The organism is Undibacterium sp. Ji50W (assembly GCF_049340445.1).
Lineage (GTDB): Bacteria > Pseudomonadota > Gammaproteobacteria > Burkholderiales > Burkholderiaceae_D > Undibacterium.
This window is the reverse complement of sequence record NZ_JBMPOX010000007.1, coordinates 1-57,671: the sequence shown is the minus strand read 5'-3', so window position 1 is coordinate 57,671 and position 57,671 is coordinate 1. Positions and strand designations below refer to the sequence as shown.

The following is a 57,671-nucleotide window of genomic DNA, read 5'->3' as shown; positions in this document are numbered from 1 at the left end:
TCGCAGGGGAGGTTCGTTACGTCGGCAGGCAACATGTTGCCTGAAACCCCGACTACACCGTAGCGACGAAGGCAGTACGAACAGTACATGGTCTTAGTAAATGCGGGAGCTGCAACGCAGCTGGGGCGGTTTTGCGTAAGTCCGGAAAACAGTGTGTTGAACAGGAGACCGCACAGCAATGGCTATTGTCGACCAAACGAATGCTTTGGATGCAGAGTCACATCGACTCGAAGAGTGGTATCTATTGCTGGGGGAAATTTCCCATTGTCTGTGGTACTCATCAGAATTGCCGGCGATGTTGCGCGGCTTTTGTCGCATCCTGGTGCAGCGTGCCGGTTATCTATGCGCTGAAGTCGAACTGGACTTGGGTGACAAGTCAGAGATTTATCGTTTTCGTGCCGACAGGCCGGCGGCAGAGGGTATGCAATACCTGGTGTTGCCGCTACAGCATGATGGTCATGCCCTGGCACATTTGCGGGTAGGGGCAGAATTTGATCTCAGCGAAAACAGTAATGCCTGCAACATACTCAGCCGCTTCGCAAAAGAACTGGCGCATGCCGTTCATTCCCTCAACAGTACCCATGAACACCATGATTTACAAGACAATATGGAAATGCTGGCATTGTCCGTGCGGCAAAGTCCGTTTGCCGTGGTGATCACCAATGCCGCAGGTGAACTGGAATATGGCAACGACAGCTTCTGCCGCATCTCTGGTTATCAGTTGAATGAAGTGCTGGGCCAGCATGTGTTCTGGAATTCCGGTGATCCGGCCGATGAAAAAGTCATGCGGATTATTCTGGCCCTGAAAGTCGGCGAGCACTGGCAGGGCGAGGTACTCAGCCATCGCAAGGATGGCACTACTTATTGGGAAAGACAGGTCGTCAGCCCGCTGTGTAATGCGGATGGGGTGATCACTCACCTGGTCGCAGTCAAGCAAGACATCACTGACAGTAAATTCCAATTGAAGGAAGTCGAACAGGCTTTGCTCTTGCGCGAGCAGGCACTGGTATCGAGCAGCAATGGCATCATGATCACCCGTAGCGACGACAGCGATCATTCCATCGTCTATGTGAACCCGGCTTTCGAGAAAATCACTGGTTACACGGCACAGGAAGTCATAGGACGGGAAGGGCGTTTCCTGGTCAGGGAAGACCTGGCGCAACCTGATTTGCAAGAGATACGTTCTGCCCTGCGTGAAAAAAGAGCGGGCTGCGCGCTATTGCGCAATTACCGCAAGGACGGCACACAGTTCTGGAATGAGTTGCACATTTCCCCTGTCAAGGATGCCAGTGGTGCTGCAACCACGCATTTTGTCAGTGTCATCAATGATGTCAGCGAACGTGTCAATTACCAGAAAGAGCTGGAATACCAGGCCACACATGACAGCCTGACCGGTCTCGCCAATCGCAATTTATTGAATGACCGTATCACCCAGGCCATTGCCTGGGCCAAGCGCCAGGATTTGTCGGTGGGCCTGATGCTGCTTGATCTGGATCACTTCAAACTCATCAACGATGCCTCTGGCCATGGTGCTGGTGACGAAATGCTGAAGCAGGTCGCACAAAGGCTCAGTCACTGCGTGCGCGAAACCGATACCGTCGCCCGTCTGGGGGGAGATGAATTTGTCGTCATCCTGACCGATTTGCCAGAGACCGGGGATGTCGATGTTGTCGCCGAAAAAATCCTGGGGGCCTTGTCGCGCCCGTTTGAAATCAATGGCCATGAAGTGTTTGTGACGGCCAGTATTGGTATTTCCCTGTATCCCAGGGATGGTGATCACGGCGAGATATTATTGCGTTATGCCGATATAGCCATGTACCGCGTCAAGGAACACGGGCGCAATAGCGTGCGCCAGTTCATCCCTGAAATGGGGGTGACGGCCATCAGCCGCCTGAATATGGAAGGTGCCTTGCGGCGTGGACTGGAACGGCATGAATTTACCCTGCATTACCAACCCAAGATAGAACTGGCCAGTGGCCGTATCGTTGGTGCCGAGGCACTGGTACGCTGGCATCACCCGCAGATAGGTTTGATACACCCTATAGAATTTATTCCACTGGCAGAAGAAACCGGCCTGATCATTCCCTTGGGTGAATGGGTTTTGGCCGAAGCCTGCCGGCAGCAGGTGAGCTGGAAGAAAGCCGGTCTGGCAGACCTGAAAATTGCCGTCAATATGTCGCCCCGGCAGTTCCGGCAAGAAGACTTGTCTGAAAGGGTTGCCAGCATCTTTACTGAAACTGGTGCTGACCCCGCGCAGGTCACACTGGAACTGACCGAAAGCATGGTCATGCAGGATGTCAACAGCACCCTGGTAGCGCTGCGTGCGCTGAAAAACCTGGGCCTGTCCATTTCACTGGATGATTTTGGTACAGGGTATTCCAGTCTGTCTTACTTGCGGCGTTTCCCCATTGATGAACTGAAGATAGATAAATCCTTCATCAATGATATCCATGAAAATCCGGACGATGCGGCGATTGCCAGTGCCATCATTGCGATGGCACTGAGCCTGGGCCTGAGCGTGGTTGCCGAAGGCGTGGAAAAGAAGGAGCAAGCCGAACGCTTGCGCAAAATGGGGTGCAGCCAGGTGCAGGGCTATTACTTTGCCCGCCCCATGGATGCTGCCGGTTTCACCACCCGATTCCGCGAGCACATCAATGAATAAACTACTCTGGCGTACCGGCAAGGTAACGGAATTGCCAGACTTGCTGATGCTGGCAACCCTGGAAAAATCGGCTGCCGTTGGCGCGGCCACGGTCTATCATTTCAACCATGAGGGGCAAGAAAAATTGGCGATTTCCCTGCCCGATGGCCAGGCCCTGATCATTGAGGTTTTGTCCAACGCCAGGCCACGCAGACGCCGCATCGATCCCTTGAAAACAGATCAGCCAGATGCGCTGCCTGAGGCCGGTGTCTTGCCATCTGACTAGGTCAACACGCGCTGGCAAACGGAACAGCGCAAGAGGCGCAGGCTGACATGTTTGTAATGCTCATACCAACGATTATTTTTTTGTCATGATTGCCTGCCGCATCACTGAGCATGCGGGTATTTTTCAGGAAAATTATAAAAAATATATTGATTTATAGGGGGGCGGTGGTTTTATAAAAAGAATTTCCAGATTTTTTCCCTTTGCTTTGTCCAGCGCGGCAGCCAGATACCCGCATTTCCCTCATTTCCCTTATCATGCTGGCATGACAGAAGATCAGGAAATTCCTCTCCCCCCTTACCCGGGCATACAGGCCAGCGACGTGTTTCTGGTACAGACAGCAACCGATGCTGAGCAGGCGTATGCACATATGTGTGATGCCGACATGCTGGGTTTTGATACCGAATCCAAGCCGGTTTTTTTTAAGGGCCAGCAATCCGATGGCCCCCATCTGATACAACTGGCAACAGACACCCGGGCTTATTTGTTCCCGGTGATGAAAGCCATCAACACCGATGCCGTGCGCGCCTTGCTGGAATCCAAAGTGATACTGAAAGTGGGGTTTGGTCTGGGTGATGATATGAAAAGATTAAAAATCAAGCTGGGTATCACCCCGCAAAATGTCCTTGACCTGGCACGTGTTATGCGCGAAAGCAAGCAGCGCGACATGGGTGCCAAGGCGGCAGTTGCCAAATTCTTTGGTATGAATCTGCAAAAATCCAAGAAAACCTCAACCTCAAACTGGGCTGCCCAGTTGAATGACAGGCAAATCATGTATGCCGCCAATGATGCACAAGTGGCATTGCTGGTCTACCGCAAATGGCTATCTGATCGGCAAGGCTGAACTATTACGCACAGCGATGGTCAGATTGGGCTAATTCACGATTCACGATTCACGATTCACGATTCACGATTCATGATTCATTCCCTGAGGATTTCATGCCGTTAAAAAAGAAGTTGCTGCTGTTGAGTGCGGCCTGGCTGTTGAGCGCCGTCGCTACTGCAGCGAGGGCCGATGGATTGACTGACCTGAAAGCTGCTTTGGCACGCTTGCCAGGGCAATCACCGGTCAAAGCGCTTATCGAAGCAAAAACCTGGAGCCGTCAAGGTGAAGGCAAAGAGCTCGAAGAACAGAATGGCCAGGTCAGCATCGTGCTGGAAGATAGCCCGCGTGGCTTGCAGCTCTTGTTTGGCAAGGATTTACTGGCCCGGCTGGAAGTGGAAGAACGCGCACATGAAAAAGACCCCAAGGCGAAAACCCCCAGCCTGGCGGCCATACGCGAAGTGAATGCCTCGGAATTGCGCCCCATGATTTCAGCGGCAGGCAATCTGACGCGGGCAATGGAAAAAGCCGTGTTCAAAACCGAAAAGGCAGAAACCTATAATGGCAAGCCGGCACGTCTGCTGAGCTTCGAGATACCGGTCGACAAGCTGACAGAAAAAGAACGCAAGTACGTGAAGAAATTTGAAGGCAGTCTGGACATCTGGATTGCTGCCGACGGCACGCCCGTGGCCAGCCGCATGCATCAGGCTATTTCCGGACGTGCTTTTGTCGTCATCAGTTTCGAAACTAAAAATGAAGAAGACCTGGTCTATGGCCTGAGCGGTGACCGCCTCATCGTTGTAAAAAAAGAAACCCACACCAGTGGCTCAGGTGCTGGCGAAAAAGGTGAGATGCGCGTGACAAAAATTTTGCAACTGCAATCCTGAAGCGCAAAATAAACAGGATAATATAAGTTTTTGTGCAGGCAGCCTTGGCCCTGCCTGCGCATGTCATTAATTTAAGAACGTGTTTACGATCTGTAGCGAGCATCAGCGGGGCGAAGAGCAGCGCAAAAAGCGGAATGTACTGTAGTACATGAGCATTTTGAGCAGCGCATGAGCCCCGATCACGCCCGCGCAGTAAGATCGTAAACACGTTCTAAGTAGTACCTAATTAACACCAAGTACCATCAACAAAACAAGAAGAAAGGTTTTCTCAGTGAACATCGTGCATCCGCGTCTTTTGTCATTTTCTGATATGCCATCCATCCCATCTTCAGCACGCCAGCTTTGTGCCATCGCATTGCTGATAGGCCTGAGCTTTGGTATGCATACCTCGACGGTCCATGCGGCTGCCTTGCAGACAGAAGCTGCTGCGACTGGCAGCACGACGCCAGTGTCTGCCAAAAAAGTGATCACCCATGATGTGTATGCCAGCTGGCGCAGCATACAGGGCCATGTACTCAGCCGTGACGGCAACTGGGCAGCCTATGCACTGGTTGGACAAGAGTCAGATGGCGAAGTCGTGGTCAGGAATCTCAAGGACGACCGTGAATGGCGTGCGCCGCGTGGCACTACGCCAGCATTCAGCGCAGATGGTCGTTACCTGGCGTTTGCAATTGCACCAACCAGAGTAGAGCTGGACAAGGCAAAGAAAGAAAAAAAGAAGGGCGATGACTTGCCTAAATCCGGTTTGGGCATGATGGACCTGTCCACCGGTAAAGTGGAAAACATAGACAAGGTCAAACGTTTTGCCTGGCCCGAAGAAGGCGGCAATTTCCTCGCCGTTTTGCTGGAAGCACCGAAAGACTTAAAGAAAGATACAAAAAAAGAAGCAGAAGCAGCGGCCAGCAAGGATGATGACGATGATCAGCAGACCGCCGCCGCAATTGCTGCTGCCAAGAAAAAAGAAGCCGGCACAGAATTTCTATTGATTGACGTTGCCAATGGCAAGCGCACTGCCTACAAGGATGTGGCAGATTTCACCTGGTCCAAGAACGGTGAATTGCTGGCCTTTAATGTGCTGACCAAGGATGCTGCCAAAGAAGGTGCGCGCGAAGGTGTTTACCTCGTCAGCCCGCAAGAAACCACTGCGCGCTATATCATGGCTGGTGCAGGCAGCTACAAGCACCTGCGCTTTGATGAGGTGGGACGCCAACTGGCCTTTGTCAGTAATCGTGATGACGTCGCCAGGAAACGTGCTGAAACCGACAAGGCGGGCAAGAAAAATACTGACGCTGACAAGACAGATGCGGCAGATAAAGCAGATAAGGCAGATAAGGCAGATAAAGAAATCACCGCTTTCAAGCTGTATTACTGGCGTGCCGGTGATACCGAAGCCAAAGCCATCGTCACGGCAGACACATCAGGGATGCCGGCGGGCTGGCTACCCAGTGAACATGCCAGCCTGAGTTTCAGCAAGGATGGCCAACGCCTGTTCTTTGGCACGGCAGAACTGGCAAAAGCCGATCCCAAGGATGCACCAGAACCATTCAAGGTTGACCTTTGGCACTGGAAAGACCCTGAGCTGCAATCCATGCAAAAGGTCAAGGCAGAAAAAGAAAAACAGCGCAGCTACAAAGCCGTGTTTCATACAGGTGAGCAACGTTTCGTCCAGCTCGCCAATAAAACCATCCCGGATGTGCTGGTGAATGACAATCCGCGTTTTGCCATGGGCGCCAGTGATGTGCCTTACAAGATGCAGCAATCCTGGGATGCGCTGTATCACGACGCCTATGCAGTGGATTTGCAAACCGGGCAGGCACGCCTGCTGGTGCAAAAATTGCGCTATGTGCCCAGCCTGTCACCCGGTGGAAAATATGTGCTGGCTTTTGATGCTAATATCAGTACCTGGTTTAGTTGGTCCACCGCCGATGGCAGCAAGACCAATTTGACAGGTAAAATTAAGGCGCGCTTCGAAGATGCAAAACGCGACACACCAGAAGTCAAGGATGCCTATGGCTTTGCGGGCTGGACCGAAGATGATGCCAGCGTCGTTCTATATGACCAGTTCGACCTATGGGAAGTACATCCACAAACCCAGTCCAGCCGTAACCTGAGCGCCGGTTATGGCCGCAAGCATCAGCTTGAACTGCGTTATGTGCCTGTGGATGCAGAGAAAAAACCACCAGCAGAAGAACCCTCACCGGTTGCAGAAGCCAAGGCATTGCCAACAGAATCATGGATACTGGCTGCCACCAATGAAGGCGACCGTTCTACCGGTTACTATCAGCAAAACCCTAAATCAGGTGAGCCCGTCAAACTGATTCATGCAGACAAGATGATCTCAGGTCTGATCAAAGCTAAAAACGCCGATACAGTCTTGTTCACGCAGCAGAGCTTTGTCGAGTTTCCTGATCTGTGGGCCAGTAACCTGCGCTTGCAGTCTCCACAAAAAATCAGCAATGCCAATCCACAGCAGGCCCACTACAACTGGGGCAAGCAAGAGATGATTGAATATACCAGCCTGGATGGCAAGAAGCTGAAAGCCTTGCTGGCCAAACCCGAGAATTTTGATCCGGCAAAAAAATATCCGATGATGGTCTACATCTATGAAAACATGTCGGACAATCTGCATCGTTATGTTCCACCTGCACCGAGTCAAAATATCAATGTCAGCCGTTATCTGAGCAATGGCTATATCGTGCTGCGTCCGGATATCGTTTACAAGACTGGTCATCCAGGCAAGAGCGCCTATAACGCCGTGATACCAGCGGTGCAAAAAGTGCTGGCGCAAGGCTATGTTGATCCCAAGCGTGTCGGCATACAGGGCCATAGCTGGGGTGCTTACCAGATCAATTACCTGATCACGCAAACCACTATGTTCCGCGCGGTGGAAGCTGGTGCATCAATGGCGAACATGATCAGTGGCTATGGCGGCATACGCTGGGGCACAGGCATGAGCCGCGCCTTCCAGTATGAAAAACAGCAAAGCCGCATGGGTGGTGCGCCCTGGAACAAGACCGCAGAATACATAGAAAATTCACCAATATTCCATATCGACAAAGTACAGACCCCGTATCTGACCATCCATAATGATGATGACGATGCAGTGCCGTGGTACCAGGCCATAGAATTTTTCACTGCCTTGCGTCAACTCGGCAAGGAAGCTTACTGGTTTAACTTCAACGGTGAAAAACATGGTTTGAAAGAGCGCGACAACATGAAGTATTACACCGTGCACATGGCGGAATTCTTTGACCATTATTTGTTGGGTAGCCCGCGTCCGGAATGGATGGATAAACCGGTGCCTTATCTGGAGCGGGGGAAGAGGGATGTGATGGGGCAGTTCAAGCCTGTGGGGGCGAAGGCTGAGTAGTCAGCGTAGTGCGCTTATGCTGGCATTACCCGTTGCGATTGAAGTTGTGCAATGGACGCGTTGGATGTTTTAACTCCTTCCCCTTCAAGGGGAAGGTTGGGATGGGGATGGGGCTCAGTCGATAAACGGCAAACTAAATATGGTCGCTCCAGCGCAGGCTGGAGGCTACCGGGCTGACGCTCCACCGGGCTGACGCTCCACCGGGCTGGCGCTCACCGGGCTGGCGCTCCAGCGGCGTTGCTTTTGTGCCGTACTCTGATTAAAACGATTGCCCTGCGTGGAGACAGGCCGGGTCTCGGCCCGGCGGCCGAATTCCTTTCTTTGCTTCGCCAAAGAACGGAATCAAAGAAAGGCGACCGCAGACTCGCTCCCTTCGGGAGTGCCCATTTATGTAGTGCAAAAAATGGGAAGGTCCGAAACTCGCTTCGCTCAGACATCGGCCCTTCTTTTTCCATTTTCTGCACTACACAAATGGCTTCGTCTCAAGCGGATTAAGGTCAAAAACAACACCAACGTCAAAATCAACAACAAAGTCAAAAGCAACAGCAACAGCAACAGCTTCCTTGCAACGACATTAAACGTCAGTGCAAGCACCATCCGTCTTGATCACATACCGACGCAATAATCCAATTCGAGCAGAATGGATTTTCAGTGGAAATATTGCAAATAAAATACTAGTCCCAAAAAAGTAGAAAAATGTCGTAAACGTACAATACATCCGGCAATGAAGCGGGTAGCATCCACATCATGCATAAAACTGACAGGAATCCCCAAGCGCAAACGCATATCTGGCCGGCCAGTGGGCAGGTGGCTGAGCATGTGTTGATGTATGTGGTGCGGGATACCCGCGGTTGTGGTTTGGATGAACAAGATCAGTTGAATCACTTCCCGGCCTCGCCGTTTTGTTGCATCACCTGGATGCTGGAAGGTGAGCTTTGCCTTATACAGCAAGGCAAAGCCAAGCGTGATCAGCGGTTGCCGCAACTATTCCTGGCTGGCTGTCAAAGCCAGTATGGGGTTTCTATGAATATCGGTGAGCGGCATAGTTTTATGACGGTGTTTTATGCGGATGCCTTTCATGCCTTGTTTGAACTGGATTTGTCGACAGTGCAAGACCGTTTTGTCGATGCCCGGGCAAGTATGAATTCGCAAGGCCTGGCTTTGCTGGAGGCGGTTGCTTTGGCAAGCGATGATACAGAGCGGCGTCAGCTTATTGAATATCATGTGATGCAATATGCCAGCCCTTTGTATGCCAACCCCTGGTCACGCTTGCGCAAAATGGGCCAGAATCTGAGCCTGCGCTTGAGTTGCAGTTTGCTTGGTGTAGGTGAGCGTCAGGTACAAAGACGGGCCAGAAAGGAAGCGGGTTTGCCTTTATTGGGTTTATCCCGATTATGGCGCGCCAAACGCAGCCATCACCAGGTCTTGCTTGGCCTGGCGCAGGGGCATGCACCGAATTGGGCTGAACATGCAAGTACCCAGGGGTATGCCGATCAATCTCACCTGATACGGGATTGCAAAGATATTTCAGGACGCAGCCCACAACAATTGCTGAACGATGCCAGGAACAGTGAGAGTGACTGGATGTATCGTTTACAACAGCCCCCTAAGCCTTGAGAGCAGAAAACTATGAATACAAATCAACGTCTGCATTCTCTCGATAATCTCAGAGCCATCATGATGTGGCTGGGCATTGTGGTACATGTGTCGGTCAATTACATGGAGAGTCCCGCACCTACCCCATGGCGTGATAGTCAGACCAGTTTGCTGGCAGATTTGTTGATTGTTTTTATCCATGCGTTTCGCATGCCGGTGTTTTTCATATTGGCAGGTTTTTTTGTGGCCATGCTGGTTGCCAGACGCGGAATCGCCGCTATGTTGCAGCAACGGGTGCGCAAGCTGGTGTGGCCTTTTATGCTGTTCTGGCCTGTGCTGTTTATTGGCATGGCTTTGCTGATGGCAGTGTATGCACATTTGAATGCGTATGGAACAATAGGTGTGGACTTTAGTCTGATCCCGCAAATCCCGGGCCGGGCCAAGGTATCGCTGCTGCATTTGTGGTTCATCTATTATTTGTTTTTGTATTGCCTGGTGTATGCCTTGCTGCTGCGCTTGTCTGTCACTGTACCTTTGGGTTGGCAGGAAGGCTTTGCCAGGAGTTGGAAAATACTTGGCATGAACTGGTGGGGCATACTCTTGCTGAGCTTGCCACTGGCTGTGGCGGGCGGCTTTTATCGAAACGGCATGGTGATACCGCTGGGTTCGTTCTTGCCTGATATTGCAGAGTTTATACATAGCGGCCTGTTTTTCACATTTGGAATTTTCCTCTATCGTTATCAGAGCGAGATACTGGAAAATTTTACGCGTAAGAGTTGGCTTTACCTGATTGCCGGCCTGCCTGTATTCGTCCTGTTTTTGAAACTGAGTAAAAGTTTTGGCAGTGCAGAGTCGACCGGCTATGGTATGCAGTGGGCAATGGCGTATTTATATAATGGCGTCAGCTGGCTCTGGAGTTTTGCCCTGATTGGTTTATTCCTGCGCTATCTGCCAGGCCGGAATCGCGTGCTCACTTACATGGCCGACAGTTCTTACTGGGTCTATCTGGTACATATGCTGGGAACGATGGGATTTGGTATTTTGTTATATCACAGCCCGTTTGCTGCCATAGGGAGAATGATCTGCAATATCTTGCTGACGACAGTGTTTTGTTTGCTCAGTTATCATTTGCTTATTCGTCACCGTTTTATGGGACGTTTTTTAAATGGTGGTACGAAAAAAACCACCGCTGGTCCGGACGCCGGAGCAATCCATCCAAGCCAGGGCGCTCAATAAGAGTCCCCATGCCCCATTCATCCAGCCTCGCGTTATGAGGTAAACGCATGTGCTTCTATTACGAAATGAGTTCTAATAGCAGCGGCTTTGGTGCATGATGTAGGCATCAATATACAAGCTTGGAAGGGTAGGTAATAAGGATATGCAATCTTCAACTAACAAAACCGCTACACCTGCATTACCCAGTGGGCACGGTGCGCGCTGGTGGAAGTCTTTTGGACCGCAAATCGTGGTTGGCCTGGTTGCCGGGATAGTAGTTGGGCTGGTGGCGCGTAACATGGGGACACAAGGGGCGGAAGCGAACTGGTTGCAGGTTGCGCTGGGGGCGGTCGGCAATGCCTATGTCGGCTTGTTGAAGCTGATGATTCCCCCCTTGATTCTGACGGCAGTGGTCAGCAGTATCGCCAATCTGCGCCGCTTGCAAAATGCAGCGCAACTGGCAACACAAACCTTGATCTGGTTTGCCATTACGGCTTTTATTGCGGTTGCCATCGGTCTGGCGATTGGCCTGCTGGCTAACCCTGGTGCTGGTGCCGTGGTCGATGCAGCCAAGGCCGGTGCGCCAGCCCGAACAGGTTCCTGGTGGGCCTTTTTAAATCAGCTGTTGCCAGGAAATATCCTGGGTATGACAGCCAGTAGTTCAGTCAAGCTGGTGGGTGAGAAGGCGGTCGCCAGTACACAGCTTGGTTTCAACGTCTTGCAGTTACTGGTGATTTCCATTGCAGTGGGTATTGCAGCAATCAAGATCGGTGAGCGTGCAGAACCTTTGCTGCGTCTGGTGGATGCAGTTGGTGGTGTGGTGCAGAAAATATTATGGTGGATCATACGCCTGGCACCGATAGGCACGCTGGCGTTGTTGGGGGATGCAGTCGCCAGTTACGGCTGGGATGCGCTGGGTTCACTCGCCAGTTTTAGTGCATCGGTGTATGTAGGTTTGCTGCTGGTACTGTTTATTGTGTATCCGGTGCTGGTGCGCCTGCATGGGCTGTCAGTGCGCCAGTATTTCAGTGGTGTCTGGCCGGCAGTGCAACTGGGATTTGTTTCTCGTTCATCCATGGGCACCATGCCGCTGACTGAACGTGTCACCGAGCGTTATCTGGGTGTGCCGCGTGAATACGCAGCTTTTGCGGTACCCTTGGGCGCGACCACCAAGATGGATGGTTGTGCCTCGATTTATCCGGCGATCTCGGCTATTTTTATCGCACAATTTTATGGCTTGCATCTCGATGTTACGCAATTGGGATTGATTGCCCTGGTGTCCGTACTTGGCTCTACCGCGACTGCGGGCACGACCGGTGCAACCGTGATGTTGACACTGACCCTGTCTACCGTTGGCTTGCCGCTTGAAGGCGTGGGCCTGCTGCTGGCGGTGGAACCGATCATCGACATGGGGCGTACCGCCGTTAATGTCGCCGGTCAGGCCCTGGTGCCAACCATCGTCGCCAAGCGCCTGGGTTTGCTGAACCTGGAACTTTACAATGCTGAGCGCACGGCAGAGGCGCTGGAGGCAGAACCGGCAACACATTAATCCCGTTTGCCTGAGCAGGGGGCACTTCTTTTCCCCGCCTGATGGCAGCGGAGATGAAAGACGGTGGCCATAGCTGCAAACATATCATCGGCCAAAGAAAATGATTGATTTGGTATGTCAGAGTAGTAATATTTTTTGCAAAAATTGCCGCTCTGCATCTGCACTGCAACATTTTCTCAAGTAGGGCTTGTCAGTCGCCAGGTATTGTTAAATACTGAAACTGAGCTGGTTTCATAATCTCCGTCTTTTTCTTTATAGAATTCATTCCATACATGGAATGAATTCTATAAACTCTTGATATACCAGACGAAGTGCCAGGTTTCATTTGAAAGCCGTCGATCGTGCGTGCAATTCTTTTGTTGCTTTTGTTGCTTTTGTTTTTTGCCTGTACTGATGTGCGTTCCCGCCAGCAGACCAGGGAGAGCGAGGTTTTGCATTTTTCTTCTTCTCTTAGCGAAGCCGGTGAAGCCTTTGCGGACAGCAAGCGCCTGTTGGAAAAACTCTGTCATCAACATGGCTTGGTGTGCAGCCTGGCAGCTTATCCATCCGGCCGTGCCATCAAGATGTTGCAGGATGGTGAAACCGCCGGCGAATTGCCACGGTTTGAAGAATTTCAAAATATGGCACCTACGGCGATTCGCGTGCCTACAGCCTTGGGGCAGTTGAGCTTTAGTGTGCTGACCCACGACAAGACACTCATCGTCAAATCCCTGAATGACCTGAGCAGGCACAAAGTATTTTATGTGCGCGGTAATGCTGCTATTGCAGCACACAAGGAAGTGGAACAATTGATCGCAGTCAACTCGGAACAGGATTGTGCCAACATGGTGTTAAGAAAATTGGGTGATGCCTGCATCATGACCAAGTCCATGGCGCGCAAGGTTCTTGAAGACTATCATCAGGCGGCGGAGAGTTATTTCCTGCAAGACCTGTTTATGAAGCCGGTTTATCTTTACCTGTCGCCACGTTACAAGTATTTGCAAGACATCTTTGATCAAAGCCTGAAGCATTTGCGGCCGGAAGAAAAAATCGCACAATAAGTCAAATTCAATACAAAGGTGTTTACCTAAGTATTAATCTGGGCTATATTGATGAGCATGTCTGCTCATTCTATGTAACTCGACATGCAAATCAACACGCAACCCAGCACGCAACTCGACCAACTATTTTCTGCCCTCGGTGATACTACCCGGCGCGCCGTACTGGCACGTCTGTGTCGTGGGCCGGCCGCGGTGAGCGAACTGGCGCAGGATTTCGACATGGCGTTGCCATCGTTTACCCAGCATTTGCGGGTACTTGAAGATTCTGGTCTGGTGATGTCGGAAAAAAAAGGCAGGGTCAGAACGTATCAACTGGCACCACAGGCTTTGAAAGAGGCCGAGATTTGGCTCTCCCAACAGCGTAGCGATTGGGAAAGCCGTTTTAATCAACTTGATCATTATCTGAACAAGATAAAGGAGAAACACGATGTCTGAAGCTATTACAGAAGAAAACAAATTCGATCTGGTGCTGGAAAGAATAGTCGATATCCCGCCATCGCTGGTCTGGGCTGCCTGGACTACCCCTGCGCATTTGCTTGAATGGTTCACGCCAGCACCCTGGAAAACCGTAGACTGTGAAATTGAACTGAAAGCTGGTGGCATCTTCCGTACGGTAATGCGTTCACCCGAAGGTGTTGATCATGACAATGTGGGCTGTTACCTCGAAGTCATTCCTGGTCAGAAGCTGGTATTCACCGATACCCTGGGCCCTGGTTTTCGTCCTACCGGCAATTCTTTCATGACGGCTATCATCATATTTGAAGCGCATGATGCAGGTACCAAATACAAGGCGGTCGTCCTGCATAAAAATGCAGAAGACAAACAAAAACATATGGACATGGGATTTCATCAAGGCTGGGGAACGGCGCTCGATCAACTGGTCGCCCACATGAAAAAACTCAATTGATGGGAACAGGCTGTATGCAGCATGAACTCGCTTTTTTACATACCTCGCCAGTGCATGGTGCCAGCTTTGAAGTCCTGGTGCAGGAAATGGCACCGGGACTGAAGGTGCATCATCAGGTAGTCCCATCCTTGTTGACCGCTGCCCAGCAACTGGGGCTTGCAGATGTGAGTGTGATCCGGGATGTAGAGCATGCGGTGCAAGAGGCCGCAGCCAGTGGAGCACGCATGGTAGTGTGTACGTGTTCTAGAACTCATTTCATCAATAGGGATGAGTGCGAGCAAGGCGATTCGGGATGCAGTGCGAGGCGTCAAGGGTGACACTTGCAGCTAAGGCTAGTGCCTTAGCAAGCGGCGCAACGCTGCAATGCGCCCGAATCGCCAGCTCCCGGAGGGTTTGTCTCATAACGCGTGCTGGACTGCAAGGGTGTGAACAATTCGACTCGTTGTCAATAGACCCGCTATTGACTGCCTCGTCCGCCTTGCCAGCCCGCGTTATGAGGCAAACGCATCTCACCCCTATTTATGAAATGAGTTCTGGCATAGGTGCTGTGGCAGAGCGCATGGCCGGGCATACGGGTTTTCAGACCGCCAGAATAGATCGCGCCATGGCTGATAGTGCCGTCACATTGGGGCCGCGTATTTTACTGGTAGCTGCACTGGAAACCAGCTTGTTACCAAGCACCGAATTGCTGATGGAGTCAGCCCATGTTCTGGGTAAGCCTGTCAGCATCAGCAATTTGCTGGTCAGTGATGCATGGGCGCATTTTCTGCAAGGGGACAGCGATGCCTATCTGCACGCGATCAGCAAGGCAGTCAGGACTAAAATGCTTGAGCAGGCTGCCGCTGTGGATGTCATTGTCCTGGCACAGGCATCCATGGCAGCGGCAGCACTGGCATTGTCTGACATAGACAAGCCAGTCTTGTCCAGCCCCAGACTGGGTGTGGCGCGCGCTATCGGGTTTTTGCAACACCGTTAAGCTTGCAACGCCGGGGTGTCATCCTTGGGGCGGCATCTATTTTTTTGAGGCTAGCTTTGCTGATAAATCGCAAACACAGCACCTTGCGGGTCAGCCAGGACCGCAAAACGACCAGTATTGGGAATATCTGTGGGCGCTACATACGTGGCGGCACCCAGCGCCTGGGCTTTGGCAGCGGCGGCGTCACAGTCGTCCACGTTGAAATACGCCAGCCAGTGTGAGGGTGCCATGACACCATCCGGCAAGGCCATCATGCCGCCTATGGGCGTGCCATTTTGCTGCCATTCCGTATAGGTCATGCCACCACCGGTACCAGTGTTGGCACCCCAGCCAAACAAGGCCGTGTAATACGCTTCTGCTTTTGCTGTATCACTGCTATTGAGCTGGCCCCAGCAAAAGGCACCCGCTTCATTCTGCACGCCGATACCGGTGTTTTTACCCGGTTGCCAGATATTATGAAATGCCCCGGTGGGGTCTTTCAATACCGCCATGCGGCCCAGGTCAAATACATCAAATGCAGGCACGACGATTTCCCCACCCAGTTCTGCGCAGCGTTTTGACGTTGCTTCCGCATCCTCGCTGGATATATAAATTATCCAGTGTGGTGGTATGCCAGCCTGGCGTTCAGCATGCAGGGTATAGGCAGCAGCGGCGTCATTTTCCTTAAGCTGGAAAATGGTGTACACGCCTTCCGGTCCCATGTCCTGGTCATTGGCAATCCAGCCGAAAAGTTCACCATAAAATGCCTTGGCGGCCTTTTGATCATTGGTGGCAAGTTCTACCCAGCAAAATGCACCGGGTTGGTGTGAAGTGATGATACTCATGCGGATATCTCCCTCAGGTTGGACGCAGGATGTGGACACAGTTTCAGCGGCGCAGAAGCGCTGGTAGAGCTTACGGAATTATATGCTTCCAATGCAGGATTGGAATACTTATCTGTAGATTCCTGTCTGGAAATCTGATAGCCACACAAAGTGACAGCCTGGCTCACCATGCTCCCGTGTGCCATGTAAAAACCTGATGGTATGCTACGTTCTTGATAGCACTTCAGATACGTCCATTCCAGATGAAATTATTCCGCCACTACCTCTCCGTGTTCAGTTGTACCTGTGCGTCTGCACTCCTGCTTTTTGCTGGCGATGGTCATGCACAAACAGTCGCTTTCACTTTTGATGATGGCCCTCAGTTGGAGCAAACACCCAAGCTCAGCCCCCAGCAACGCAATCAAGCCATGCTGGATGCGCTGGCCAGGCATGGCGTATGTGCAGCCTTGTTTGTGACCGCCGCGAATGGTGCGAATCAGCCCGCCGGTTATGCGCTGGCCAAAGCCTGGTCCGATGCCGGACATGCGATAGGCAACCACAGCATGACGCATCCTGATCTGCATAGCGAAAAAGTCAGCCTGGCCCAATACCAGCAAGAGATACTTGATTGCGACAAGATCATCACTACCTTGCCTGGTTACCAGAAGTGGTATCGCTATACTTATTTGCGTGAAGGCAATACGCCAGAAAAGCGTGATGGCATGCGTAGTTTTTTAAAACAGCACGATTACAGGAATGCCTATGTCAGCCTGGATACCAGCGACTGGCGTTTAAATGAAAAGCTGACAGCTGTGTTGAAGAAAAATCCGCAAGCTGATGTTAGCCCTATCAAGCGGGCTTATCTTGCCCATGTGCGGCAGCGAGCAGAAGCGTATCGTGCCTTATCCTGGCAATTACAGGGGCGTGATATTGCGCAAGTCATGCTGATGCACCATAACCTCATCAACGCACTGTGGCTGGATGATGTGATTCAACAGTTCCGCGACATGGGTTGGTCCTTTATTACACCAACTGCCGCGTTGAATGATCCCGTGTACCAACTGATGCCAGAACGTGCGGCGGCAGGTCAGAGTCTGTTACTCTCCATGGCAAAAACCTTGGGACTGGGCAAGTTTGCCGGATGGGAACGGCTGGTGGATGATGGCGATTTTGAAATTGAGGCTTTGAAGCAACAGGGTCTGTAGTGATACAGGTGGAACTCAGGCATCATGTAAACTGACTTTGGTATATGATGGCTTGGCACAGTGCAACATACTGTTGTCACCATGAAATGTACTGTCAAGCCAGATTCTTGCAATGATGTTATTGCTTGGCAAAATATCTGCTTGTGCAGTGTATTTCTCACGATGGATGCCTGAGATTGATCAGCTTGGATACTTCGTTTGAAAGCCAGAATAACAAGCCACATGACAGCCAGCATGTGCTGGCTCTGTATCGCCTCATCTTGTCGGGCATCGCAGGTAAAACCCCCTACAATGAACTATTGCAACAGTTGATTGACCGCCTGGAACAGCAATACGCGGGTTGCATGACGATTCTGCTGCTGGCAGGCACCGGTGAAGACCAGCCTGCCGAATTGTTTGCTGCCAGCATGCCCCCGGGCGAACTTGACAACCTAGTCAATCACTCAACTGCGCAAGACATTCTGGCTTTTTTAGGGCAGTCGGCAGAGGGCGTATTGGGGACAGATGCCATGCTGGAAGCTGGCGTTTTTCAACAGGCATGTTTGCATGGCGGTACCGTTATGCCGCAGTTATTGCCTGTAGCTTGCCTGCCTGTCCGCAGCGCCGGGCAAACCTTGTTGGGTGGACTCATACTGCTGCAACAGGAAAATCATCCATTCACTGCATTGCCGGCACCAATCGTAGCCGAGCTTCCTGGCATGATTTCCACCATCGTTGAATACCGTGCCGACCAGAAAAAAATTCAGGCTGCGCATGATGCTTCGCGCAAAAGCCACGCCAATATGATGCGCATGGCACTGGCGATAGAAGGCAGTGCAACCGGCATCTGGGACCGGGATATCCAGTCTGGCGAAATTCATTATTCACCCGGCTGGAAAGCCATACTCGGTTATGCCGACCATGAAGTATCCAACCGTATAGAAGATAGTTATACGCGCCTGCACCCGGAAGACCAGGCCTATGTGCGCGCTACCATGCAGGCGCATTTCGAAGGCGAGACAGAAAGCTATGCGGTTGAACACCGCGTGCGCTGCAAGGATGGCAGTTATAAATGGATATCCAGTCGTGGTAAAGTGGTCAGCCGGGCAGAAGATGGCAAGCCCTTGCGTATGCTGGGTACGACGACAGATATCACCGCCATGCGCACGCTGTCAGAACGTCTGCAGCAAAGTGTAGACCTGGTGACCTGCCTGACCAATGAAGTACCAGGTCTGGCTTATCAATACCGTATGCTGCCGGATGGTGAGGAGTGTTTTTCCTATGTCAGCGAAGGCATACGCGATATCTATGAATTGACACCGGCGCAAATCAACGAATGCGTGGCCTTGATTCATGAGCGCATTCACCCTGACGATTTTCCGGCTTACCGGGCGGCTATCCTGGCGTCGTCAAGCCGGCTGGAACATTTGCATCACGAATACCGTGTCAACCTACCGCAGCAAGGCATGCGCTGGCGTCAGATGGATGCGCGTCCACGACGCTTGCCCGATGGCGAAACCTTATGGCACGGCTTTATTACCGACGTTACCGAACACAAGCGCATAGAGCAAGAATTGCAGGAACTGGCAACCACAGACTTCCTGACACAAATCCCTAACCGGCGCAGTTTCATGGGGCGCATGGAAGAAGAGCTGGCCCGCATACACCGCGGCGCTGGCAATCCATCTGCGGTATTGATGTGTGACCTGGACAATTTTAAGATCATCAACGACACGCATGGCCATGCCGCAGGCGATCTGGTGCTAAGGCATTTCGCCAATATCCTGCAGGACGAATTGCGCAAGACAGATTACGCCGGTCGTGTAGGTGGCGAAGAGTTCGCCGTCGTCCTGGCTGGTGCGAATGTGGCGGAAGCGACAGTGTTCGCGCAAAGGATACAAAAACAAATGCGCGAGACGCCTGTCAATGTAAGTGGGCAAATTATCCCTGTCACGGTCAGCATCGGCATCGCCGTCATGCAGGCCAGCGATATCGATGCCGATGTATCACTGTCACGCAGCGACATGGCCTTGTATCAGGCCAAGGAAAGTGGCCGCAACCGTATCATCGTTGCGGTAGATGGGTGATTTGGCTCAGTTAAATTTGGCTTGGTTAAATTTGTTTGTGCGTTGTTTGTGCGTCGGGCTTGAGTCAGCCATGAGTCAGCCATGAGTCAGCCATGAGTCAGCCATGAGTCAGCCATGAGTCAGCCATGAGTCAGACGCGATTCAGCCAGTCTTCACGACGCATCACATATACCGCCGTATCCATGTCGTACCAGCGTTCTATGCCGCGATACTGCATGCCCAGTTTTTTCATGACATGGGCTGAAGCCAGGTTTTCCTGATGGCAGACCGCAAATAAGGAATCACCCTTGACGGTTTCAAAGGCAAATGCCGCCATCGCCTGTGCCGCTTCTGACGCATAACCCAGATTCCATTTATCCTTGCGCAGGCGCCAGCCTATTTCCAGCGGATTAGCCGGGTCGCGTCCCAGGTATTGTATGCAACCGGCACCGATGATTTCATTGGTGTCGAGTTCGATAAAGCTCCACCAGGAAAAGCCGAATTCTAACCAGCGCCCTTTGACGCGTTCTATGACCGCCAGGGTTTCTTCCGGCGTTTCCGGTTTGCCTGTGATGTAACGCATGACCTCAGGCTCACTGTTCATGCGCGACAGACCTTCAAAATGGCTGTCAGTAAACGGTTCCAGGCGCAGGCGTGCAGTCGTGAGTATGGTCATGGTGTGATCAGTTCTGATGGACAGGCGATCAAGTGTAAACCTGAGCGTCGGCGGTTTCAAGCGCCTCGATGTCCCTGCATGCTTTACCAGGGAATAAGCAAATCCTCAGACACGCAGCACATCCCTGACAAACACGGTAAGGTCGCTGGATTGCGGCATGACGCCGGCCTGATACATCATGTCGCCGACAAAACCGCGGTGGTAAGTGGAATGATTGACGACGTGCAGCAGCATTTCCTGACAACTCATGACACCCTGGCCACCACCGATAAAATTGAAATGGATGACGCGCTCCAGGTCAGCCTCACTAAGTTCTTGCGTAAAATCCCGGTACCACTGATCCATATTTTTTACGGCATCCCACAGTTCGTGCAGAGGCGGCGTGCTGGCCGTATTGCGATCCTGGTAGCCATGCTGCTGCCCCAGTAAATGCGCACGAAACACGTCATCGATGACATGGATGTGATTCATGGTGTGCAGCATATTGCCAAAGCGCGTCGCTCTGGGACGCAATAACTCTTCCTCTGGCAAAGCACTCAGCATGGAAAACATCTTGTCATCTGCCCAGGCTTTGTAGTGAGTCAGCATGCGACTATTCGATAATGCGGTCATTGCTTTGCTCCGTTTTTTGAGTCAGCAATCAGAATAAGCTGTTTAAGATAAGGGAAATAGATACAGATCTTTGCAATTGAGAGAGATACACGGGGTGGTGTCATTTGTATGTGGGAAGCCATGCCATTGCTATTGCTATTACCCAGGCGCTACCATAGCAGAAAATAAAAAAACCACCTGATTTCAATCAGGTGGTTTTTTGTTTCGCCAAGCAGACAATAAGCAGACAAGCTTTATTTCTTGAACTTCGCTTCCGCAATACGATCAGCAACAACGCTGGTGGGCAAGCCTTCAGCATCGGCGCGGGCAAATATTTCTGCCAGGGTGTCACCGATGCGGCGTACGTGGGCGACCATGCCGTCTTCCGGTGTGTTCAGGTATTCGTAGCACACCTTGATAATGCCACCGGCATTGATCACAAAGTCAGGTGCATACAGGATGCCTTTCTGGCGGCAGATTTCACCCATGTCGGCAGTGGCCAGTTGATTATTTGCGCCACCGGCGACGATCCTGGCTTTCAGGCGTGACAGCGTGTCCGGGTTCAGGGTGGCACCGAGGGCGCAAGGGGCATAGATATCGGCTTCCACATCATAGATGGCATCAATGGCCACGACTTCTGCACCCAGTTCTTCCTGTGCGCGCTGCAGTGCTGCCTGATCAATGTCGGTGACGATGAGTCGGGCACCGGCTTCTTTCAACTGGCGTGCATAGTCATAGCCGACATGTCCCAGGCCCTGCAGTGCCACGGTCAGGCCATCAAAGCTGTCACGCTTGAAATGGTGTTTTACTGCAGCCTGGGCACCAACAAAGCAACCCAGTGCCGTAAACGGCGATGGATCACCACGGTCACCCAGACCGGCAACGTAATTGGTTTTGCTGGCGACATGGGCCATATCGACAGGGCTGGTGCCGACATCTTCTGCCGTCACATAACGGCCGCCCAGGCGCTCCAGGGCTTCACCCAGGGCTTCAAACAGGGCCGGGCTCTTGTCGGTTTTAGGATTGGCGATGATGACACTCTTGCCGCCGCCGATGGGCAGGCCGGCAACTGCATTCTTGTAGGTCATGCCGCGCGACAGACGCAAGACATCACGTACAGCTTCTGCTTCATCTGCATAATTCCACATGCGGCAACCACCCATGGCCGGGCCGAGCTTGGTGTTGTGGACAGCGATGATGGCTTTCAGGCCGGATTTGGCCTCAGACGCGAACACGACTTGTTCGTGGTCGTCAAAATTGATTTCATTGAATACAAAGGCGGTCATGCTTATGGCTCCGCGCGGATTAACCAGGCGATCTGCCGGATCAGGCAGATGCGGTCATACCGCAAAAAAGTTAATAAATTGAATAAGTTTTTGGTACTGGCCTGCAAATAACAAGAACCTTTGATCACGGGTTGGTGTAAGCAAAAGCGTGGGGCGGTGATTGTGTCACGCGCTGCGCAGTATAGGGGAATAGGGGGGGAAACTCAATCTTGCCAAGCGGCTATGAGTTATGGGCAGCGATTCAGGCAGCCGCATTAATGTGTGTCAGATCAAGCAACTCTTGTAGATAGTGTTCCTGGGTTTTCAGGCAAAAACCGCTGGAGTAGGGATTCATGAAGCCATGCTTGCTGCCTTTGACCAATTCTGCCGCGTGGCCGCGCTGGCGCATGTCGCTGACCAGTTCTGCCGGTTCAAAGGCCGCTTCCTGTTCGGCAAAAATCAGGCGCAGGGGGCAGGCAGGCTGTAGGTCACGGTGATCGCGTATGCGTGAACCATAAAACAGTACTGCCTGTTGCAGATTTGCCATGGCAGGATTCGCACTATTCAGCCATAGCGCACTGGCACCAGCACTGAAGCCGATGGCATACCGCAGACTGGACTGATGGTCCTTGATAAGCTGGGACAACTTGTCTGCATAGGCGGCAACCCCACCCTGGGCGATAAACGCATGATAGGCCAGGTTTTCTGCAGGGTACTGTATGGTTTCACCGCTAAACGGCGAGGCAATCAGGCAGGGTAAGGGAAGTTGCCGCGCAAAGCTGGCAATCGCTGGTGTATTGCCAAAAACATCCGTGACGATCAGTAAGACAGGTGGTGCCGCGGCGGGTGATGCAGATACAGACACAATAAGCAGCAGGATGAATGCGAAAGAGGGCGCAGCCTACCGGACTTGCGACAACATTGCAAGAAGTACCGGGCCCAGTTCCAAGTATTTCTTGCCGGAAAATTCAGGCAGTGATGCGTGATTGACATCGCACAGCCTGCTCATGGATACTGCGTAACATATTGGAACTTTTTGTTACAAATCAGGCTCTTGCCGCCTTATTCCCATGATTATACGGAGATTCACCATGTTGCGACCCAGTCTTATGCGACCCAGTCTGATTGTCTTATCCCTGGCCCTGGCTTTGAGTGCCTGTAGCAAAGGGAATAAAGACAGCAAAGAATCAGATCAGGCAAAAGCTGCCACAGCATTGGACAAGCCCTTGCTGGTAACGGAAGAGGATTTACAGCTTATACAAAACAGTGCCCTGTCTTCTGGCCCGGTGATTACCGGCTCGATACAGCCTGAACGCAAGGCAGATTTGCGCTCCGAATTATCGACCGTGGTCTTGCAGGTACTGAAAGAAAATGGCGAGACAGTCAAACGTGGTGATTTGCTGGTGCGGCTGGATGATACTTCCATCCGCGACAGCCTGAATTCGGCGGAAGAAGCAGCGCGCGCATCGGCACAGACACTGGAACAGGCAGAACGTCAGTTCCAGCGCCTGAAAACCCTGCGTGCCTCGGGCATGACATCGACGCAATTACTGGAAGATGCAGAAATCCGTCGCAATAATACCCAGAGCGACCTGGTCGCGGCCAAGGCGCGTTCTGTGCAGGCCAGGCAGCAATTGCAACGTACCGAGGTCAGGGCACCGTTTGACGGTGTTGTCAGCGAACGCAAGGTGTCTGCCGGTGATACTGCCCAGATCGGCAAGGAACTGGTGAAAGTGATAGACCCTACCAGCATGCGTTTTGAAGGTTTGCTGTCTGCCGACAAGGTCAACAATGTCAAGATCGGGCAAATGGTCAGTTTCCGCGTCAATGGTTATGGTAATCAAGGTTTTACTGGCAAGGTCAAGCGTGTCGATATGGCGGCAAATGCCACCACCAGACAGGTTGAAGTGCTGGTGGCATTTGCCGATAGCAATCCACCACGCGTGTCTGGCCTGTATGCCGAAGGGCGGGTCGAGACTGGTACCAGCCAGACGCTGATGATCAAGAGTACCGCTCTGCTGCGGGATGGCGACAAGGCCTATGCCTGGCGCGTCAAGGATGGCTTGCTGAAGAAAGTCAGCCTGACCATTGGTGAGCGCGATCCGCGCCGTGGCGATTTTGAAGTCCGTAGCGGCTTGGTCAACGGTGACAAGGTGGTACGTAATCCGGTATCCACCCTGATAGACGGGCAAAAGGTGCAGATGATTGCATCCGTCGCTTCGAATGTCCCCACTGCAAGCGCCACAACAGCTGCAACTGCTGCTGCAACTGCAGCAACCGCAGCCCCCACGTCAGCTTCAGCCACAGCCACATCCACAGCATCCACATCACCAGCCGGGAAATAAGCCATGTTCCTCTCCGATTTCAGTATCAAGCGCCCGGTGGCGATGATCGTGATCATCATCACCCTGATGTGTGTGGGCTTGCTGGCGCTCAAGAAACTCAAGGTTAACCAGATCCCCGACGTGGAAGAACCAGTGCTGTCCATAGGTATACCCTACCCGGGTGCATCACCTGAAACAGTGGAACGCGAGATCATCAACCGCCTGGAAAAATCACTGCAAAGCATTACCGGCGTGTATCAGGTACGTTCCACTGCCAACGAAGGCAGCGCCAGCATCACCATCGTCTTCAACTTCAACAAGAACATGATTGAAGCCTCGGAAGAGGTCAGGAATGCGATTGCATCAATACGCTACAAGATGCCAGTGGAAATGCGCGAGCCTGTGATTGAAAGACGCGACCCCTCGGCACAGCCCATCATGCAACTGGCACTGACTTCGGATGGCCTGACCCATGCAGAAATTTCACGCATGGCCGAAGATGAATTGTCCGATAAATTCCGTGCCATAGATGGGGTCGCAACAGTCTCCGTTGACGGTGCCCTGAAACGGGAACTGACCGTCTTGTTGCGTGCGCAAAAACTGCGTGAATACAATGTGTCGGTGGCAGAAGTGGTGACCGCCTTGCGCAACCAGAACACCACGGCGCCGGTGGGCAAGGTCAAGGGCCGGCTGGATGAGCAAAGCATACGCCTGATAGGACGCATAGAATCACCAGCCGAATTCCAGAACATCGTCATCAAGCGACGCGGTAATGAACTGGTCAGGCTGGCACAGGTGGCCGATATTGCCGACAGCTTTGCTGAAATCAATGGGTTCAGCGTGCGCAATGGCCAACCGAATGTAGGTATCTCCATCACCCGCTCACGCGATGCCAGCACAGTCACGGTGGCCGGCAAGGTGCGTACTCTGGTTGAAGACATCAACAAGACTTTACCGGCTGGCACCAGGATGGAAGTCACCCAGGATGGCGGTAAGGATGCGCAAAGCAGCCTGAATAACGTGATCGAATCGCTGATGTTCGGTGCCGTACTGACGATTTTTGTGGTGTATGTATTTTTGAACTCATGGCGTTCCACACTGATCACCGCGATGAGCTTGCCAACATCGGTGATCGCAGCCTTTATCGCGGTCTGGCTGTGCGGCTTTACGCTGAACTTCATGACTCTTCTGGGCTTGTCGCTGGCGATCGGGGTACTGATTGATGATGCGATTGTGGTGCGCGAAAATATTGTGCGGCATATGGAAATGGGGTCCGACCGGCGCACGGCTGCCAGCAACGGTACCAAGGAAATCGGACTGGCCGTGGCAGCCACGACCTTCTCCATCATTGCCGTGTTTATCCCTGTGGCTTTCATGCCTGGTGTGTCGGGTGAATGGTTCAGGCCCTTTGCATTGACGGTGGCCAGCTCGGTGCTGGTCAGCCTGTTTATCTCGTTCACGCTGGACCCGATGTTGTCTGCTTACTGGGGCGACCCGGTTGGGCATCATCTGCAACCCAGACGTGGCATCAGCCGGGTATTGGCTAAATTCAATACCTGGTTTGATCATCAGGCCGACCGCTACGGCAATGTGATTGCCTGGGCCTTGCATCACCGCGTCTGGATGGCCATCATTGCTGGGTTGAGTCTTGTGGGGGCACTGGCCTTGCACATAACTAAAGGTGGCACCAGTTTTTTGCCGACGGCTGACAATGGCACCATCATGATTGATATCCGCACGCCATCGAGTTCCAGCCTGGAATATGGTCGCCTGAAAGTGGAAAAAGCCGCTGAGCTGGCACGTACCATCAAGGAAACCAAGGTTACCAACAGCATCATCAACAGCACCGGTGGCCGGGTGTACGTGGATATCGGCAAGAGTACCGAAAGAGCACGTTCAGCGGTAGAGATCGCAGTCGAATTGCGCAAGAAAGTCGGCAGCATTATCGGTGCCGAATATGTGGTGCAGGACGATTTGCAAAACGGTGGCCGTAAGCCGGTACAGATACAGTTCTCTGGCCCTGATTCGCGCAAGCTGATGCAGATCGCCAATGATTTCATGGAAAAACTCAGCAAGGTCAACGGTGCCGTTGATGTCGGTTTGTCCGAGCAAGACCCGAAAGATGAATTGCAGATAGAGATGGATCGTGGCCTGGCGAATTCCCTAGGTATTTCAGTCAATGATGCAGCGCAGGCTTTGCGCGTGGCATTTGCCGGTGTCGAGATCGGTGACTGGGTTGACCCTACCGGAGAAGCACGGGATGTCGCGGTGCGTCTGCATCCGGAAGACCGCGTCAGTGCTGAAAACATAGAACGCCTGCCGATTGCCGTGGCTGGCAGTGACAAGATGGTGCCACTGGAGCAGATTGCCACCATCACCATGGGCAAGGGACCGGCCAAGATTCAGCATACCGATGGCAAGCGCATGATTGCCGTGTCCGCCAATGCCCAGGGCAGGTCGCCTGGCGAAGTGACGGCAGATGCCTTGAAGATCGCCAAGGCGATCAATTTCCCTACCGGTTTCGGTATCGAACTGGGTGGCGCTGCGCGCTCGCAAAAAGAACTGTTTACTGAAATGACGATTGCCCTGGTATCCGGTATCGGCCTGATGTACCTGATCCTGGTCATGCAGTTTGGTTCTTTCACGGCACCTATCGCCGTCATGCTGTCGCTGCCCCTGAGCCTGATCGGTGTGGTGGTGGCCTTGCTGCTAACGAAGGGTACGCTGAACCTGATGAGCTTCATCGGCATTATCATGCTGATGGGGCTGGTGGCAAAAAATGCGATTCTCTTGCTGGATTGCGCCCGCAAACGGGAAGAAGAAGGTTTTGATCGTGAAGAGTCATTGATGTATGCCGGCCGCAAGCGCCTGCGCCCCATCCTGATGACCACCTTTGCCCTGATTGCCGGCATGCTGCCGGTGGCTATTGGTTTAGGTGAGGGCGGTGAATTCTACCGTCCATTGGCGATTGCGATTATTGGCGGCACCATCACGTCAACCTTTCTGACTTTGCTGGTCGTGCCGACTTTCTATGACAGCATAGAAATCAGCTTTGACCGTATGATGGCAAAATTCCGGCGTCGCGAAACGCGCTGGAATACCCTGTTTGCCTTTGTGCTGACCTTGATCGAGGCTTTGCTGACCTTGCTGATGATACGGTTTATTTACCGTCTGCCTTTCAAGGCCTGGCGTTTGATGAACGGACGCCCGGCAACGGCATAGTTGCCGCGTGGATTGCCTGAAGTAAATACCCATCTTGCTGGTGGGTATTTTTTTAGCAATTCTGAAATCGCATGGCAGAATTTTTTTAAGGGTTTAAATTGTTTGGCCCAAAACCCTACATAATCATACATAACCATATTGTTCTGCATCCATAAGTTTTTCGCAATTTGCGTGCCGCAGCATCAGTATCTGTGCGGGTTTTCGACCGGTTGACCATTCTGCGGCTTAACTATTTCAATAGCTATCTGCCATCATTTTTCTTTTGCTGAAAAGGACGCCGGGAGGTGCGCAACATACTTCCTGATTCCATCCCATTTTCAGGCTTGACGGCATCCTCGCAAATACGGATACTTCGCCCACTGTTTTTCTGGTTGATCGTCACATGAACAGCCAGCAAAACCTGTCTACTTTCCATCGCAAATAAATCCAGCCTTTAAAAAAGGCGGTTTGTCATGGTGTGATAAAAACAATTGAACAGGAGAGACGAATGACTCAATCCGCGACTATCGACAGTGCCGACCAGGCGCGCATGCCAAAACAGATACCGTATATTATTGCCAACGAAGGCTGTGAACGTTTCAGCTTTTATGGCATGCGGAATATTCTGACCCCATTTCTGATTACCAGCCTGCTGTTGTCCATGCCGGAAAACATGCGTGCCGGCATGGCAAAAGAGGTTTTTCATACCTTTGTCATCGGCGTCTATTTTTTCCCTTTACTGGGCGGTTGGCTGGCTGACCGTTTCTTTGGCAAATACAATACGGTGTTCTGGCTGAGCCTGGTGTATTGCGGTGGCCATGCCTGCCTGGCGCTCTTTGACGATAATCGAAACGGTTTTTATACCGGGCTGTTCCTGATCGCACTGGGGTCGGGCGGTATCAAACCGCTGGTGACGTCCTTTGTCGGCGACCAGTTTGACCAGTCCAACAGGTCGCTGGCGCAAAAGGTATTTGACGGTTTCTACTGGATCATCAACTTCGGTTCTTTCTTTGCCTCTTTGCTGATGCCTATCTTCCTGAAGAAACTGGGTGCCAGTATTGCGTTTGGTATTCCCGGCTTGCTGATGTTGATTGCCACCATTATTTTCTGGTCTGGCCGCAACAGGTATGTGCATGTAAAACCGGCACCGCGTGATCCGCATTCTTTCCTGAATGTCGTGCGTACTGCCTTGACCACCGATGTGCCGGGTCAGGCAAAGAGCGGTTATTACATGGCCGTGTTGGGTGCCTTGCTGGCAGTCGGCTCCCTGTTCCTGATTCCTAAAGTCGGCATCGTTGCTGCTTTGTGCCTGGCGCTGGTGCTGGTACTCGGTTTTGGTGGCATGGGTGCGTGGATGCAACTGGAGCGCGCACGTGGCATCCATCCTGATCATGCGGTCGATGGTGTACGTTCTGTATTGCGCATACTGGTGGTGTTTGCCCTGGTGACACCCTTCTGGTCCCTGTTTGATCAAAAGGCCTCAACCTGGGTATTACAGGCAGACAAAATGACCAAGCCGGAATGGTTTGAACCGGCACAGATGCAGGCCCTGAATCCCTTGCTGGTGATGTTGCTGATTCCATTCAATAACCTGGTGCTGTACCCGCTGCTGAAGCTCAGGGGCATGGAACTGACGGCCTTGCGTCGCATGGGCCTGGGGATTGCGTTTTCCGGCCTGGCCTGGATCGTCGTCGGCTTCATGCAATTGGCTATTGATGGCGGTAACGCGATCGAAATCACCTGGCAAATCCTGCCGTATGCCTTGCTGACTTTTGGTGAGGTACTGGTATCGACCACCGGTCTGGAATTTGCGTATAGTCAGGCACCGCTGGCGATGAAGGGTGTCATCATGAGCTTTTGGAACCTGTCCGTGACGATAGGTAACTTGTGGGTCTTGCTGGCCAATTCCAGCGTCAAGAGTGATGCCGTGACCGAACAGATCAAGAGCACGGGCATGAGTGTTACCGCCTTCCAGATGTTCTTCTTTGCCGGCTTTGCCTTGTTGGCGGCTTTCCTGTTTGCCCTGTATGCAAGAGGCTACAAGATGCAAAACAATTATCGACAAGCTGGTTGATGTCGTACTCCGGCTAGCCCGGCCAGGAAAAAGCCGCATGATCAATAATCATGCGGCTTTTTCTATGGGCAACCCGGTTGCGTTGACAGTCTTAACGCAGGGTTTCCGTCAGTACCCGGCCTTCCGAACCGGAAGGTGGCCGTACTCTCAGTAAATGCGCCAGAGTAGGGGCAATGTCCATGACTTCTGCATATTGACCATAAGCGCCCGGTTTGAACCATGGCTTGCCCATGAAGACCAGCGGCACATTGGTATCATAGCTATAGGGTGAGCCATGTGAAGTGCCATGTGCGCCGCTACCGAAATACCAGTAAGGTTTGGTGACCAGCATGATGTCGCCAGAACGCTGCCTGTTCCAGGCTCTTTGCATCAGTGTGCTCAGCCTGTTTTGGGGCAGGGTACCGTTTTCAAACTGGGTGCGGGTAAAGCTATTGGCGATGCCGGGTACGGTCACAGCAAATCTGGCGGCTGCGGTTTCTACTTCTTCACGCTTCAAACCTTTTTGGTCAATCAGTTTGTAGTCGAGCAGGATACTGGGATTGCTCCAGGTCGTCGCCAGTTTGTCCTGGCCAAATTTCTCGGACAAATGCTGGTTCATGGCTTCCAGTATTTTCTTGCCATCCAGTCTTTGCGCGTCACGCTTGATTGCTTGTGAGAATTCAGGCACGTTGGGGAAACCATGGTCAGCCGTCAGCACCACCATGGTGTTGGCCAGGCCTACACGTTTATCCAGGTAACTGAAAAAACCTGCCAGCAAGCGATCCAGCCTTTGCAGGTGGTCATGTGACATACGGCTTTCCGGCCCAAAGCTGTGGTTCACATAATCATGGCTGGACAGGCTGATACCCAATACGTCAGGCACACCGGCACCGTTCTGTCCCAGTTTTTCGCCTTCTATGGCGGCGCGGGCAAAATCCAGGGTCATTTCATCCAGGAAAGGACTTGTGTTCAGCTTGCCGTAATAGTCGGCATCGGGTTTGCCTGATTTGCTGGTGTAAGTGAAAGGGAAACGCTTGTCCTCGGCATCTGCATCGCTTAACAGATTGTCGTTGGCGTCATTGACATAGGCAGCATCTGCCAGCAAAGGACGCCATTCCTTGCCGTAGAAACGGTCTTGAGGCTTGCCTGCCTGGTATTGCTGTACCCATTCAGGATGGTTTTTCATGTAATAGGTGGAGCTGGCAAAATTGCCGGTTTTCCCCATATACATATAGGCCGTGCCGGTCTTGCCTGCCAACAGGATCGCACCCCTGTCCTTGCCGGATACGGTGATGACTTTGCTACGCTCACCGCTGGCATAACGCAATTCATCGCCCAGTGTGCTGACACGCAGATTGGCAGGAGAGGTACCGTCACTGGCCTTGGTTTCTTCACCTATATACGTGTATGCCGTATCTTCAGTGCAGTAGACGGATGCCAGCGTTACCGGGTCTGTCCAGGTGTTGGCAATGATGCCATGCTGGTAAGGATAGGCACCCGTCAGCACGGCCGAGTGCCCGACTGCGGTGACCGTGACGCCATGGGCCTGATGGGCATTGCTGAACCAGGCGCCCTGCTCCAGCAGACGGCGAAAACCGCCCTGGCCGAATTGTTCACGGTAACGCATCACTTGTTCTTGTGGCAAGCCATCAACCACCAGTACCACCACCAGTTTTGGTTGGGCCGGCTTTTCAACTGCATACACCGGCGCGGCACACAGTGCGCTGGAGGCAGCAAGGCAAGTCAGTAAAAATAATCTACGCATGGGATGCGTGGCGCGCAAGGCGGCTGGCAATAGTGTCTTCATGATCGATGAGATAGCTTTCTGGTGGCTTACAAAATGAATTGCAAAAATGAGTTGCAAAAATGAATCAAAAAATGCCTTGCGAAACGAGTCAATGAAACACGTCCGAGCAAGTAAATTGGCAAAAAAAAACCGACTATGGTTCTGGTCGGCATGGCTGAGGCGGTTGGCTACAGCGTACACTATGCAATGGTCGCGAAAGAAGCTGCGGACTGGCTGACACTATCTTGCGTCAGCGCAAATCCAGCAATGACAATACAGCAGGACTTACGCAAAACCGCCCCAGCTGCGTTGTGGCTCCTAGCCGTACTAAAGTACTGTCTTCGTCGCTACGCCTTGCTGGGACAATTTTGCATAAGTCCTATACCGTCTGGAATTGCCATAGCGACAGCTATTTGTGTTGCGAAGCAAAAACATTCAATCAAGAATTGTATTTTATTACTTTACACCCAGTTACCTGGCGGTAAAATGAATTTGCAAGCTTGATTTTGTAAAGCTTTAACATTGCCAGAAATCGAGTAATTCTTGAGCGACGATACTTCCGACACCTACCTGTTTGACATCACGCCGACTGCCATTGTAGTCATCATTAATGACAAGCTGGTGAAACTCAATCAGGCAGCGGTGTCTTTACTTGAAGCCAGCGATGAACAGAGTTTGTTAGGTCGTTCCATCAATGACTTTATTCATCCGCTGGACCAGCCGCGCTCTCAGGGACGTCTGAGGAAACAGGGCGAGGCCTGGACCAATGCACCCAGCAAGTTTCGCATACACACCAGCAAGGACAATTACCGCATGCTGCTGGTCAGCAGCCGCGCCATTCATTATGGCGGCCAGGAAGCCGTCATGATCAGCGGCATGGATGTCACCGAACACAATGAGATGGAAGAACAGTTGCGCCTGAGCGAATTCAATTTCCGGCGTTTGTTTGAAAATATGCAAGATGTCTACTACCGCACCGACGTCAGGGGTATAGTCCAGAAAGTCAGTCCTGCCATACGCAAGGTACTGGGCTATGAGCCGGAAGAGATAGAAGGACACGAGGTGGAAGCATTTTATCCAGCTACAACCGACCGCGATACCTTCATGAAGGCAATACTGGAATTCGGCATGGTGACTGATTTCCCCGGGCGCATGCTGCGCAAGGATGGCACATTGATAGACATCTCCATCAGTAGTCAGGCGCTATATGGTGATGAAGGAGAGTTTTCCGGCATTGAAGGTATATGCCGTGACGTTACCCAGCGCAAAATGCTGGAACGTGAACTGCAGCGCCTGGCTACGACAGATTCGCTGACAGGCATTGCCAACCGGCGTGCCTTTCTTGAGTATGCCGAGCACACCTTCAAAAGTTGCCAGCGTTACCAGACACAAATGACCTTGCTGATGCTGGACCTGGATTTTTTCAAGAACATCAACGACCAGTACGGACATCAGTGTGGTGACCAGGTATTGCTGCGCTTTGCTGAAACCGTCAAAGTGGAATTGCGCGAGTCTGACCTGTTCGGCAGGCTGGGAGGCGAAGAATTTTGCGTCATCCTGCAACAGGCCAGCCGCAGCGAAGCCATGCTGGTGGCCGAACGCATACGCAGCAATGTCCAGTCGCTGGTGCTGACATCAGCATCGGGTGACTTCATTTTGCTGACAGTCAGTATAGGTATCGCCACCTATAGAACCGAAGATGACCGTCTTGGCCGCTTGCTTGAACGATCCGACAAAGCCTTGTACCAGGCAAAAAGCAATGGCCGCAACCAGATCAAATGGGAAGCCTGACGCGAAGACTGACAGCCTGCGTATTAAACACTCATCGTCAATACCAGTACGGCATAGATGCACAGCGAGCATAAGGCGACAAATAACAGTGCGACAGTGCGCCACAGACTGGCCACCGTGCCCAACTGATAGGCATGTTTAAGCTGACTGAACATATGTAGGGGCGGCACAAAGACAAATAACAAGGCACCGATAATGCCAAAGCCGAATTTACCCAAAATGGCCACGCTCATCAGCAATATGCTCATGAAGCACAACGAATATAAAGAAAACACGGCATGATCAAACATCACATATTTACGTTTGAAAATAAATAGCAGCCACAAGAAGGGTAGTGAAATCGGCATCAGCATGAAAGCGAATTTTGATGCATTGCTTTTCATCTTGTAGAGGGTCAGCTCAGGGTTTTTGATCGCATGCTGGATCTGTTTTTCTATGCCTGGAATAATTGACGAAGACTTTCCTTCGGTGATTTTGCGGTCGATTTTCTTGAGCACGTCATTGATCTTGTCACTCTTTTTATTCACGTCAGCTGTGGTATTGCTTTCTTCGCTGGCTGCTAAACCAGCGGACGATGCAGGTACCTGGTCTTTGTTTTCTTTGCTTTCTTTGCTCTCAAGTCGTTTCAGGGATGCTTCCAGTTCCGCAATATCGCTGGCCAGCTCTTTGATTCCATCATTCATGTCTTCCCGCCCGTCGTCGCCAGCGGGCAGCAAAGCCTTCGCTGCTTCCAGTGTCGCCATTGCTTCGCGATTTTTCTGTAATGCCTTGGTGATTCCGGTTTTAGTCTGCGGCTTGTCTGAAATACTGTCGACCGGGCTACTGGCTGTCAGTGACAACACAAAGAACATCACGAAGATCAAAAACAGAAACAGCGCCAGTGGTGAAACATAGCGGGTGCGTTGCCCCTGAATATAATTGCGCGTCAATTGTCCTGGCTTGAAGATCAGTGCCGGTATAGTGCGCCATGCCTTGGTTTCGAAATGGAACAAGCCATGCAATAATTCTTCGGCCATATGCAAGAGCGAACGGTGGATGTGGGCAGCTTGTCCGCAGGCGTGACAATAGGCACCGGTCAGGCTGGTGCCGCAATTGGCGCAACTGCCATGTGCATGGATAGCATGGGACGTGCCTGCTGTTTTTTCCACTTCATTGACCACCAGTGCCTCTGCTACGACATCTGTGGCGATTTCTATTTCCATACTCATGCCGCTTCTCTCCTCAAAGTATCGTGATTGTGCATGACAACGAAGTTTTCCCCAAGTCCGCTGAATTTTTTATTGCTTGAAACGCCACAGTACAGCCTGTTTGAATTTGGTACGCCAGAATTGCGGATGCCACTATCAGGACTGCGACCATAAAGATTTTCTGACGTGTATCCGGACCTCATGGACAACTCATGCATAGGGGTGCCATCAAAAGTGAGTCGGGCCAAGGTATTTTAAGTGATATTTTTGATAACTTGAAATTTGCTCTGAAAAATCCCTGAAGTCATATCGCACCGAAAAAAAAGCAAACGCGTCGTGGATGCGATGCGCTTGCTTTTACTGTAAAACGGCTGTCGCCGGGTTTACTTCATACCTTGATACGTCCGCGTAATTCCTTTACGGCAGCCAACCAATCCTTATAGTTGTTGCTGTCTTCCCATAGCTCTTTTAGTTCGGAAGGGGCGGTGACGATGCGGTCCAGCGCTTTGACGGCTTTTTCTGCCAGGGCTTTTGAGACTTTCAGCTTTGCCTTGCTTACCCATTCATCCAGCGATTCTGAATACACGTCGCGCAAGCCGAAATTGCCTTGCAGGCGTGCTACGGCTTCGGCTGCGGCGATGGCTTCGGAGGCATCTCCGGCATCAACATCGTCGTCACCGGCAGACAATACCGTATCCAGTGTATCTTCTATCAATCCCGGATCATCTTCCTCTTCCAGGCCATACAGCCAGTCGCAGGCTGTGTCATTACCAAATGATTCATGTGACCATGCACCCATTTGTTTTCTCCTTTGAGACTCAAGATCGCGAAAGCATGTAATTTTAGCAAAGCTACTGTACCTGATTTTCCAGAAATAGTGTAATGATTAGTGCAAGGTCTATAACCAGCCCGTCTTACGGAAGCGATAGTATAAATAGCCACACACGCCAAACATGATGAGCAGCGCCATGGGATAGCCGTAATGCCATTCCAGCTCGGGCATGGCCTTGAAGTTCATGCCCCAGATGCCAGCAAACGCAGTTGCAACCGCAAAAATCGCAGCCCACGCAGCCAGACGCTTATTGACTTCACTTTCATCAATGGCAACCATGGACAGATTCACCTGTATTGCCGTGCTGATGGTGTCGCGTATGGTTTCTATGGATGTATTCAGACGGTACAGATGGTCATATACATCGCGGAAATACTCCTGGGTATTCATGCAAAGACCCGGCACACGGCCACCAAACAACTTGCTGCTGGCTTCCATTAACGGCGTCACCGCATGTTTGATCACCACGATCTTGCGTTTCAACTGGTACAGGCGCTGGATATTGGCCCGTTCACTGCCTTTGGTGAAAATCTGTTCTTCTATCAGTTCCAGCTCGTTTTCCAGGGCTTCAACTACCGGAAAGTAGCGGTCAACGACGGCATCAATCAAGGCATAAAAGACGAAGGAAGAACCATGCTGGAGCAGATGTGGTTCACGTTCGCAACGCTGGCGTACCCCCAGGAAATTCTGCTGGCAGCGGTTACGCACGGACAGGACATAATTTTCACCAACGAAGAGATTCAGCTCACCGATGTTCAACTCGCCGCTGATCATTTCCACGGTGTGGATGACAGCGAACAGGGAATCCCCGTATTCTTCTATCTTCGGCCTTTGATAACCGTGCCGTGCATCTTCGACGGCCAGTTCATGCAAGTCAAATTCGACCTGCATTTCCTGCAATTCTTCATCCGAGGCATCCCGCAAGGCTACCCAGACGAACTGGTCCTTATGCTGTACATAGTCGCTGATTTCTGCCACGGATATATCGGACAGTTTGCGACCTTCCTGGTAAGTGACACAGTTGATTAACATAGATGGTGTAGCCTGGATTATCGGATTGACTGAGACAGATTTTAATGTAGTGCCACCATACTGGCAAAACTATATTTTCAGTACTTCTTACCTGTCATACGGTCGGTTCAGCGTCAGGAACGGGTGGTAGCAGGCGCTGGTATTCTTTGCGGACCACTTCATAGCATTCACAGACGCGGGCTTCCATTGCCGGCCGGTCCATCACTTTGATATGACCACGCCTGACGGCAATCAATCCATCCTTTTGCAATAGGCCAATTGCTTGCGTCACGCTCTCTCGGCGTACGCCCAATAAATGAGAAATCATTTCCTGGGTGATCACGATATCTTCCGAATGCAATCTGTCCATACTCATCAATAGCCAGCGGCACAGTTGCTGATCCAATAAATGGTGCTGATTGCAAACGGCGGTTTGTGAGGTCTGACAAATCAGCGCCTGCGTATACAGCAAAGCGTACTGCTGCAACTTGCCGCCCAGGGCAAATTCACTTTTCATGATTTTTCTGCTGAGCTTGTATGCCTTGCCCGTGCTTTGGACTTCCGTGCTGGATGGCATGCTATCACCACCCATGAAAATGGAAATACCCACCATGCCTTCGTTGCCTACCAGTGCCACTTCACTGGATGAGCCATCTTCCAGCGCGTAGATCAGCGAAACGATGCCAGAGATAGGAAAATATAAAAAATGTACATGGTCACCGGATTCCAGCATGGTCCACTTCAAAGGAAGAGGAACCAATTCCAGATCAGGCAATATGCGTTCAAAATCTGCCGCCGGTAATGCTGCCAATATACTGTTTTGCTTTGGATTTTCAGACCATGTTGCCTTGCTGTTTTTTTTCATACGCGCCTTGAGTTCGGTTGTTCTTTCTATCGCAGGCCTGTACAGTCTGTAACATCAAGTGACTTTACATGGTTTTTCTTCCCAGCAACAGGCGATATTGCCTGGATGGGAGAAATAAAGCCCCTGTTTTTCAAATATTACTATGCGCTGCCCATGTGTATCTTTTTTCCAAGAACTGAATCCAGCGATGAGTGCTGTGTAGATCGGTAAAGAGTGTGCCATAGCACGACAATAGTGCGTCATAGATTATCAAAAATGGGGCCAAGTCACAATTTCTGAAGAGGTGCATGCTCGACCAGAACCAAGTCAAGGCTGTGATCGGGATACTGTCGAGATGTATATAAATGAATTCGACTCAAGCAGATGCATCACTCGCCAGGGCCTGTACCAGGGCCGCTTTGAGGGCATTGGCAGCAAGCGGTTTGTGCAATAAGAGCGCGGCATGCCCCTGGGCTTCGCGCAGGCGTTCTGGATGGGTGTCGCCAGTGACGATGATGGCTGGCAAGACCAGTTTTTGGTCTGGCGTATTGTAGCTGATAGTCTGGCGTACCGCGCGGATGATGTCACCTCCGGTGACGCCGCCGCGCAGGCGATAGTCGGTGAGCAAGACATCAGGCAGCTTTTCTGCAGTTCTTGCCAGAGCGTCTTGCATGTCCTCCGCCAGACTGACCTGGCAGCCCCAGCTTTGCAATACGGCATGCAGGCCGGCTCTGACGGCTTCATCGTCGTCTACCACCAGCACGGTAATGCCTTGCAAGAGCAAGCAGTCTGGCTCGGTATCGGCATCGATGCAGGCCTGATCATCCGGGCTGGCATGACGTTCCATCTTGCGCATGCCATGCAGCGGCAGCACCAGCGAAAACACTGAGCCCCTGCCGGGCCGGGAGGCGACTTCTATGCTGGCTCCCAGACTGCGGGCCAGGCCCTCGGCTATGGCAAGTCCCATGCCCAGACCTTTGCGGTGGTCCCTTTCCACATTCCCCAATTGATGAAACTCGCGAAAGATTTCTTCATGTTTATCCGCTGCTATACCTATGCCAGTGTCCCACACTTGCAGCAGGACATGCTGGTGCCTGCGGCGTGCAGCGACCAGCACGCCACCGCTCTGCGTGTAGCGCAAGGCATTGCTGACCAGGTTGCGCAAGACCAGCGCGATTAGTTGCGGGTCGCTTTCTATCCAGATGTCGCTGGACCGGCTGCGGTAGAGCAGGTTTTTCTTATAGGCTTGCGGGCCAAATTCCTCACCCAGCTTATTCAGTATGCTCATCAAGTCCATCCGTCTTTGCTGGGGATTCAGGACACCCGCTTCTATGCGCGAGAAATCAAGCAGGGTTTGCAGCATTTCACTGGCGGCAAGATTGGCCGCACTGGCATGCTGCACCATGGTGGCCTGTCTGGAATTGAGGTCCGAGCTTGCCAGCGCATCAAGGAACAGACTCAATGCATATACCGGCTGGCGCAGGTCATGACTGGCCGCAGCCAAAAAGCGGGTCTTGGCCATATTGGCCGATATGGCTAGCGCCGTCTTTTCTTCCAGTTGCTGTACCAGCAAGGCATTTTGCAAACCCAGACGGATGGAAGCAATGATGGTTTTATGGTGGTTGCGAGCAAATACCAGTTGGCTGATCAATAAAATCAGCATGCCAAAACCTATCCCCCAGTAATAGGGCCCGCCCCCGCGCAGCCAATACAGGCTGATCTGGGTCAGGAAGGGCGGGGTGATCCAAAGCCAGTACAAAGGCAGTGATGCCGACAGGATAGGTACAGAAGCCGCCGCCAGGCCGCCAAAAATGGTCAGCATGAACATCGAAAAAGCAAAATTTTGCGGATCAAAAAACAGCACTGGCACAGCCACCCACAGCAAACTGAAACCGCAGACAGAGAGCGCGTAAATGCGTTCCAGTACCCCATAACTGGCAGCAGCATAGCGGCGTCGCACCAGCAGGAAAAGCAGCGAGTAAGCCGAGCCAGTCACTGCCCATTGCCATGCCAGGCTTTGCTGTGAGGGCAGCATCAGGCGGATGGTCAGGCTCATCAGCATCATGGTGACCCAGTTGCAGCCCATGAGCCAGTTGATGCTGGGGGCAGCATGGGCATGCAAGGCTTTTCTCACACTGCCTGGTGGCAGCCTTGGCGTGGCGCTGATGGCTGTGCTCATGAGCGGCCGCTTACTTCAACAGGCCCAGATCGCGTGCCCGCCGTATGGCTTGCAAGCGATTGACCACACCCAGGCCGTTGAGGAGGGCGGTCACGTGATTCTTGACGGTTTTTTCTGCCAGGCCCAATTGCAGGGCGATATCGCGGTTTGTCATTCCTTTTTCCAGCATCAGCAGTACGTCGAGTTGCCTTGCCGTTAGCTGGCTTAATGCTGCTGGTGTGTCTGCGCCAACCTGGCGGGCGCTAGCCGGTGCACCGCCAGTCAGTGCCAGCTTGATGGCATTGATCACCTCGGACGAAGTCCTGCTTTTTGGCACGAAAGCTGCTGCGCCCAGCGCCATCATGCGCTGTATGGTGGCATCGGATTCATCGGCTGATACCACGACCACGGGAGCGCGGCTACTGCGTTGCGACAGGGCGCGAATCAGGCTGCCACCGTCGGCATCGGGCAGGCCACAGTCGAGCAGGACCACGTCCAGCGGTGCATGGTATTCGGCCTGTTCCAGTGCTTCGGTAGCCGTGCCCGCCATGAAGATACTGGCACCGCCAGGCAGGGCGGAGACCAGCATGGCCAGACCTTCGCGCACCAGGGCATGGTCATCAACGATCAGGATTTTGTAAGGCATGGCAGGCTTTCATGAAGACCTACAAAGTGCTCTGGCTCAGCGCTAACAAATGCATGTTTTTCATCCGCGCCCGTTCAGTTTTCATCATAAGGCAACAATTCACTGCGTGGTCCAAACCGGGACTTTGGTCCCGGTCACATGGCAAGGGAAGACGCCGGTTCTACTATTCACCCTGCGTCATCAAGTGCTCACGCCGTTTTTTCGGTCCGGCTTTGGGCAAGATGCTCTGACGCATTATAGGCGATTCTATATCTGGCTATTTCAAGAAAATTCCTTAATGGGGACACATTATGAGTACACAAACACACAGCACTTTTACACAGCAAGATTGCCAGTTGCAACTGCAATCCTCGCTGGAGCCATTGCTGGACGCAGGCTTTATATCCCACGATTGCTATGCAAAAGTCTATGCCGAGCTTGATCAGTTTTATGCACTACTGCGCGCAGAAGATACCGATGATGACGAATACTGGAAAGAATTCCAGCGACAGTTTGATTTCGTCGATGAAAGCTTCGGCCCTGTCAAGGTGCCGATGAATGCCGCCAATCTTTGCCCTGAGCCACGTCACCTGTTGATTGCTGCCAGTAATCTGAGGTTTGAACTCAACCGCAATGTCGCGCAACAGACCCGGATGCGCGGTGGCCTGCGTGCCCGGCAGTTTGAACAGACCCGTAAAGCACTGGCTGATAGCCTTGGTATCAAGGATGCCAAAAACCTTGCCATCGTGCGCAATGCCAGTGAAGCCAACAATGCCATTAATGGCGGCTACCGTAATTGGAACAAGCTGGGTAATGACAGCGCAATAGACAATATCGTCTTGTGGGACCAGAATCATCCAACCAATCTTGCTGCTTGGCAATTGCGTGGCGGCAGAGTAGTAAAGGAACCCACTCAGGCTTCAGGCGGGGACGGGCATGTGTTTAATATCCACATGGTCAGCTTGCCTGACAAGATAGCGCCAGACCAGGTGGCGGAGCATTTCATCAAGCATATTAATGCACGTACCCGCTTCGTTTCTTTCTCTGAAACATCCAATGGCAACGGGATGCGTATCCCTGAAGTGGCGATACAGCGTATCTGGAACCATGTACAGAACAATCCAGACCTGCGCAACTGCCATATACACATAGATGGCACCATGGCTTTTGGCGCACGTCAACTCGACTTTTCCAAACCCTTCTGTCATAGCTTCGTATCCAGCTGTCATAAATGGTTTCTGGGGCCGAAAGAAACCGGCATCCTGTATGTGGATCGGGCCAAGGCAAAAAACTTTGAACCCAATATCTTTGCCTATGACTACAAGATAGACATACTGAAATGGAACGAGTTGCCTCACACTGCTGAGCGCTTTGAACTGCTGGGCCAGCGCGATGACGTCAACATCATCACTTTGTACTGGACAGAATTAATGTGGAAGAACATAGGATACCCACGCGCATACAGGCGGGTAACACAGCTGGCGGATGCACTGATGACTGGCCTGAAAAAAGAAAAATGGAATGTCACTACCCCGGATAACCCTGCCATGAGCCTGGGTGTGGTGTGGGTTGACGTGCCGCCAGGGCGGCAAATCAAAAAACTCAGCGACGAGCTTTATGAGAAAGGTATTGCAGCTTCATTTTCTCCATCAACAGATCGTCACAGTGAAACCAAAGTCAGGCTGTGTCCGCATATTTACAACACGATGGATGACATCAGGGCTGCTATCAATATCATGACTAAATGGCGCGGTCCTGTTGCCTGATCATGCGCATAATCAGGGTTGGGTTCCAGCGGTAAAAAATCGCGCTATGTATAGCTCGCCTATGGCTCGCTTGATGAAGGCGAGCCATATCTGAATGCTGAGAAAATTGAACGCCTGTTAATCGAGGGCAGCCTTAAGGGATATGACAGATCAAGCTTTCTTTTGTAGTGACTTATCCACCTTCCTCTGCAAGACAAAAATTGGCTGCGCCCATTCGGTATCCTTTTTCTTCTTGCTGGTGATCAGCGTCAGTTCGGACGGGTCGTAGACGTCGGTATTATGCGTCAGCGGTGTGGTCATCAGGTACTGGGCATCTGTATTTTTCAGGAACTCACCGACCAGTTGAATATTGCGTATGTCCAGATGGGCGAAAGGTTCATCGATGAAGACAAAGCCACCAGAGCCATCGTCAGATTTTAGCAAGCCTATCAGCAAGATCAGTGACTTCATGACTTGCTGGCCGCCGGATGCTTCACCATCATTCATGCCTATCGGGCCTTTGCCATCAAACTTGAAGCGCACGTGCAAGCCAGCCTGGGCCAGTTGTATGTCGTCATTCTCCAGCTTGACCGGGTCGGTGTGCACTTCTATGCCTGCCAGCTCACCCAGTTGCTTGATGTTCTTGCTGTAAGACTTGATCGTGAAGCGTAGCCTGTCCATATACGCAGCACGGGCATTCACCGTGGCTTCTATCGCCCGGTTATTCTGGTAGCGACGTTCATCGGTTTCTGCCTGGCGGCCTTGCAGCAGGGCATTCAGGCGGGTGTACTGATCGACCACGGTGGAATCAGTTTCCCAGTCGTCACGCCCCAGGTTATTCGTCAGGCTGCGTATGCGCAGTTCGATCTGGTGGACATTTTCATGCTCGGCCACCATTTCCTTGCGGTGCGAGGCACGCTTCCAGTTGTGCGGCAAGGTATGCCAGGTGTCACGCATGGCGCGCAGGGTTTCAAACTGGGCCTTGCGCTCATCGGCATGGCGTTTTTCTGATGCGCGTAGCTGGGCGTCAGCGTCGGCAATCGCGGCTTTGGCCTGTTCCCATTTCAGGTGGGCCACGGAACGTTGTTCGGTGGCGGCTTTCAGCAAAGGCGCGATTTCACCCAGACGGCCACCGACTTCCATCCGCTGTTGTTTCAGTGGCTGGGTATTGCGGCTGGCTTCTTCAAATTCGGCATGGCGCGCACTCAGTTCTTTTGCTGCATCGACACCTGCCAGGCGTGCTTTGTAGGCGCTGATTTCACCTGCCAGTTTGCTGATCTGCATGGTCAGCACATCTTCCTGTGATTGCAGGCGAGGCAATGATTTCAGCAAGGCTTCCAGGCGCTGGGTACGGCCAGCATTACCAAAGCGATAGCGCGACACTTCGACAAACAGGGAACGGCCACCACGACGCTCGAAATGATAGGCGTCAGGCGTAATCCATTCCTGGTTCTTCGGCAACTTCATACCCAGCTCAATCGAGCCTACGGTATCGATGCGCTGCAATTGCTCGATCAGCCAGCCCGGTGCCTGGCCAGTGAAGTTGACGACAGACAGCAGGCTCTGGTCTTTGACCACGGGCGCGCTGATGCGGTCTGGCACGATGAAGTGGCTGTAGCGCTGCTTTTCACCGATGCGGTAAGCGGCTGCTGCATCAGTCGCCTTGTCCAGCAGGATAACCGAGGTATAGCCGCGCAACACGCCTTCTACCGCCGCCTGCCATTTGGGGTCAGTGACTTCGACGATCTCTGGCAACATGCAATGCGGGATATTTGCATCTGTCAGCGCACGGCGCATCTGGCGCACGTTTTCCGGGTCCGGCAGGGCAGACTTGCCTTGCAGGGCAGCGATGGTTTCCATCTCACCGGCAATACGCTGGGTCAGCGCATCACGTTCCAGTTTTTGGCGTGACAGCTCGGCTTCTTTTTTCTCCAGATCGTCGGCGATATTGGCGACATCGGCGTCAGCTTCGGCGGCCAGTTTTTGCAAACGGGCTTTTTGTTCCAGCAGGCTTTCTTGTGGCTTGAGTTTGCTGTTGATCTGCTGCAGTTTTTCACGCAGTGATGATTCTTCGGTTTCCAGTGCGGCTTCAGCCTGCTTGGCATCTGTGACTTGCTGCGCCTGTTGCGCCAGATGCTGACGACGATCAGACAGCGCATGATCTTGCGTCTTCAGGAAGCGTTTGCTGGCACGCAGGGCCTGGCTGGTGCTGCCTGCCTGCTCCAGTGCTTCATGGTATTGCAGGGTAGGCAGTATTTCTTCCTGCAGGTCACGCTTTTCCTTGTTCAGGCTTTCGTACTGGTGATAATTGGCAACGCGCAGGCGCAAGCCTTCCAAGTTGGTTTTTGCGCCTTCGAGTTCGGTTTCAAAACGCTGCAATTCGGTTTCGGTATCACGCTGATGGCGTTTCGCGTCATCGTAGGCGTCCAGCACTTCCTTGTCGCCAAACACCTGGAACACCAGGTCCAGCAACTGGCGTGGCGCGTATTCACACAGCTTGTCAGTCTCGCCCTGTTCCAGTGCCAGCACCTTGCCCATGGCATTCGATAAACCGGCATGTGACAGGCGTTTGCGATAACTTTCCACACCCAGCCAGTCATTGGCTTCCTGCACTTCTTCTATCTCGGTTTTGCCGCTGCGCATCAGGTATTGCCGCTTCCAGTCACCGCCGTTTTTTTCTATCTTGCAAAACAGCGTGACTTCATCTTCATACAGGCCAGACATGCGGAAAGGCCGGTTGGAAATCTGCGGCCCGACGGCACTGTTATCGACCACTGCACGTATCCATGCAGTTTGCTGGCCAGAGTGGCGGGCATAATGTTTATACGAACGTCCCATCGAACATTCCAGGCCAAACAGGGTGCGCAAGGCATCCAGCAGTGTGGTTTTACCCGAGCCATTTTGTCCGGCGATGGTGATGATCTTGGCATCCAGCGGGATGTTCTTGATGCGTTGCCAATAATCCCAATGCACAAGTTCCAGCGATTTGATATGAAACATGGTTCTTATTCTTTTCCGGTATGGGTGTTGAGATCAGCGTTGCTGTCTGCAATGGTATCGGCTGCCGGGTCATCTTTGGCATCAGCTTCTGCATCAACGGCAGTTTCTACCGCATCGGCTTCGCTTGCTGCGACAGCGTGTACGGCTTCTGCAGGTTCTATGATGGCCGGTGTACGCGGTGCCGGGATCTGGAAGATATCCGACAGCGCGCCATTGATGATGCGGTCTTTCAGGGTATCGGTATCCATCAGCAAATCCAGCAGCGGGCCTTCCAGAATCAGGTCAGCCTTGCGCTCGATAAAACCGACACGTGCCAACTGACCCAGGTTCATGTCCATACGGGTTTTCTTGCCCAGCTTTTCACCAAAGTCTGCCAGCAGGGCGCGGTAAGAAATACCTATCGAGGTATCTTCTGCGCGTGGCATTGGTTTATCTTTACCGAACATATCATTCTGGTTTTCTTCTGCCAGTTGATGGGCTTCCTGACGTTCACGCTTGGGCAGGATAATCAGCGACCACAACACCACCAGCAAGGCCACACCATCGCGTGCCAGGCCAAAATTATTGTTTTGCCAGGTCTCCTTGGTGCCGAATACTTTGGATTCACTATCGCGTGTCAGCGCCAGGGTGACATAGTCGGCATACACGTTATCGACAAACTTCATGCCACAGGCTTTCAGGCGGGTGTCGATTTCTGTGCGGAATATTTCATCTGACAGCGCGCGTTTGACCAGTTTGTCTTCACGGCGCAGGGTCTGGTGCGCCAGCAAGCGGGCGATCAGGATTTGTGCATCTTCGGTCATGGTGTTTCTCTCGTTGGTGCAGAGGTGGCAGCAGGCAATGGCTGTTCCGTGGCGCTGGCCACTTTTACCCTGGCCGGCGGCATGCTGGCCGCAAGCGGTATGGCGCTCAGGCTGGCGATGGAAATCGCGGCCACATGGTCATCATGTACCTTTTGCATTTTGTCTTTGGAATTGAATACCAGCGGCAGGCGGGCCAGGATAGCCGTGGCACCCTGCAAGGCAGATTCATTGGCATCCCCCAGCAAGGGCAGCATGGAGGCGCGATAAGAAGCAATCGCAAAGCTGGATGGCAGCAAGATATCCTGCAAGGCTATCGGTTTGTCGCTGGCATCGGCTGCGGTCAGCAAGGCCAGCCAGTGATCCAGTTCATGCAGGGCATCGCTATCTTCATTGGCGACCGATGGTGCATTTTCACCGGCAGGCAAGGCACCCACCAAGGCCGATACACGGTGGCTCAGCAATTCGCTTTCTGCGACGTCTATCATTTCTGATGGGGTAATAAACATCGGTGTCACTGGTTTTGCCAGGGCGTCGTCGGCCAGCGCTGCCAGGTCTTCTTTTTGCAAGAGCCAGGTCTTGATATCTGTCGTCGATAGGCCAGATTGCCCCAGATGCACGCGCTGGCGTTCGATCTGGTTCAGGGCCCGCGAAAACATGCCCTGCATGTTCAGCAGCGCACTCTGGGCGCGTCCTATCGCCTGTGCCGCTTTGTGGGTGGCTGAATCGGCCCGGCTGTCATTGGTGATGGCATGAATGATCTGCGAGCCTTTTTCTACCCAGTCGCAGGCGGTATGCCATTTTTGCTGGGCCGTGCGCAACTGGAATTCTGAACCCGAGGCAATCGCATCTGAAAATTCTTCCGTCAGCTCTATCAGCCTTCCCAGCAGATGATGCAACTGCTCTACCGACACGCCGCCCACCGCCTGTGCACCGGCGACCTGGGTCAGCATGTAACTCATCTCAGCCTGGTCATTGTGCTCTTCGATATGCAGCAGCGATTCCAGCGCCGCCAGCACATTCCTGGCGGTAGGGGTGATGCGATACACAGACTGGCTGGCATCCCAGATCAGCAAACCGGTGGTGCGCAGGCGCGACAGCACCGTCTCCAGCGCATCCGGTTCCAGATAGGCCAGTTTGGTATTGATGTCGGCACGGCTGAGCGACGGTGTTTCCACGTCGGCGGTCAGTTCACGCAAGACCAGCAGGCGCAACAATACACCGTTGAACCCGCCATGAAACAGCGCCGTGAATGCCTGCAATACAGGCTGGGCACGTCTCAGGGGGAATACAGCGGAAACGTCGTCAGGAGTGATGCCAGTTTTGAAATACGTCTGCAGAGCGAGGTCTTCCCCGGTCTGGACGTGAGCGTCGTCACTAAAATTTTGCATGCGGCATTTTAACCGCTTGCAGCTTACTTGAGTATTGTCAGGATTTTAATTTTTGACGCAAGCAACAGTCTGGCAGTGTCAGAAAATAAACTTGTCGGCGTAGCGCAGCGGATCAGGCGCTGATTGCGACTTTATGGTCGATGTGAGAAAGATAAGTATCCCCGCCATGAAATTCATCATGACAGCGAATATATAGATATAACAGTTCAGTGCAGACGTTTGTTATCGTAGCGAAATTCCACGATTTGCTGATGCAAAGCTTCGCGGTCATCCGGTTTGGCGTGCAATAGCCTGGTAACGGCCTTTCTTTGCACCCGGAAGTAACGACGGCGATTCTGGCGCATGTCCAGGGTGCGCCAGCCTTTTTCGGTCAGCCAGTCCCATTGCTCATAGTCGATGGAAACGATCAATTGCATTTTCAGGCGTTCGAGCACGATGGTGCTGCCAAACGGAGGTTTGGGTCCAGGAGGTGTCACGGCACGCTGGTTGCGTACCCTGAAAATATTTCTGAGACCGTTTTTTATGACGTCGATTAGCATGGCGTTTTAATTCAATAACAGAAAATTGATCAATACTGCGCAAGCAGCAAACTTTGTACTGAACTCGTACTTCATGAATATTAGGACTTACGCAAAACCGCCCCAGCTGCGTTGTAGCTCCTCGCCGTACTATTCGTACTGTCTTCGTCGCTACGGTGTAGTCGGGGTTTCCGGCAACATGTTGCCTGCCGACGTAACGAACCTCCCCTGCAAGGGAGGTTTCCTAAAGCATAGCCTTGCTGAGACAATTTTGCGTAAGTCCTAAATATGCGCTTTTTTAAGAAAAAATACGAGGAATTTTTGCCGAAAAGCAAGAAAATAGGGTTCAATATTCTATGCGTATATTAAATTTAACCCTATAAAGGGTGGTGTAATTTTTTGTAAGTTGGCGGTATTGAGGTTACATTTCCGGCGCTGATGGCCCCGCGCCACAGACCAGACCGGCTTCAGGCAGTATTGGGTGCCAGAAAACTTCCCAGCGCCTCTATCGCGGCTTGTACTTTTTGGGGTTGCAGGCCACGTTTGAGTGTGACGGCATAAATCCCGGCGAGCGGCAGTGCCCAGTCTTTCAGCACCATAATCAAACTGCCATCGCGCAAGGCTTTGTCGACTGCATGGCTGGGCAAGCGCGCCAGACCAAAGCCGCTGACCGCCATTTCTGACGACAATCGCACACTGTCTGTCATGGCGGCGGCAGGCAGACTGACTTTGACCGTATGGTCTGTGGCATTTTTCAGGCTCAAGGTGCAGGGGTCATTCAGTCTTGTCATGGCAATGATGCGATGCTGCAGTAAATCATCTGGTGTCTGCGGAGTACCCAGTTTTTGCAGATAGGACGGGGCTGCCACCAGTACCTCATGCAAGTCTGCCAGCTTGCGTGCCACCAGTGAAGAATCCCGCATCCAGCCCGAACGTATCGACAAATCGATTTGCTGTGCCGCCATGTCCACGATATTGTCGGCCACCTGTATATCCAGCAAAAGCTTGGGATGTTTCAACGTCAAGGGCGCCAGCGCCGGCAGCAGAATATGGTCGGCAACATCTGAAGCTGCAGAAATGCGCAGCCTGCCAGCAATTTCGCCAGAGCTTTCTGCGATCAGGCTTTGCGCGGCTTCGGCAGACGCCAGCATATCTGTGCAGCGGCTATAAAAATCCTGGCCCAATTCTGTCAGTGACAGGCGGCGGGTGGTCCGGTGTAGCAGGCGCACGCCCAATTCGTCTTCCAGTTGTGAAACCGCTGTACTGAGGACTGAGGTGGCAATATCCATTGCCCTGGCGGCGGCCGAAAAAGAGCCGTGCCGCACAACCTGTGCAAACAGGGCCATGCGACGTAGTTGATCAAAATGCATTGTGCGAAGAATTCACTATGATTGTTCTGTTTTTCAGAAAGATGATTTTTATCATACGCGCTTTTTCTGATATCTGGTAATGTATACAATAGCAACATCATTTAAATTAAGAGGACACCGGCATGGGAGCCAGATTACATATCGTGTTTGATCCACTGTGTGGCTGGTGTTATGCCGCCAGCCCCTTACTGCGGCAATCGCAAACACATTTTGGCGAGCGCCTGCCCATGGTGCTTCACCCAGGTTTGCTGTTTCCTGAAATTAATATCATCCCTGCGGCATATCGCGAACATATTATTTCCGCCGACCAACATATCGCCAAGCTGTCTGGTGTGCTGTTTGGTTCTGCTTACCTGAACAAGGTAAAAACCATTGCTTCACTTAGTTATTATTCTGTGCCGGCAGCCACTGCCGTAAGTGGTGTGGCTGCCCTGGCTGCTGTCGGTGAAATCGCGGCAGATGCAGGGCTTGGCATGCTGGAAAAAATTCAACATGCCCATTATGTGGATGCCGCCGATGTCAGCGACCTGTGGTTGCTGAGTCAACTGGCAGCCGGGCTGGAAGTTACGGCAGAAATGTTCAAGGATTGCTACGCCAAGGCGCAGGCAGATCTGCCCGGGCAGACCAGGCTTGCCCATCAATTGTTGCGCCAGGTGGGCGCGCAGGGTTTCCCTACATTCATACTGGAAGCCAATGGACAATTCCGCCGTCTCGATCACAGTGCTGCCTATCAGGACAGCGGACTTTTTATCACGCAGATCGAACAGGCGCTTGCCTGACTGGGTCAACGCGGATCAAAGTGCAGACCAAAAAGCCAGGGTGACGGCGGCAGACTTCCTGTAAGTGTAAGAAAATGATGTTCATGACGACTAATCAGTCTTGACAGGGAGAATGTAATGAATGCGACATCAACTGAATTTGCCACATTGGGCGGCGGCTGTTTCTGGTGTACCGAGGCGGTATTCCAGCAAATCCGTGGGGTATCAAAAGTGGAATCCGGCTACGCTGGCGGTAGCGTGCACCAGCCCAGCTATGAACAGATCTGCACCGGCAGGACCGGTCACGCCGAAGTCGTGCGCCTGACTTTTGACCCGGCTGTCGTCAGTTACCATGATTTGTTGCAGATATTCTTTACCATTCATGACCCGACGACGCTGAATCGTCAGGGCAATGATGCCGGTACCCAGTATCGCTCAGTCATTTTCTTCCATGATGAACAGCAACAGGCAACGGCTAAACAGGTGGTGGCAGACATGACCAAGGTCTGGGACGACCCCATCGTGACAGAAATCAGCCCGGCACCGGTGTTTTACCTGGCAGAAGCCTATCACCAGAATTATTTTCGCCAGAACCCGCAGCAAGGCTATTGTTCATTCGTGGTGGCCCCCAAGGTGGCAAAGGCCAGGAAACTGTTTGCCAGCAAGCTGATCGCCTGAACAGTGTCTTGCTGATGCCGACGATATTTGAAAGACTGATGTCGGGCGACTTACCCTGCGCCATCGTGTATGAAGATGAACTGGTGTTTGCCTTCATGGATGCAGGGCAAGTCAACCCCGGGCATGTGCTGGTCCCACGCACTAGCCCTACCAGACACTGATGGATGCCGGCCACTGACAGCAACAGCAGATCGCTGAAACCATCACCATACATGCCCGGCATGGGTTTGCCTGACTACATGAGTATTCATATGCGTATTGCTGCAAGCAGCTTAAAAAATTGTCATACTGGTTTGTTTATTTGATATGATTCTCACAGCCTGTGCATATGTGTTGAATACCTGTTGGTGATTATTGGTCTAAAGACCTGGTTCCCGCTGCCTTTCATCCCTGCATGGCGCACCCATGCCTATGCCAATAACAGGGAGAAAAAAATGGCGCTTCGTGACGTAAATCAGGCAACCGTCGATCTGGTTAAGCAATTTGAAGGCATACCAGACCGCAATCCTGCCACCGGCAATATCGACCCCTATCTGGACCCCGTCAGTATCTGGACCATAGGCTGGGGCCATGCCATTACCTATCAGGGCCGTTTCCTGAAGGGACAGGCAGACAGCCAGCAAGTAAAGGCTTTGTATCCGAACGGGATTACCCTGGCACAGGCAACCAGTCTGTTGCAGGCTGATCTGATGAATGCCGGTCGTGATGTGCTATCGGTGGTGACAGTTCCCCTGAACGACAATGAATACGGGGCATTGACCAGTTTTACCTTTAATCTGGGGATAGGCAATTTGCGCAGCTCTACACTCCTGAAAAAACTCAATGCCAATGACAGGGCAGGGGCTGCTGACCAGTTTGGTCGCTGGACCATGGCTGACGGCAAACCTTTACCGGGATTGGTCAAGCGCCGCGCGGCAGAACGCGCTTTGTTTGTATTACCAGTAGCAAACTGAGGGAGAACAAGATGCCGCTGATGTTTAAAAAAATACTGCTTGGTATGCTGCTCTTGTGCGCTGCTCTGGTACAGGCAAGTGATGTCATCAAACCTGGTGGACCGATAGACATCAACTTGAGTGCTGATGTCGACATCCCTGCCCCTGGCGTGTGTGCGTCACTGGCAACGGATCAGTTTGATCTGGTTGAATTGCGTATCAATGGCGTACTCAGTCAACGGAAACTGAAAGACTGTGATCCTGACCCCGTCATGAACAAGCTGGTCTTTCATTTGCCACAATCTGATACCGACAATTCTGCGTTGGAGCGTGAGTCATTGATGGGCTCCCCTTGGCGAGAGTTGCGGCACGACTACCGCCGTGACCTGCCGTTTAACGTCAGCTTCAAAAATGGTGGGAGCACGAACATATTGGCGAGTGGTATCCTGCGTTTCCAAATTTTGAAACCGGGTTATGTTGTGTTTGGTTTCGGGTTTATCGCTGTCGTTGGGTATGCATTATTCCGCCTTGGAAGAGATTCGGGTTTGCTGCGTGACAGTTCGGCGTCAGCGGTCAATGAACGCACTTTCAGCCTTGCACGGGTGCAAATGGCCTGGTGGTTCTTCATTGTGCTGGTGTCGTATATCTGGCTGTGGATAGTCGCTGAAGGCATTCCCACCGTTTCACCCCAGGCCCTGGGCCTGCTTGGTATAGGCAGCGCTACTTACCTGACAGCTGCGGGCGTGGATGCCAGCAAACAAAACCAGTTTGGTGAAAGCAAGGGCTTCTTTAAAGATATCCTCAGTGATTCCCAGGGCCTTACCTTGCATCGTTTTCAAATGCTGGTTTTCAATGTGCTGATCGGTGTGTTGTTCCTGGTTTACGTGATACAGCATTTCAGCATGCCTGTATTTGATGGCAATATCCTGACGCTGCTGGGTATGAGTGCCGGTACTTACGCAGGCTTCAAAATTCCTGAGCAACAGAGTAAGGACGCGCCAGATGATCCCAAGGCTGCTTATGGCGTAGAGACGTAAGAACTTTTACGATCTTACTGCGCGAGCGCAACCGGAGTCCACGCGGGGCTCATGCGCTGCTCAAAATGCTCATGTACTACAGTACATTCCGCTTTTTGCGCTGCGTTTTTGTTATCCTTACCCCGCTGACGCACGCTCGCTACAGATCGTAAACACGTTCTAAGGTCAGAAAAAATATACATCAGATGTCAATTCAGATGTCAAAACGGGGAATCGCAGATTCCCCGTTTTTGTTATTGCCAGCAATTCCCCGCTACCCGCTATCAACCATCAGCGCAGCTTGTTTCTTAATGCATCCATCATCTTGGGTATGCTGTCCTTGCTCATGCTGTCAACGATCCAGCCCAGCCCCATGGGAACTGGCCCCGGATCGGTAAAGACCTGATATTTGACGACGGTTTTATTCGGGTTGCCAGCCAGTGCACTCAAATCCCAATACCCTGCGGTATCTGCAATGGTTTCTTCCTGTTTCAAGCCTTCCCATGGCTGCAGTTTCCAGCTTAGATAGCAAGTGCCGGGGCCAGCCTTGGGGATCATTTTCAGGCGGTATTTCTTTACTTTACCCAGCGGCAGGTTCAGTGTGAAATCCACCAGCGCAGATTCATCTGGCTGGCGTGCTGCTTTGGCCCTGGTGGTATTCGGCATGAAGCTGGGGTAGTCTTCATATGCCTGCAGGGTTGCACACACCTTGCTAACAGGCGCATTGAGTATGGTGCCGGCGACAAAGGTTTTGCCATTGCTGTCTGGCTTGCTCTGGTCCAGCATTTGCACTTCGGTGTCGTTGAATTTGCTGACATCCAGTTGTGCTGCACCAGCCTGGGCACTTGCCAGCAGGCTGATGATAAATAGTTGTCTTGTGAACTTCGTGGCGAATGTCATGGCTGATGTCATGGCTGCACTACACCCTGTCGAATTTTGTCTATATCCACCTTACGCAGATATTCGGGAATGTTTTTCCACAGGCTGTGGTAGCCATAACCACCCTTGGTCAATTCTTCCAGCGCCTGATCCTTGCTCCAGCCCTGGTTCAGGATGCGGTACATGGCCGTTACCAATCCGGTGCGGTCGGCACCGTGCAGACAGTGTAAAAGTACCGGGCCTTGCTTCTCGGCTGCCTGCAATGCGCGCAGGGCAGCAATCACATTCTTGTCGTTGATATCCCAGGTATTGATACCTATGCGTTGCAGTTTGATGCCGGAATTTTTCAGTATCTCATCATCAGAATGGAAGGAACGCAGACTGACCACCGTCTTGATGCCCAGCGACTGCAACAGCACCAGGTCCTGGCTTTGTAACTGGGCGCTACGATAAAACGTGGGTGTCACGCGAAACAGATTCTGCGTGCTGGCTACCGGGCTGGCCCATTCAGCTGGGCGGGCTTCTTCGGCGGCGACTGTGGATGGCAGCAGCGGCAGGCTGATGCTGAGTGCCGCCATGCATGCCAGCAGTGGCGACAGCGGTTTTTCCGGTGGCTTAGAGTTGTACTTGCGCATGGGTCTTGTAAGAAAAACGGTAGAGAAAAAATCCGGCGATCAGGCCTACCCAGTAATCCACCGGGAAGCCCAGTAACCAGTGGACATGCCACTTTACTTCCTCAGGCGTAAAGCGGGCAAATCCGTAGGCCGGATTCAGGATGAACCACATGAAATCTTCGACTATCCAGAAAGTAATGATACTGGCGATGGCGCGGCATTCGAGCTTTGCCGTCCATTGCTGCATCATCACAAACGGAAAATGGAAGAACAGGGCGATGAAAGGAAACACCCAGGCGTGGTAGCCCGTCATGGCGCGTCCACCCCAAAAAATATCCAGCAGCCAGTGTTTTTCTATGCGCCAGGTCGGTAGGTTGGCAGCCCAGCCTGCGCTACCTTCTATCTGTATTTCTACCTGGGCAAAAAACACTGCCAGCAAAGAAGCAAAGGCGAATACCAGTAAAAAAGATTTAATTGAAGATTTCATCATCCAACCCTGGCTTATAAAGGCTGGCCCAGAATCCGCTGCAAGACCTGGCTGGCGGCATGGGGTTTGCCCAGTGCCATGGCCTTGTCATGCATATCCCTGAGCTTATCCGGATGCTGCAACAGATAATTGACCCGGTAAGTCAGGCTGACATCATCATAAGCCTTCATTGCCACGCCCTGTTCCAGCAAGAAATCGGCATTGCGTTCTTCCTGTCCGGGTATCGGTGAATTCACGATCATGGGCAAGCCCATGGCCAGGCATTCTGAAGTGGTCAAGCCTCCTGGTTTGGTAATCACCAGGTCAGAGCAGGCCATCAGGCGCTCTACCTTGTCTGTAAACCCCTGGGGTAAAAGACGACCGGGGTAGCGCTGCGCCAGTTGTTGCAAGGCTTGCAGCGCAGGCGCGTTATTACCGGCCAGTACGATCAGCTGGAAGTTACCGGGCAACGACAACAGGCGCTCGGCCACCTTGTCCAGCCCACCCAGGCCGGCACCACCGCCCATCAGCATGAAGGTCTGGCATGCCGGGTCCAGGCCAAATTCCTGGGCGCAGGCAGTCCGCTCAAGTTGCTGGGTAAAGGCGGGCATGATGGGGATGCCGGTCACGTGAATGTGTTCGGCGGCGATGCCATTCGCCCGCATGCGGTCAGCGACTTCTTCGCTGGCGGCAAAATAGCCAGCCATGTGTTCATGTACCCACATGCGGTGCAAATCAAAATCGGTGACCTGTACCCACACCGGACAATGCAGTCTTTCCTTGCGCAACAGGCGCGACAGCATTTCTGCCGGCAAAAAATGCGTGCAGATGATCACATCTGGCTGGAAATCGGCAATCGCCTGCAACAGTGGCCGTGCATTCAGGCGCTCTATGCCACGCCTGAGTTTTTCCATGGTGCCGTCGGCCTGCGCTTCATTCGACGCATGGTACAGATAGCCCCACAAGGTCGGGGCCTTGTTGACCAGTTTGATATAAAAATCGGTATACACTTTACGAAAACCGGCTGTCACAAAATCCATCACATCAAGGTGACTGACTTCCAGTTCATCCGACTGCTGCAACGCAGTTGCCCGTATTGCTTCAGCGGCCCGCTTGTGACCGGCACCAGCGGAAACGCTTAATAACAAGATCTTTTTCTTCTGCATGGACATCGGCGTTATGGTGAAAAAACACCGAGAATACCATGCTCCGCAAGACACCCGATAAAATCGGGGCCCACAGACCAACATCGTTATGGCTGCAGGCGCACAATGCTCCAGTTATCGTTGATATTGCGGGTATCGCTGGTATTGCGAGTGTACACGATGCGATCATGCAGGCGCGAGCTGCGGCCTTGCCAGAATTCGATTTTTTCCGGCAGCAGACGGTAGCCACCCCAATGCGCCGGTCTTGGCGGTGCATCCCCGAACTGGCTTACCACGGCAGCCAGTTGTTGTTCCAGTATTTCCCGGCTGGCAATCGGCTGGCTTTGTTGTGACGCATGCGCACCCTGCTGGCTACCCAGCGGGCGGCTGAAGAAATAGGCATCGTTTTCTGCATCCGTCAGTTTTTCTATACGGCCCTCTATGCGCACCTGTCTTTCCAGCGCAGACCAGAAAAACAGCAAGGCCGCATAAGGGTTCTGTGCCATGTCCTGGCCCTTGGCACTCTCGTAATTGGTGAACCATGAAAAACCGCGCTGATCAAATTCCTTGATTAGTACAATCCGTGAACTGGGGCGACCATCTGCATTTACTGTAGACAAAGTCATGGCATTCGGTTCGGCGACATCGGCTTTCAAAGCCTGGTCGAACCAGTTGGCAAACTGGGTAAAGGGGTCGGCGCTCACATCCGACTCGGACAGGCTGGCCTGGCGATAGTCAGTGCGTATATCGGCGATGGACATGTTTTTCCTTGATCAATGAAAAAATTTATACTTTGATGCCACGGCGTGCCTGCATGGCAGCACCCAGGGCGCTCATCTGCGCATCAGAAAACAAGCGTTTTGCCATGGGGGCAATCTGTGTTTCTTCGATCTGCATGTGCTCGTCGTACAGGGCATTGAAGGCCTGTACATCGGCAGTAGAAAGGTTGGCCGGTGCATGGTCAGCGGCTGCGACGATGGTCTGTAATTGTTTTTCCAGTTGCTGCCATTGCACTGCCATGATTTCGTGCTGAGCAAGAATTTTAGGTAGCAAGCCGGCCAGCAGTGCTGCATCGCCACCATCAGCAGTCTGCTTTAATTCCGGCAGCAGATTCAGTTCTTCATCTTCATGATGCAAGGGGGCGGCTTTGGTGAAATAGTTCAATACCGCCTGCGCCGCCTGTTTTGCATCCTGATCCGCGCCATGCTCTGGCAAATGCACCAGCATTTTGTTTAGCGTAGTCAACTGCTTGCGTATGCGGTCATGGCAGTGCTTCAGAACCGCCAGAGGCTGATCAAATCCCGGTGCGCTGTCGAATAAGTTGTTCATGCTGTGTTGTCCGTGTTGGGTGGTAGGGATACGGCTTGCGCTTCCTGCCCTCATTATGCAATAGACACGGTGTGCGCGCTTGCGACATATCAATAGGGCTAACAGTAGGGCTAACAATGGGGCTGACGCAAATACCCAGGCAGATAGTTCATTTCAGATAACAATGGCATGTAATGTAAAACGGCGACAGGCTGCTTCAAGTAAAATAACGCCTGCTCTTACTGTCAGCCTTACCGGCCAGATCTTCACCATGCAACAAGAAACAGATATTGATTTTGATCGCCGCTTTGGTGGTATTGCCCGCCTGTATGGCGCTGCTGCGCTGGAACGTTTCAGGCAGGCCCATGTTTGCGTCATCGGGGTTGGTGGAGTCGGTTCCTGGGTGGTGGAAGCGCTGGCGCGCAGTGCCATAGGCCAGATCAGCATGATCGATCTTGACAACGTTGCCGAATCGAATATCAACCGCCAGATACAGGCCAATACCGATACCATAGGCAAGGCCAAAGTCACTGCCCTGGCAGAACGCATCGCCCTGATCAACCCGTATTGCCAGGTCCATCAGGTGGAAGATTTTGTCACGCCAGACAACCTCGACGACATGCTGGGCAAGCCCGGTTTCGATTACGTGATCGATGCCATAGACAACGTCAAAGCCAAAACTGCCCTGATCGCCTATTGCCGTCAGCATGCCATCCCGCTCATCACCATTGGCGCAGCAGGTGGCCAGACTGATCCGGGGAAAATCGAAATCCGTGATTTGTCGCGTACCGAACAAGAACCCTTGCTGGCCCTGGTGCGCAAGCGTCTGCGCCAGAATTACGGTTTTCCGCGCGGGGCAAAAAGCAAGTTCGGGATCGATGCCGTATTTTCCATGGAAGTGCTGAGCATGCCGGAAACTGCAGAAGCCTGCGCAGTCGGGACTGATGCCGATGCCAATGCTAATACTAATTCTAATACCAACGCCGGCGTTAGCGGCCTTAACTGCGCCGGTTTTGGTTCTTCCATCGTCGTGACCGCTTCTTTCGGCCTGATGGCCGCAGCCCAGGTCTTGCGCAAGCTGGCAACCGTCGATTGAGGGCAGAATTCTGAAGGAAGAATGAACAATCGCCCCGGTCAGGGGCGATTACAGGGATAAACGCTAGCGCAAGCAGCAGACAAACTAGTGTAGTGCTTGCGAATTGTTTGAACTAGCCAATGTTTTGTTTGTCATATTCGTATTCTTTCTGTGGATCGAATGATGAATCAGGGCAAGCCAATTAATCTGACGGATGAACAACGAACCGAACTGGAGCGCCGAGTGAGATCGCAGACGCTCGACGCGCGTAGCGTAAGACGAGCGCGGATTG

At 52.4% G+C, this 57,671-nt stretch carries 48 protein-coding genes; 25 read left to right on the top strand and 23 right to left on the bottom strand.

The features are described 5' to 3' along the window. The first annotated feature begins 178 nt into the window (after window positions 1-178). The 12 genes from ACO0K9_RS12630 to ACO0K9_RS12575 all read left to right on the top strand — a co-directional run bounded on the left by ACO0K9_RS12630 (window position 179) and on the right by ACO0K9_RS12575 (window position 15,287). A complete protein-coding gene (locus ACO0K9_RS12630; protein WP_422985365.1) occupies window positions 179-2,662 on the top strand; it encodes an EAL domain-containing protein in 2,484 nt (827 codons plus the stop codon). Continuing rightward, entirely contained in the window at window positions 2,655-2,927 is a 273-nt protein-coding gene (locus tag ACO0K9_RS12625) for a hypothetical protein (RefSeq protein WP_422985363.1), read from the top strand. Before ACO0K9_RS12630 ends, ACO0K9_RS12625 begins: the two co-directional genes overlap by 8 nt. Window positions 2,928-3,189: 262 nt before the next feature. Next, the gene (locus ACO0K9_RS12620; protein WP_422985361.1) at window positions 3,190-3,768 is read left to right on the top strand and encodes a 3'-5' exonuclease; all 579 of its coding nucleotides are present in this window, start codon (window positions 3,190-3,192) and stop codon (window positions 3,766-3,768) included. A 95-nt stretch (window positions 3,769-3,863) separates the two neighbouring features. Next, entirely contained in the window at window positions 3,864-4,634 is a 771-nt protein-coding gene (locus ACO0K9_RS12615; protein ID WP_422985359.1) for a hypothetical protein, read from the top strand. A 310-nt stretch (window positions 4,635-4,944) separates the two neighbouring features. Continuing rightward, the gene (locus ACO0K9_RS12610) at window positions 4,945-8,004 is read left to right on the top strand and encodes a prolyl oligopeptidase family serine peptidase (protein ID WP_422985357.1); all 3,060 of its coding nucleotides are present in this window, start codon (window positions 4,945-4,947) and stop codon (window positions 8,002-8,004) included. Window positions 8,005-8,751: 747 nt separating this feature from the next. After that, on the top strand, window positions 8,752-9,621 hold the full coding sequence (locus tag ACO0K9_RS12605) for a hypothetical protein (protein ID WP_422985355.1): 870 nt from the start codon (window positions 8,752-8,754) through the stop codon (window positions 9,619-9,621). 12 nt (window positions 9,622-9,633) lie between these two features. Then, on the top strand, window positions 9,634-10,836 hold the full coding sequence (locus ACO0K9_RS12600) for an acyltransferase family protein (protein WP_422985353.1): 1,203 nt from the start codon (window positions 9,634-9,636) through the stop codon (window positions 10,834-10,836). Between the two features lie 142 nt (window positions 10,837-10,978). Beyond that, window positions 10,979-12,364, top strand: coding sequence for a dicarboxylate/amino acid:cation symporter (locus ACO0K9_RS12595; RefSeq protein ID WP_422985351.1), 1,386 nt, complete (start codon window positions 10,979-10,981; stop codon window positions 12,362-12,364). Between the two features lie 395 nt (window positions 12,365-12,759). Next, the gene (locus tag ACO0K9_RS12590; RefSeq protein WP_422985349.1) at window positions 12,760-13,404 is read left to right on the top strand and encodes a hypothetical protein; all 645 of its coding nucleotides are present in this window, start codon (window positions 12,760-12,762) and stop codon (window positions 13,402-13,404) included. Between the two features lie 84 nt (window positions 13,405-13,488). Continuing rightward, window positions 13,489-13,839 carry an ArsR/SmtB family transcription factor gene (locus ACO0K9_RS12585; protein WP_422985347.1) on the top strand — a complete coding sequence of 117 codons (351 nt, stop codon included), beginning with the start codon at window positions 13,489-13,491 and terminating at the stop codon, window positions 13,837-13,839. Then, window positions 13,832-14,311, top strand: coding sequence for an SRPBCC family protein (locus ACO0K9_RS12580; RefSeq protein ID WP_422985345.1), 480 nt, complete (start codon window positions 13,832-13,834; stop codon window positions 14,309-14,311). Before ACO0K9_RS12585 ends, ACO0K9_RS12580 begins: the two co-directional genes overlap by 8 nt. 526 nt (window positions 14,312-14,837) lie before the next feature. Beyond that, window positions 14,838-15,287: a hypothetical protein gene (locus tag ACO0K9_RS12575; protein WP_422985343.1), complete on the top strand. Its 450-nt coding sequence runs from the start codon at window positions 14,838-14,840 to the stop codon at window positions 15,285-15,287. Window positions 15,288-15,337: 50 nt separating this feature from the next. On the opposite strand, the gene ACO0K9_RS12570 is transcribed toward ACO0K9_RS12575, so the two are convergent. Continuing rightward, window positions 15,338-16,111, bottom strand: coding sequence for a VOC family protein (locus ACO0K9_RS12570; protein WP_422985341.1), 774 nt, complete (start codon window positions 16,109-16,111; stop codon window positions 15,338-15,340). A 242-nt stretch (window positions 16,112-16,353) separates the two neighbouring features. On the opposite strand from ACO0K9_RS12570, the gene ACO0K9_RS12565 reads away from it, so the two are divergent. Both ACO0K9_RS12565 and ACO0K9_RS12560 read left to right on the top strand, forming a co-directional pair. Beyond that, on the top strand, window positions 16,354-17,295 hold the full coding sequence (locus ACO0K9_RS12565; RefSeq protein ID WP_422985339.1) for a polysaccharide deacetylase family protein: 942 nt from the start codon (window positions 16,354-16,356) through the stop codon (window positions 17,293-17,295). A 185-nt stretch (window positions 17,296-17,480) separates the two neighbouring features. Then, window positions 17,481-19,361 (top strand): sensor domain-containing diguanylate cyclase, encoded by a 1,881-nt coding sequence (locus tag ACO0K9_RS12560; RefSeq protein WP_422985337.1) that lies wholly within the window; start codon window positions 17,481-17,483, stop codon window positions 19,359-19,361. Between the two features lie 130 nt (window positions 19,362-19,491). Here the strand turns inward: ACO0K9_RS12560 and ACO0K9_RS12555 are convergent, their stop codons facing one another. The 4 genes from ACO0K9_RS12555 to ACO0K9_RS12540 form a co-directional block, all read right to left on the bottom strand. After that, window positions 19,492-20,016 (bottom strand): GNAT family N-acetyltransferase, encoded by a 525-nt coding sequence (locus ACO0K9_RS12555; protein ID WP_422985335.1) that lies wholly within the window; start codon window positions 20,014-20,016, stop codon window positions 19,492-19,494. A gap of 105 nt (window positions 20,017-20,121) precedes the next feature. Further along, window positions 20,122-20,628 (bottom strand): DinB family protein, encoded by a 507-nt coding sequence (locus ACO0K9_RS12550; protein WP_422985333.1) that lies wholly within the window; start codon window positions 20,626-20,628, stop codon window positions 20,122-20,124. A 233-nt stretch (window positions 20,629-20,861) separates the two neighbouring features. Then, window positions 20,862-21,893 carry a Leu/Phe/Val dehydrogenase gene (locus ACO0K9_RS12545; RefSeq protein WP_422985331.1) on the bottom strand — a complete coding sequence of 344 codons (1,032 nt, stop codon included), beginning with the start codon at window positions 21,891-21,893 and terminating at the stop codon, window positions 20,862-20,864. A gap of 241 nt (window positions 21,894-22,134) precedes the next feature. Next, a complete protein-coding gene (locus tag ACO0K9_RS12540) occupies window positions 22,135-22,737 on the bottom strand; it encodes a hypothetical protein (protein WP_422985329.1) in 603 nt (200 codons plus the stop codon). A 226-nt stretch (window positions 22,738-22,963) separates the two neighbouring features. On the opposite strand from ACO0K9_RS12540, the gene ACO0K9_RS12535 reads away from it, so the two are divergent. The 3 genes from ACO0K9_RS12535 (at window position 22,964) to ACO0K9_RS12525 (ending at window position 29,471) form a co-directional block, all read left to right on the top strand. Continuing rightward, window positions 22,964-24,217 carry an efflux RND transporter periplasmic adaptor subunit gene (locus ACO0K9_RS12535; RefSeq protein ID WP_422985327.1) on the top strand — a complete coding sequence of 418 codons (1,254 nt, stop codon included), beginning with the start codon at window positions 22,964-22,966 and terminating at the stop codon, window positions 24,215-24,217. Window positions 24,218-24,220: 3 nt separating this feature from the next. Then, complete coding sequence (locus tag ACO0K9_RS12530; RefSeq protein WP_422985325.1) at window positions 24,221-27,418, top strand: efflux RND transporter permease subunit; 3,198 nt, start codon at window positions 24,221-24,223, stop codon at window positions 27,416-27,418. A gap of 487 nt (window positions 27,419-27,905) precedes the next feature. Then, window positions 27,906-29,471, top strand: coding sequence for an oligopeptide:H+ symporter (locus ACO0K9_RS12525; protein WP_422985323.1), 1,566 nt, complete (start codon window positions 27,906-27,908; stop codon window positions 29,469-29,471). A gap of 91 nt (window positions 29,472-29,562) precedes the next feature. On the opposite strand, the gene ACO0K9_RS12520 is transcribed toward ACO0K9_RS12525, so the two are convergent. Then, on the bottom strand, window positions 29,563-31,257 hold the full coding sequence (locus ACO0K9_RS12520; protein ID WP_422985321.1) for an alkaline phosphatase family protein: 1,695 nt from the start codon (window positions 31,255-31,257) through the stop codon (window positions 29,563-29,565). A 522-nt stretch (window positions 31,258-31,779) separates the two neighbouring features. Here ACO0K9_RS12520 and ACO0K9_RS12515 point away from each other — a divergent pair. Continuing rightward, window positions 31,780-33,027, top strand: coding sequence for a sensor domain-containing diguanylate cyclase (locus ACO0K9_RS12515; RefSeq protein WP_422985319.1), 1,248 nt, complete (start codon window positions 31,780-31,782; stop codon window positions 33,025-33,027). A gap of 23 nt (window positions 33,028-33,050) precedes the next feature. Here ACO0K9_RS12515 and ACO0K9_RS12510 read toward each other — a convergent pair whose 3' ends face one another. The 6 genes from ACO0K9_RS12510 to ACO0K9_RS12485 all read right to left on the bottom strand — a co-directional run bounded on the left by ACO0K9_RS12510 (window position 33,051) and on the right by ACO0K9_RS12485 (window position 39,705). Next, a complete protein-coding gene (locus ACO0K9_RS12510) occupies window positions 33,051-34,235 on the bottom strand; it encodes a DUF3667 domain-containing protein (protein WP_422985317.1) in 1,185 nt (394 codons plus the stop codon). A 367-nt stretch (window positions 34,236-34,602) separates the two neighbouring features. Then, window positions 34,603-35,013, bottom strand: a complete 411-nt coding sequence (locus ACO0K9_RS12505; RefSeq protein WP_422985315.1) for a DUF4259 domain-containing protein — start codon at window positions 35,011-35,013, stop codon at window positions 34,603-34,605. A 99-nt stretch (window positions 35,014-35,112) separates the two neighbouring features. Next, window positions 35,113-36,078, bottom strand: coding sequence for a magnesium/cobalt transporter CorA (gene corA, locus ACO0K9_RS12500; RefSeq protein WP_422985313.1), 966 nt, complete (start codon window positions 36,076-36,078; stop codon window positions 35,113-35,115). 94 nt (window positions 36,079-36,172) lie between these two features. Next, window positions 36,173-36,922, bottom strand: coding sequence for a Crp/Fnr family transcriptional regulator (locus ACO0K9_RS12495; protein WP_422985311.1), 750 nt, complete (start codon window positions 36,920-36,922; stop codon window positions 36,173-36,175). A gap of 355 nt (window positions 36,923-37,277) precedes the next feature. Continuing rightward, window positions 37,278-39,080, bottom strand: a complete 1,803-nt coding sequence (locus ACO0K9_RS12490) for a hybrid sensor histidine kinase/response regulator (protein WP_422985309.1) — start codon at window positions 39,078-39,080, stop codon at window positions 37,278-37,280. 10 nt (window positions 39,081-39,090) lie between these two features. Beyond that, window positions 39,091-39,705, bottom strand: a complete 615-nt coding sequence (locus ACO0K9_RS12485; protein ID WP_422985307.1) for a response regulator — start codon at window positions 39,703-39,705, stop codon at window positions 39,091-39,093. A 290-nt stretch (window positions 39,706-39,995) separates the two neighbouring features. Here ACO0K9_RS12485 and ACO0K9_RS12480 point away from each other — a divergent pair, with 290 nt between their 5' ends. Further along, a complete protein-coding gene (locus ACO0K9_RS12480; RefSeq protein WP_422985305.1) occupies window positions 39,996-41,450 on the top strand; it encodes an aminotransferase class V-fold PLP-dependent enzyme in 1,455 nt (484 codons plus the stop codon). 150 nt (window positions 41,451-41,600) lie between these two features. Here the strand turns inward: ACO0K9_RS12480 and ACO0K9_RS12475 are convergent, their stop codons facing one another. The 5 genes from ACO0K9_RS12475 to ACO0K9_RS12455 form a co-directional block, all read right to left on the bottom strand. Next, entirely contained in the window at window positions 41,601-44,429 is a 2,829-nt protein-coding gene (locus tag ACO0K9_RS12475; RefSeq protein WP_422985303.1) for an ATP-binding protein, read from the bottom strand. Between the two features lie 5 nt (window positions 44,430-44,434). Next, window positions 44,435-45,232: a hypothetical protein gene (locus ACO0K9_RS12470; RefSeq protein WP_422985301.1), complete on the bottom strand. Its 798-nt coding sequence runs from the start codon at window positions 45,230-45,232 to the stop codon at window positions 44,435-44,437. Beyond that, on the bottom strand, window positions 45,229-46,620 hold the full coding sequence (locus tag ACO0K9_RS12465; RefSeq protein WP_422985299.1) for a hypothetical protein: 1,392 nt from the start codon (window positions 46,618-46,620) through the stop codon (window positions 45,229-45,231). Before ACO0K9_RS12465 ends, ACO0K9_RS12470 begins: the two co-directional genes overlap by 4 nt. Before the next feature lie 206 nt (window positions 46,621-46,826). Then, a complete protein-coding gene (locus ACO0K9_RS12460; RefSeq protein WP_422985297.1) occupies window positions 46,827-47,159 on the bottom strand; it encodes a hypothetical protein in 333 nt (110 codons plus the stop codon). 446 nt (window positions 47,160-47,605) lie between these two features. Next, the gene (locus ACO0K9_RS12455; protein ID WP_422985296.1) at window positions 47,606-48,508 is read right to left on the bottom strand and encodes a LysR family transcriptional regulator; all 903 of its coding nucleotides are present in this window, start codon (window positions 48,506-48,508) and stop codon (window positions 47,606-47,608) included. A 122-nt stretch (window positions 48,509-48,630) separates the two neighbouring features. Here ACO0K9_RS12455 and ACO0K9_RS12450 point away from each other — a divergent pair, with 122 nt between their 5' ends. The 5 genes from ACO0K9_RS12450 to ACO0K9_RS12430 all read left to right on the top strand — a co-directional run bounded on the left by ACO0K9_RS12450 (window position 48,631) and on the right by ACO0K9_RS12430 (window position 51,913). Next, window positions 48,631-49,287 carry a DsbA family protein gene (locus tag ACO0K9_RS12450; RefSeq protein ID WP_422985294.1) on the top strand — a complete coding sequence of 219 codons (657 nt, stop codon included), beginning with the start codon at window positions 48,631-48,633 and terminating at the stop codon, window positions 49,285-49,287. 117 nt (window positions 49,288-49,404) lie between these two features. Then, entirely contained in the window at window positions 49,405-49,944 is a 540-nt protein-coding gene (msrA, locus tag ACO0K9_RS12445; RefSeq protein ID WP_422985292.1) for a peptide-methionine (S)-S-oxide reductase MsrA, read from the top strand. 14 nt (window positions 49,945-49,958) lie between these two features. Then, on the top strand, window positions 49,959-50,105 hold the full coding sequence (locus ACO0K9_RS12440; protein ID WP_422985290.1) for an HIT family protein: 147 nt from the start codon (window positions 49,959-49,961) through the stop codon (window positions 50,103-50,105). Between the two features lie 273 nt (window positions 50,106-50,378). Continuing rightward, window positions 50,379-50,897, top strand: coding sequence for a lysozyme (locus ACO0K9_RS12435; RefSeq protein WP_422985288.1), 519 nt, complete (start codon window positions 50,379-50,381; stop codon window positions 50,895-50,897). A gap of 11 nt (window positions 50,898-50,908) precedes the next feature. Continuing rightward, window positions 50,909-51,913 carry a hypothetical protein gene (locus tag ACO0K9_RS12430; protein WP_422985286.1) on the top strand — a complete coding sequence of 335 codons (1,005 nt, stop codon included), beginning with the start codon at window positions 50,909-50,911 and terminating at the stop codon, window positions 51,911-51,913. A gap of 270 nt (window positions 51,914-52,183) precedes the next feature. On the opposite strand, the gene ACO0K9_RS12425 is transcribed toward ACO0K9_RS12430, so the two are convergent. The 6 genes from ACO0K9_RS12425 to ACO0K9_RS12400 form a co-directional block, all read right to left on the bottom strand. Next, window positions 52,184-52,792, bottom strand: coding sequence for a hypothetical protein (locus tag ACO0K9_RS12425; RefSeq protein ID WP_422985284.1), 609 nt, complete (start codon window positions 52,790-52,792; stop codon window positions 52,184-52,186). Window positions 52,793-52,800: 8 nt separating this feature from the next. Continuing rightward, window positions 52,801-53,406, bottom strand: coding sequence for a dual specificity protein phosphatase family protein (locus tag ACO0K9_RS12420; RefSeq protein WP_422985283.1), 606 nt, complete (start codon window positions 53,404-53,406; stop codon window positions 52,801-52,803). Beyond that, window positions 53,387-53,872: a hypothetical protein gene (locus ACO0K9_RS12415; protein ID WP_422985281.1), complete on the bottom strand. Its 486-nt coding sequence runs from the start codon at window positions 53,870-53,872 to the stop codon at window positions 53,387-53,389. Before ACO0K9_RS12415 ends, ACO0K9_RS12420 begins: the two co-directional genes overlap by 20 nt. Window positions 53,873-53,886: 14 nt before the next feature. After that, window positions 53,887-55,023 carry an MGDG synthase family glycosyltransferase gene (locus ACO0K9_RS12410; RefSeq protein WP_422985279.1) on the bottom strand — a complete coding sequence of 379 codons (1,137 nt, stop codon included), beginning with the start codon at window positions 55,021-55,023 and terminating at the stop codon, window positions 53,887-53,889. An 80-nt stretch (window positions 55,024-55,103) separates the two neighbouring features. After that, window positions 55,104-55,757 (bottom strand): pyridoxamine 5'-phosphate oxidase, encoded by a 654-nt coding sequence (gene pdxH, locus ACO0K9_RS12405; RefSeq protein WP_422985277.1) that lies wholly within the window; start codon window positions 55,755-55,757, stop codon window positions 55,104-55,106. 25 nt (window positions 55,758-55,782) lie between these two features. Next, window positions 55,783-56,325, bottom strand: a complete 543-nt coding sequence (locus ACO0K9_RS12400; protein WP_422985275.1) for a hemerythrin domain-containing protein — start codon at window positions 56,323-56,325, stop codon at window positions 55,783-55,785. 250 nt (window positions 56,326-56,575) lie between these two features. Here ACO0K9_RS12400 and ACO0K9_RS12395 point away from each other — a divergent pair, with 250 nt between their 5' ends. Continuing rightward, complete coding sequence (locus tag ACO0K9_RS12395) at window positions 56,576-57,400, top strand: tRNA threonylcarbamoyladenosine dehydratase (RefSeq protein WP_422985273.1); 825 nt, start codon at window positions 56,576-56,578, stop codon at window positions 57,398-57,400. Window positions 57,401-57,671: the final 271 nt, after the last annotated feature.

Excerpts from the sequence above, each read along its gene's own strand:
- ACO0K9_RS12630 (WP_422985365.1), top strand. The coding sequence starts at position 179 with ATGGCTATTGTCGACCAAACGAATGCTTTGGATGCAGAGTCACATCGA.
- ACO0K9_RS12625 (WP_422985363.1), top strand. The coding sequence starts at position 2,655 with ATGAATAAACTACTCTGGCGTACCGGCAAGGTAACGGAATTGCCAGAC.
- ACO0K9_RS12620 (WP_422985361.1), top strand. The coding sequence starts at position 3,190 with ATGACAGAAGATCAGGAAATTCCTCTCCCCCCTTACCCGGGCATACAG.
- ACO0K9_RS12615 (WP_422985359.1), top strand. The coding sequence starts at position 3,864 with ATGCCGTTAAAAAAGAAGTTGCTGCTGTTGAGTGCGGCCTGGCTGTTG.
- ACO0K9_RS12610 (WP_422985357.1), top strand. The coding sequence starts at position 4,945 with ATGCCATCCATCCCATCTTCAGCACGCCAGCTTTGTGCCATCGCATTG.
- ACO0K9_RS12605 (WP_422985355.1), top strand. The coding sequence starts at position 8,752 with ATGCATAAAACTGACAGGAATCCCCAAGCGCAAACGCATATCTGGCCG.
- ACO0K9_RS12600 (WP_422985353.1), top strand. The coding sequence starts at position 9,634 with ATGAATACAAATCAACGTCTGCATTCTCTCGATAATCTCAGAGCCATC.
- ACO0K9_RS12595 (WP_422985351.1), top strand. The coding sequence starts at position 10,979 with ATGCAATCTTCAACTAACAAAACCGCTACACCTGCATTACCCAGTGGG.
- ACO0K9_RS12585 (WP_422985347.1), top strand. The coding sequence starts at position 13,489 with ATGCAAATCAACACGCAACCCAGCACGCAACTCGACCAACTATTTTCT.
- ACO0K9_RS12580 (WP_422985345.1), top strand. The coding sequence starts at position 13,832 with ATGTCTGAAGCTATTACAGAAGAAAACAAATTCGATCTGGTGCTGGAA.
- ACO0K9_RS12575 (WP_422985343.1), top strand. The coding sequence starts at position 14,838 with ATGAGTTCTGGCATAGGTGCTGTGGCAGAGCGCATGGCCGGGCATACG.
- ACO0K9_RS12570 (WP_422985341.1), bottom strand. The coding sequence starts at position 16,111 with ATGAGTATCATCACTTCACACCAACCCGGTGCATTTTGCTGGGTAGAA.
- ACO0K9_RS12565 (WP_422985339.1), top strand. The coding sequence starts at position 16,354 with ATGAAATTATTCCGCCACTACCTCTCCGTGTTCAGTTGTACCTGTGCG.
- ACO0K9_RS12555 (WP_422985335.1), bottom strand. The coding sequence starts at position 20,016 with ATGACCATACTCACGACTGCACGCCTGCGCCTGGAACCGTTTACTGAC.
- ACO0K9_RS12550 (WP_422985333.1), bottom strand. The coding sequence starts at position 20,628 with ATGACCGCATTATCGAATAGTCGCATGCTGACTCACTACAAAGCCTGG.
- ACO0K9_RS12545 (WP_422985331.1), bottom strand. The coding sequence starts at position 21,893 with ATGACCGCCTTTGTATTCAATGAAATCAATTTTGACGACCACGAACAA.
- ACO0K9_RS12535 (WP_422985327.1), top strand. The coding sequence starts at position 22,964 with ATGTTGCGACCCAGTCTTATGCGACCCAGTCTGATTGTCTTATCCCTG.
- ACO0K9_RS12530 (WP_422985325.1), top strand. The coding sequence starts at position 24,221 with ATGTTCCTCTCCGATTTCAGTATCAAGCGCCCGGTGGCGATGATCGTG.
- ACO0K9_RS12525 (WP_422985323.1), top strand. The coding sequence starts at position 27,906 with ATGACTCAATCCGCGACTATCGACAGTGCCGACCAGGCGCGCATGCCA.
- ACO0K9_RS12520 (WP_422985321.1), bottom strand. The coding sequence starts at position 31,257 with ATGAAGACACTATTGCCAGCCGCCTTGCGCGCCACGCATCCCATGCGT.
- ACO0K9_RS12510 (WP_422985317.1), bottom strand. The coding sequence starts at position 34,235 with ATGAGTATGGAAATAGAAATCGCCACAGATGTCGTAGCAGAGGCACTG.
- ACO0K9_RS12505 (WP_422985315.1), bottom strand. The coding sequence starts at position 35,013 with ATGGGTGCATGGTCACATGAATCATTTGGTAATGACACAGCCTGCGAC.
- corA (WP_422985313.1), bottom strand. The coding sequence starts at position 36,078 with ATGTTAATCAACTGTGTCACTTACCAGGAAGGTCGCAAACTGTCCGAT.
- ACO0K9_RS12495 (WP_422985311.1), bottom strand. The coding sequence starts at position 36,922 with ATGAAAAAAAACAGCAAGGCAACATGGTCTGAAAATCCAAAGCAAAAC.
- ACO0K9_RS12490 (WP_422985309.1), bottom strand. The coding sequence starts at position 39,080 with ATGAGCACAGCCATCAGCGCCACGCCAAGGCTGCCACCAGGCAGTGTG.
- ACO0K9_RS12485 (WP_422985307.1), bottom strand. The coding sequence starts at position 39,705 with ATGCCTTACAAAATCCTGATCGTTGATGACCATGCCCTGGTGCGCGAA.
- ACO0K9_RS12480 (WP_422985305.1), top strand. The coding sequence starts at position 39,996 with ATGAGTACACAAACACACAGCACTTTTACACAGCAAGATTGCCAGTTG.
- ACO0K9_RS12475 (WP_422985303.1), bottom strand. The coding sequence starts at position 44,429 with ATGTTTCATATCAAATCGCTGGAACTTGTGCATTGGGATTATTGGCAA.
- ACO0K9_RS12470 (WP_422985301.1), bottom strand. The coding sequence starts at position 45,232 with ATGACCGAAGATGCACAAATCCTGATCGCCCGCTTGCTGGCGCACCAG.
- ACO0K9_RS12465 (WP_422985299.1), bottom strand. The coding sequence starts at position 46,620 with ATGCAAAATTTTAGTGACGACGCTCACGTCCAGACCGGGGAAGACCTC.
- ACO0K9_RS12460 (WP_422985297.1), bottom strand. The coding sequence starts at position 47,159 with ATGCTAATCGACGTCATAAAAAACGGTCTCAGAAATATTTTCAGGGTA.
- ACO0K9_RS12455 (WP_422985296.1), bottom strand. The coding sequence starts at position 48,508 with ATGCATTTTGATCAACTACGTCGCATGGCCCTGTTTGCACAGGTTGTG.
- ACO0K9_RS12450 (WP_422985294.1), top strand. The coding sequence starts at position 48,631 with ATGGGAGCCAGATTACATATCGTGTTTGATCCACTGTGTGGCTGGTGT.
- msrA (WP_422985292.1), top strand. The coding sequence starts at position 49,405 with ATGAATGCGACATCAACTGAATTTGCCACATTGGGCGGCGGCTGTTTC.
- ACO0K9_RS12440 (WP_422985290.1), top strand. The coding sequence starts at position 49,959 with ATGCCGACGATATTTGAAAGACTGATGTCGGGCGACTTACCCTGCGCC.
- ACO0K9_RS12435 (WP_422985288.1), top strand. The coding sequence starts at position 50,379 with ATGGCGCTTCGTGACGTAAATCAGGCAACCGTCGATCTGGTTAAGCAA.
- ACO0K9_RS12430 (WP_422985286.1), top strand. The coding sequence starts at position 50,909 with ATGCCGCTGATGTTTAAAAAAATACTGCTTGGTATGCTGCTCTTGTGC.
- ACO0K9_RS12425 (WP_422985284.1), bottom strand. The coding sequence starts at position 52,792 with ATGACATTCGCCACGAAGTTCACAAGACAACTATTTATCATCAGCCTG.
- ACO0K9_RS12420 (WP_422985283.1), bottom strand. The coding sequence starts at position 53,406 with ATGCGCAAGTACAACTCTAAGCCACCGGAAAAACCGCTGTCGCCACTG.
- ACO0K9_RS12415 (WP_422985281.1), bottom strand. The coding sequence starts at position 53,872 with ATGAAATCTTCAATTAAATCTTTTTTACTGGTATTCGCCTTTGCTTCT.
- ACO0K9_RS12410 (WP_422985279.1), bottom strand. The coding sequence starts at position 55,023 with ATGTCCATGCAGAAGAAAAAGATCTTGTTATTAAGCGTTTCCGCTGGT.
- pdxH (WP_422985277.1), bottom strand. The coding sequence starts at position 55,757 with ATGTCCATCGCCGATATACGCACTGACTATCGCCAGGCCAGCCTGTCC.
- ACO0K9_RS12400 (WP_422985275.1), bottom strand. The coding sequence starts at position 56,325 with ATGAACAACTTATTCGACAGCGCACCGGGATTTGATCAGCCTCTGGCG.
- ACO0K9_RS12395 (WP_422985273.1), top strand. The coding sequence starts at position 56,576 with ATGCAACAAGAAACAGATATTGATTTTGATCGCCGCTTTGGTGGTATT.